Here is a 55,796-nt window from a genome sequence, read left to right as displayed (position 1 = left end):
GACGGCCCGCTCCTCATGGCCCGCGCCGAAGGGAAATTTGGCGCCCGGCTCCAGGTTCAAATCGACATAGAGCGTATCGGAGAAAACGCCGACGGGGGATGTCATGCCTTCGAACGAGCCGATGACGACACGTCCGCGCACGCCGCTCGCCTCGATCAGCGGCATGTCGGTCTTTTCCGTATGGGCGAAGGAGGGGGCGATCTCCTCCTTGTCGTCCGGCAACGCCAGCCAGGTCTGCAGCCCGGACATCAGCAGGGGATGGCCGCGCAGATTGTCGGGCGTGCGCTCGGAATGCACGATGCCGCGCCCCGCCGTCATCAGGTTGATGTCGCCGGGCCGGATGACCTTTTCGGTGCCGAGACTGTCGCGATGGCGGATCTCGCCGTCGAAGAGATAGGTGACGGTGGAAAGTCCGATATGCGGATGCGGCTTCACGTCGAGCGCTTCGTTGGGTTTCAGGATCGCCGGTCCCATGCGGTCGAAGAAAATGAACGGCCCGACGAGCCGGCGCTGTCTCGTGGGCAGCGCACGCCGCACCTGGAAGCCGCCGATATCGCTGGTGCGCGGGATGATCAGGTTCTCGATCGCGTCGCAGGCGAAGGCATCGCCGGGCAGGGGATCTTTACCGGGAAAGAAGGACATGTCGGATCTCCGATCACAAACTCTGCGATCAGAGATAGTGCCTGGCGGTCCATTACGAAAGAGCGCCGGCTCAGATCGCTGTGAAGCCGTTGTCGACGAAGAGATGAGCGCCGTTGACGAAGCTCGACTCGTCACTGGCGAGATAAAGAGCGGCCCGCGCCACATCTTCCGGTTCGCCGATCCGCCCCTGCTGCGCGGCGATCGCGGCATCGGAAACGTCGACTCCGAGCGCCTGCAGGTCGGCGACCTCGCGCAACCCATGCGGCGTGCGGATGAAGCCGGGGCAGACAGCGTTGCAGCGGATGTTGCGGTCGCGGAACTCCACCGCGATGGCGCGGGCAAACATGTGCACGGCGCCCTTCGTCGTGTCGTAAAGCACTTCCATTGGCGTGGCGGCGACCGCCGAGATCGACGAGGTGCAGACGATCGAACCGCCGCCGGCTGCAATCATTTTCGGCAGCACGGCCTTGGTCATCAGGAACATGGAACGCACATTGACGGCATGCAGCCAATCCCATTCCTGAACGGTCGTTTCCAGGAACGGTTTGATGACGATCGTGCCGGCGTGATTGAAGAGCACCGTCACTGCGCCATAACGTTCCTCGACGCCCGCGACGGCGGCATTGACGGCTGCTTCGTCCGAGACGTCGGCCGTCCAGTGATCGGCTTCGCCGCCGGCATCACGGATCGTCTTGACGGTCTCGGCCGCCGCCTGGCCGTTGCGGTCGATGATCGCGACGCGCGCCCCTTCCGCCGCAAAAAGCTTCGAGGCTGCGCCGCCCATGCCGGTGGCGCCGCCTGATATAATGGCGACCTTGCCTTTCAATCTGTCCGTCATTTGTCTGTCCCCTCATCGTTCCGGAAGGGATCATAGATCGGCCGCAAGCCGATCGCCAAGCGTCTTCGAAAGCTGTTCGGCCGCTCAGGCGCCGTCCAGCGGCTCGACGCCCTGCGGCTTGCCGGCGCGGTCGAGCCGGATCTTCTCGATACGGTTCTCGGCGGCCGAAAGCAGGGTTTCGCAATGTTTCTTCAGCGCTTCGCCGCGCTCGTAGATCTCGATCGATTCATCAAGCGCCACGTCGCCGCGTTCGAGCCGCGCGACGATGCTTTCGAGTTCGGCGACCGCCTTTTCGAAGGAAAGGCCCGATACTTCAGGCTTGGCGCTGTCAGTCATTCTCAACCCTTCATCATTCTCAGAATATGCATGCCCGCCGATTCGGCGAGCCCCTCCAGATCATAGCCGCCTTCGAGCAGGCTGACGACCCGGTTCTGCGCATGCCGGTCCGCCAGTTCCAGGATTCGCCCTGTCGCCCAGTCGAAATCCTCGCCCGTCAGATTAATCTGCGCCAGTGGATCGCGATGATGCGCGTCGAAGCCGGCGGAGATGATGATGAGATCGGGCCGGAAATCGGCCAGTGCGGGCAGTACGCGTGATTTGAACGCCTCGCGGAAATGGTCGCTGCCGACATTCGGCGAAAGCGGCGCATTGACGATGGTATTGTGCTTGCCCTTCTCTTCTTTGGCGCCGGTGCCGGGATAGAGCGGCATCTGGTGCGTCGAGCAGAACAGCACCGATGCATCGTCCCAGAAAATATCCTGCGTGCCGTTGCCGTGGTGCACGTCCCAATCGACGATGGCGACACGTTCGGCGCCATGCGCCTTCTGTGCGTGGCGGGCGGCGATCGCCGCATTGTTGAAGAAGCAGAAGCCCATCGCCGTCGTTTTCTCGGCGTGGTGCCCGGGCGGACGGGCGGCGACGAAGACATTGTCGGCCCGGCCGGTAAAGACGTCGTCGACGGCGGCCATCGCCCCGCCGATACCGGTGAGCGCCGCCTGCAGGCTCTTTTGGCTGGCGTAGGTATCGGCTTCGAGCTGGTTGATCCGATCTTCTTCCTCGGGAATTTCCCGCATCACGGCGGCAAGATGCTCCTCCGGATGCGCAAGCAGCACCGCATCCTCGTTCGCCTGCGGCGCCTGTTTGCGGTCCAGCCGCTCGAAATTCGGATGTTCCAGCGCGACATTGATGGCGCGGATCCGGTCGGAACGCTCGGGATGGCCGGAGGGCGTCACATGTTCCAGGAAGATCGGGTGTTCGTAAAGACGGGTGCTCATGGAGACACTCTATCGGTCGCTTGTGACATGTTCCACAGCAGATGGGGCATTGCCCGTCGATTTCAACAAGCGCTGCTGCTGTGCTCCTGCAGGCTGTAACACTTTGAACCCTCGCAGATTTCACTCCTCAAACCAGTTCCGATCCAATGAATTATGCAGTAATGTCTGTTTTGGGGAATGGTGTAAGGCAGTATTGTTGATGAGTCAGTCGAAACGCCCTGGTGTGGCGGAAATACGCGTGCCGTTTCGCGATGTCGATATGAACGGCCAGATGTTCCTGGCGTCCTATATTTCTTACGCTGAATCCGTCATTGCGAGCTTCTGGTCGGCACGGCCCGATGTCGATGACGAACCGCTCTATAGTGCCAGCAAGATCTCCTGCATGCTTCACCGTCCGCTGCACCATGACGAGCCGGCGATCTTCACCGCCGCCGTCGACAAGATCGGCGTGCGCTCGATCGGCTTCCTCGTTTCGATCGACACCGGGGAGGAGCGCGCCGCCGAAGTCGAGATCATCTGGCAGGCCCGCAACCGAGAGGACAAATCGCCGGCCTCGCTGCCGGAGGACACACGGGATTGGCTTTATGGGTTTTTGGATTAGTTCGTCTGGCGTCCAATCATCTGGTCGCCATGCTCGCGACCAGATCGCTGAACCTCTCTCCCTGAATGCCGACATGCGTTCGCAGCAGGCGGCGGGCTTCGTCTCCGTCTCCGGCAAAGATCGCATCGACGATGGCGCAATGTTCCGAGAAGGACGTCGACAAGCGGTTGCGCACGCGCAGTTGCAGACGGCGATAGGGTCGCAGGCGTCTGTGCAGTTGCACGCATTGCTCCTGTAGGAAATCGCTTCGGCTCGCGGCGTAGATCGCCTTATGGAATTCCTCGTTGTCGTAATAATAGGCGTCGCTGTCGCCGGCGCCGGCCGATTGTTCGCAGCGGCCGTGGGTGGCGGTGATCGCTTCCCGGGAGGCCTTATCCAGCCGGCGTGCGGCGAGCGATCCCGCGAGGCCCTCGAGTTCCGCCATGACCTCGAACATCTCGTAGATGCGGTGCGGCCCCGGATCGATCACGATGGCGCCCCGGCGCGGACGGATTTCGATCAGCCCGATGGCGTCAAGCTGCATCAGCGCTTCGCGCACCGGCGTTCGCGAGACGCCGAACCGATTGGCAAGCGCCGTTTCATCAAGCCGTTCGCCTGGGGCGAATTCGTAGGAAAGTATTGCATTTTCAATCTCATCCCGAAGCCACCGGCCGACATTCTCGGACATTTGTTTTGCTTTCCTCATACATGATTGTCATTCTTGTATACACAAACATTGACGTCGTGTACGAAACGTGACAATCTACATACTACCGGCGAAGTTCGGCGATGGGAAGCAGATGTCCAATGGCGCGCGCAATGCGGCCCGTCTTCGGAAGAGAGGAGAATGGCATGCCTGAGGCTTCTTTCTTCACCGACATGCTGCAAAGCATCACGGATCACGGACGCCAGCTTCTGTTTTCCGGCTCGCGCAACACGCAGGCGGCCGCCAAAGCCGATCTCCAGACCCTCTGTGAAATGCTGCTGTCCAGCCGCGGTGAAGCCTCCGGCATAGCTCTTGCGGCCGAGATACTCGATCGCTGGGGTGCGTCCGAGAGCGAGGGCGCACAGGCATTCTTCGACATGCTGCACGAAAAGTTCGGGCCCGATGCGAGCCGGCTCGATCAGGCGATCGAAAATTACCGCACGGACAAAAGCTCCGCTGCGGTCATTGCGCTCCACCAGGCCGCGGAGCCGCGGCGGCAGGAGCTCCTGCGCCGATTGAATCACGCGCCGAACGGCACCGCCAGGCTCGTGCGGATGCGTCAGCAGCTGCTGGCTTCCAAAGACCGATCCGAAGCCTATGACGCGCTGGACGCCGACTTCACGCATCTGTTCGGCTCCTGGTTCAATCGCGGCTTTCTGACGCTCCGGCCCATCGACTGGACGACGCCGGCATATATTCTTGAAAAGATCATCCGATACGAGGCCGTGCACGAGATTGCCGGCTGGGAGGAGCTGCGCCGTCGCCTGGCGCCGGCCGACCGCCGATGCTTTGCCTTCTTCCACCCCCGACTGGCCGATGAGCCGCTCGTCTTCGTCGAGGTAGCTCTCACCCGTTCCGTGCCGAAGGCGATTGCCGACGTGCTCGACGAGGGGAGGGAGCAGATCAATGCCGACGAGGCGACGACGGCGGTCTTCTATTCCATCTCCAACTGCCAGGACGGCTTGCGTGGAATCTCGTTCGGCAATTTCCTGATCAAGCAGGTCGTGGAAGATCTGCGCCGAGATCTGCCCGGCCTGAAGAATTTCGTCACCCTGTCGCCCGTCCCGGGTTTTGCCCGTTGGCTTGCCAAGGCGCGCGCTTCGACCACCGACCGGTTCCTGTCCGAAGCCTCCCTGAAAACGCTGATCTTGCTGGACGATCCGAACTGGCCCGACAACGACAACAGCGCGGCCGAAGTGGAGCGCGTGTTGCTGCCGCTTGCGGCGCGCTACTTCCTGACCGAACGGACGCCGGAGGGCCGCCCCGTCGATCCTGTCGCCCGCTTCCATCTCGGCAACGGGGCGCGGCTTGAACGCGTGAATTTTCTCGGCGACCGCTCACCCAAGGCTATCGAGCAGGCACACGGTCTCATGGTCAACTACCTCTATAAGCTCGACGATATCGTGGCCAACCACGAGGCTCTGGCGCAGCGCGGCGAGGTGATCGCCTCGCCCGCCGTCAAAAGCCTGCTCAACCAGAGCGACGAAGGCCGCCGCGGCGGCAGTGGCCAGCAGGGCTCTCGAGCCTTCGCACAACTTATGAACTCAACGCTTGGAGGAGGGCGAAAGTGAGCAACCATCTTTTCGACGCCATGCGGGCGGCAGCGCCCGGCGAGGCAGCGTTCATTCGGACCGGCAGCGGGCAGACATGGACCTATGGCGACGCCTTCGCCCTTTCCGGCCGCATTGCCAGCGCGATGGATGCGCTCGGCATCCGCCCCGGCGACCGGGTTGCCGTGCAGGTCGAGAAAAGCGCCGAGGCATTGATCCTCTATCTCGCCTGTCTTCGCAGCGGCGCCGTCTACCTGCCGCTCAACACCGCCTATACGCTGGCCGAGCTCGATTATTTCATCGGCGATGCGGAGCCGCGCCTGGTGGTCGTTGCGCCGGCCGCTCGGGAAGGCGTGGAGACGATCGCCAAGCGCCACGGCGCGATCGTCGAAACGCTCGATGCCGACGGCAGCGGCTCTTTACTCGATCTGGCGCGCGACGAGCCGGCCGATTTTGTCGACGCCTCGCGCTCCGCCGATGATCTGGCTGCGATCCTCTACACCTCGGGAACGACGGGACGCTCCAAGGGAGCGATGCTCACGCATGGGAACCTGCTTTCCAACGCCTTGACCTTGCGGGACTACTGGCGTGTCACATCAGGCGACCGGCTGATCCATGCCCTGCCGATCTTCCACACACATGGTTTGTTCGTCGCCACCAATGTCACGCTGCTCGCCGGCGCCTCGATGTTCCTGCTGTCGAAATTCGACGCCGACGAAGTCGTTTCACTGATGCCGCAGGCAACGATGCTGATGGGCGTGCCGACCTTCTACGTGCGCCTCCTGCAAAGCCCGCGCTTCGACAAAAAGGCGACAGCCAACATCCGCCTCTTCATATCAGGCTCGGCGCCGCTGCTTGCGGAAACACATACCGCGTTCCAGGCAAGGACCGGTCACGCGATTCTCGAGCGCTACGGCATGACGGAAACCAATATGAACACGTCGAACCCTTACGAGGGGAAGCGGATCGCCGGGACTGTCGGCTTCCCGCTGCCTGATGTGACGGTGCGCGTGACCGATCCCGCCACCGGGCAGGCGCTGCCCCCGGAACAAACCGGCATGATCGAGATCAAGGGGCCGAACGTCTTCAAGGGTTATTGGCGCATGCCGGAGAAAACCGCGGCCGAATTCACCGCCGACGGTTTCTTCATCAGCGGCGATCTCGGCAAGATCGACCGGGACGGCTATGTCCACATCGTCGGCCGCGGCAAGGATCTGGTGATTTCGGGCGGATACAACATCTATCCGAAAGAGGTCGAAAGCGAGATCGACCAGATCGAGGGTGTGGTCGAGAGCGCCGTGATCGGCGTGCCGCATCCCGATTTCGGAGAGGGCGTAACGGCCGTCGTCGTGTGCAAGCCGGGTGCCGTCCTCGATGAAAAGGGCATCGTCAGCGCCCTCCAGGACCGTCTCGCGCGCTATAAGCAGCCCAAGCGCATCATCTTCGCCGAGGACTTGCCGCGCAATACGATGGGTAAGGTTCAGAAGAACATCCTGCGGCAGCAATACGCCGATCTCTATACCAGGACGTAAGGCGACCGCCCTCTGGGAGGAGGGCGTGCCGGTATCCCGTATCAATCTACAAACAGCAACTACGGCGCCGGAGGCGTCGGAGGGAGGGGAATCATGGGTATTGAAATACTGGCCATAGGCATGCTGGTCGCCATGTTCATCATTGCGACGATCCAGCCGATCAACATGGGCGCGCTCGCCTTTGCCGGCGCCTTCGTGCTCGGCTCCATGACCATCGGGATGAAAACCAGCGATATTTTTGCCGGTTTTCCGAGCGATTTGTTCCTGACGCTGGTTGCCGTCACCTATCTCTTCGCCATAGCGCAGATCAACGGCACCATCGACTGGCTCGTCGAATGCGCCGTCCGACTGGTGCGTGGACGGATAGGCTTGATCCCGTGGGTGATGTTCCTCGTCGCCGCCGTCATTACTGGTTTCGGCGCCCTTGGGCCGGCCGCGGTCGCCATTCTCGCGCCCGTCGCGTTGAGCTTTGCCATCCAGTACCGCATTCACCCGGTCATGATGGGCCTGATGGTGATTCACGGCGCGCAGGCCGGCGGCTTCTCGCCGATCAGCATCTATGGCGGCATCACCAATCAGATCGTTGCCAAGGCCGGCTTGCCCTTCGCGCCGACGTCGTTGTTTCTCTCGAGCTTTTTCTTCAACCTGGCGATCGCGGTGCTGGTCTTCTTCGCTTTCGGCGGCGCAAAGGTCATGAAACACGTGCCCGCATCCTCCTTTGGCCCCTTGCCCGAACTGCATCCCGAAGGCGTAACGGCGTCGATCAGAGGTCACGGCGGCACGCCGGCAAAGCCGATCCGGGAACATGCCTATGGCACGGCGGCCGATACCGCTGCGACGCTGCGTCTGAACAACGAAAGAATCACCACCCTGATCGGCCTGACGGCGCTCGGCATCGGTGCCTTGGTCTTCAAGTTCAATGTCGGTCTCGTCGCCATGACCGTGGCCGTCGCGCTGGCGCTGCTGTCCCCGAAAACGCAGAAGGCGGCAATCGACAAGGTCAGCTGGTCGACCGTGCTGCTGATATCAGGCATCATCACCTATGTCGGCGTCATGGAGAAGGCCGGTACGGTCGATTACGTCGCGAACGGCATATCCAGTCTCGGCATGCCGCTGTTGGTGGCGCTCCTGCTTTGCTTCACCGGCGCCATCGTCTCGGCCTTTGCATCCTCGACCGCGCTGCTCGGCGCCATCATCCCCCTTGCCGTTCCGTTCCTCCTGCAAGGACATGTCAGCGCGGTCGGCGTGGTCGCTGCCATCGCGATCTCGACGACGATCGTCGATACCAGCCCATTCTCCACCAACGGCGCGCTCGTCGTCGCCAATGCGCCCGATGACAGGCGAGAGCAGGTGCTGCGGCAGTTGCTGATCTACAGCGCGCTGATCGCCATCATCGGCCCGATCGTCGCCTGGCTCGTGTTCGTCGTGCCTGGGCTGGTTTGACGGCGGACCGCCGAACCTATCATTGTCCGTCGCAGGTCATCGCCTGCGGCGGATAGCGTGAGTCGGCATGTCATGAAAATTTCATGTTCGGCCCATTGCCAGCGCCGAGAAAATAGTCCACATTTTTAGTAGGGAAACGAGATTTCCTGAAACAACGAAGGAGACTGATTGAATACATTTTTTCCGGATGTGGTGCTCGTTGCATTCTTCATCCTCGCTTGCGCCTTGATCGCTGCACGAAAGCGCAGGTCGGGCAGTGGAAGCTCTGGCGACGGGGGAGGAGGTTGGTTCGGCACCTCGGATCACGGTGACTGTGATGGAGGTGGCGGAGATGGAGGAGGAGACTAGATCAAACTGAAATAGAGAGACTGCCCCGACCGCCTCAAGGCGGTTTTTTGTTGCCCGGATTTTGGAGGCCGTGCCGAGACGGCAATAGACCGAAACCCCAGATGCACTCGCAAAATTGGCGAACCTATCTGACGGTCCAATAGACAAACGGATCCAACACTCAATCTATTTTTCGCTCGCCGCGGGAAGCATGCGCCCTATGTCAGTCGAGGCGGTGCTGGGCGAAGGTGTTGGAGACAATCAATATGGCAAAACCTGCGGCGGGAAGCCCGTATATTTACGGGATCGACGCATTGCGATTTGTGTGTGCGCTGATGGTGACGGTGTTTCATCTCGGATTTGCTTCCTGGGCTTCGCCCTTATATCTCAGGCCGTACAAGATGCCGCTGATCGAGAATATCGCACAGCCGGGTTGGGTTGGCGTCGAATTGTTTTTCGTCATATCGGGATTCGTCATCGTCAACTCCGCCGCTTCCGCCAGCGCCATGTCCTTTCTCAAAGGGCGGATTCTGCGGCTCTATCCGGCCGTATGGATCTGCGCGTCGCTGACGCTGATTGTCATCGCCACGCAAGACGTGAACAGGCGCATCATCAAGAATTATCTGCGGTCGATCACGCTTTATCCCGGCGGGCCGTGGATCGATGGCCAATATTGAACCCTGGCCTGTGAGATTTGTTTCTACGCCCTCGTTTTCATCATGTGTGCGGCCGGACAAAAGATGAGGATGCCCGCCCTGGCGCTCGGCCTGTCGCTGGCCAGCACGGCTTTCATTGCCCTGTTATCTGCCTTTCCGGATTCGGCCGTCCTGGCCGTATTCACGGACACCGCCTGGCGGGCCATACCCTTTTACTATGGCTGCCAATTTGCCATCGGCATTTACATATGGCGTTTGTCTCAAGGCCGGATGAGCCGAGTTTCCTGGCTGGGTTTCATCTGCGCTCTGGGAACGGGAGTGGCCCAAATATACATGGCAGGCGAGAACACCAGCGATCGCACTCTTGCCGCAGTAGGGCATCCCTTCTCGCCGTTTCCGGCAATCTCGATTTGGGTGGCGGGGCTGATATTTATCGTTGCGAGCGTAGGCTATGGCGAGCGGATCAGCCGCCTGCCGGGGTCCTTGCTCAAATCGGTCAAAACCCTCGGCGCGATGACCTACCCGCTCTATCTCCTGCATTTCGCGATCGGCGTCCAACTTCTCGATTGGCTGACCGATCTAGGGATGACGCCGCTGATGGCGCTGGCCTTGGCCGTTGCGATCGTCTGTGCGTTGTCGCTGGCCGTGTGCAAATGGGGGGAGCCTCCGATCCGCAGTGCCTTGCGATCGATCTTCGACAGGTTTGGGCAACGCGCCGCAGCTTTGCAGACGAAGGAGTCCCGGGTTTAGGTCGGCTCTTCCTGCAGCCCTGTCGCCGCACTGGTGAGTGCCTGCAGGACATTGGACACGCAATGGCCGCCCTCGGGAAGGCGGCCATTGCTGGATAAACGGGCTTACACGCTCAGGCGCGTGCTGGCAGCAGGGGATAGCCGACCATGACGGCGCGGCCAAGCAGCGCTGCGACGAAAGCCTTGATCACGTCGCCGGGAATGAAGACCATCGAGCCGATAAAGGCCTTCTGGAAGCCCATGCCGCCGGCGGTCGCGAGATAGGTGATGCCGAAGACGTAGAGCACGGCGATGCAGCCGATCACGGCGGCGAGAAAGAAGCTCACGCCCTGCACCAAACCGGATTGCTGATGGTTGACCAGCCGCTCGCTGAGATAACCGGTGACGAAGGCGGCGAAAATCCAGCCGATCAGGAAGCCAGCCGACGGCGAGGCGAAGATGGCAAGGCCGCCGCGGCCGCCGGAGAGTACCGGCTGGCCAGCCGCGACCAGTGCCAGCACGATGAGCACGGCAATCGCGCCGCGCCGGGCGCCGAGCACCACGCCGGCCATCATCACCCCGAGCGTCTGGGCGGTGATCGGCACCGGAATGAAGCCGAGCGTGATCGGCGGCAGCAGACCGAGCGCCACGATGATCGCGGCAAAGAGGGCGGTAAGAACGAGGTCGCGGGTGCTCATCATGAACTCCGTATTTGTAAATCGTTAACTCCCATGCCGCCGAATGCCGCGCGCGTCAATCGCCGACGCGACATTATCCGCATCCCTGAGCGTCAGGATGATCAGCGGCGCGAGCAATGTAATCGGCCGGATCTGCAGCCCGCGCGCCTGATGTGCCTCGCGGATTGCCTGATACCGGTTGAGAATCTCCGGCACGAAGCGCAGGACGAGCCCGATGGCCAGGCCGATATCGTCGGCCTGCACCCGGCCGGTACGCTCCAGCGGGCGGGCAAGCGCGGTCACCTCGTCGATGAACTGCGCAATGGTCGTCGTCGCCGTGACAGTGGCGGCCAGAAGCATCAGCGCCGTCAGCCGCAGCAGGGTCACCAGTGCGTCGTGCCAGTGGTTGAAGATGAGGTTGAAGAGCGCCACGATGGCGATGGTCAGGAAGACCGGCCGCAGCCGTCTCAGCCCGTCCGCCAAAGGCATGCCGACCATGCGCCAGGCGATCGCCGTCATGAGCACGGCGAGAGAAAGCAGGGCGATGTTCTCGCTGATGAACACCACGATGCTGAAGATCGCGAGCGCCACCAGTTTTACCCGCGGCGAAAGCCGGTGCATCGCACTGTTGCCTTCGACATAGAGCGACTGCATCAGGCGGCGATCTCCCTGTAGCGCGCGATCGCTTCGGCAGCCGGCGCATCCGCGGCAAGCCGTCCTTCATGAAACAGCAGCACCCGCTCGAAGCCGGCGATCAATTCCAGATCATGGGTGATGACGATGGCGCTTTCCGGGAGCCCGGCGATGATCTTCTCGACCAGTGCTCGGTTCTTCAGGTCGAGCTGGTTGGTCGGCTCGTCGAGGATGAGAATGCTCGGCCCCGTCGCCAGCACGGAGCAGAGGGCTGCCATCTGCAGCTCTCCGCCGGAAAGCTCGTGCGCCCGGCGATCGGCCAGAGCCTCGGCGCCGAAGCGGGCGAGCACGCCCTCGACCTTCGCCTCGATTTCCGCCTTGGTGAAGCCGCGCCGCTTCAGCCCGAAGGCGATGTCGTCTCTGACGATCGGCAGGATGATCTGGTTCTGCGGCGACTGGAAGATGAAGCCGACATCGCTTGCGGCGGTCTTCTCGCCGCTCATGTCGCGGCCGTTGACGATGACTCGCCCAACCGAAGGCTTCGTCAATCCGTTGATCAACCGTGCGAAAGTCGTCTTGCCCGAGCCGTTGAGCCCGATGACGCCGATACGTTTGCCGCTGATTCCGAGCGTCAGCGGCTGCAGCGCCACCCGTGTCCCGAAACTGACCCCGGCGCCTTCGAAGCGAATATCCAAATCGTTCCTCGCATTTTTCATGGGAGGGGTGCCGAAGCCCCTCATCCGGCTGCCGCCACCTTCTCCCCGTAAACGGGGCGAAGGGGAGATGCCGCTACCTCTCCGTCCCCATCCATGTCTCACATGGCACGTCCCCTCTCCCCGCGTGCGGGGAGAGGGTTAGGGTGAGGGGCAGCCGCAGACGCTGCCATTGGCGCCAACCCGACAGCACTGCTTCTACAAAGCACAAATCTCGCTGTCGATATCCGATGGCGATATCGGGTGGCTAGGAAGATTTTCCGGATTATGATGCGCTGATGACGAATCTGCTTTCCAACTCCGATGCCCGCCGTGTCTTCCTCGCCAAGCAGGGCCTCAGCGCTCCACCGAACCGCGCCTTGAGCAAGGCGGGGCTGTTGCAGCTCATCCATGATCTCGGCTTCGTCCAGGTGGACAGCATCCAGACGGTGGAGCGCGCGCATCATCAGATCCTGTTTTCCCGCAACCAGACCTATAGGCGCGAGCATCTGACGGCGCTGCTCGAAAAGGACGGCACGCTGTTCGAGCACTGGACGCACGACGCCTCCATCCTGCCGAGTTCCTTCTTCGTCTACTGGAAACACAAGTTCCGCCATCAGGAGAAGGTCCTCGTCGAACGCTGGCGCAAATGGCGCGGCGAGGGCTTCGAAGCGGCTTTCGATGAGACCTATGAGCGCGTCCAGCGCGACGGCGCGATGCTGGCGCGCGACGTCAAGGCCGATGGCCACGTCTCCGGCGGCTGGTGGAACTGGCATCCGAACAAGACGGCGCTCGAATATTTCTGGCACACCGGAAAGTTCGCCATCGCCGGCCGCTCTAATTTCCAGAAGATCTACGATCTGACGGAGCGCGTCATCCCCGCCGAATTCCGCGAGCCGGAGGTGGGTCGCGAGGAATTCGTCGACTGGGCCTGCCAAAGTGCTCTTGCCCGTCTCGGTTTCGCCACCCACGGCGAAATCGCCGCCTTTTGGGCTCTTGTCTCGCCCGATGAGGCCAAGGCCTGGGTCGCAGCCCATCGCGATGAACTGACCGAAGTGCTGATCGAACCGGCGCCCGGCGGCAAGCCGCGCCCGTCCTGGGCCTTTGCCGATTTTCTCTCGACGCTCGACATCTATCCGGACGCTCCGCCACGCATCCGCGTGCTCAGCCCCTTCGACCCGATGATCCGCGACCGCAACCGCACCGAACGCCTCTTCGGCTTCTTCTACCGCATCGAGGTTTTCGTGCCCGAGCCGAAGCGCGAATATGGCTACTATGTCTTTCCGCTGCTCGAAGGCGATAGGCTGATCGGCCGTATCGACATGAAGGCGGACCGCAAGAAATCGACGCTCGATGTCAGGCGGCTCTGGCTGGAACCGGGCATGAAACCTTCGGCCGGGCGGCTGGAGAGGCTGGAGGCGGAGCTGGATCGGGTGGCACGGTTTGCGGGCGTGGAGAAGGTCGTGCTTTTGGACGGGTGGCGAGGGTAGTCGAATTAATCTCCGCGGGTTATCGTGAACTCCCTCATCCCTGTGCTCGTCACAGGGATCCAGCACCCCCAAGTCCTTGGGGGTGAGAAACTCTTCTTCAAGCTCGCATTGAGTCATTCACCGCGCGGACGCGCGGTGGCTGGATTCCTGTGACGAGCACAGGAATGAGGGAGGAGAGGATCTCCCCTCAGCAAATCTCCGTCTTGCTGATCTTGATGCCGAAACCTTCCAGGCCGACATAGTGCCGCTCGCGGCTGGCGAGCAGCTTGATCGAGCTGACGCCGAGATCCTTGAGGATCTGCGCGCCGAGGCCGATTTCCAGCCATTCGCTCTCGCGCGTCTGCGCTTCGACATGGGCCTCGCGGCCCTGGCTGCGGGCCTTGCGGCCGTTATCGTAATGACCGACGCCGACGGAGCCTTCGCGCAGATAGACGATGACGCCGCGGCCTTCCTCGGCGATCTTCTGCATGTAGAAATCGACGGGGCTGTTCTTGCCGAAGAGATCGTCGGCGACATTCTCCGGATGCAGGCGCACCGGGATATCGACGCCGTCGCGAATGTCGCCGAAGACGACGGCGAGATGCTGCATCGGGTCCCAGGGCAGGGAATAGGTATGGGCCTTCGCCTTGCCGAACGGCGTGTCGATGTCGAAGCTCGTGCCGTGTTCGACCAGGGTTTCCTTGCGCTGGCGATAGGCAATGAGATCGGCGACGGAGAGAAGCTTCAGGCCGTGCTGCGCGGCGAAATCGACGACCTGCTGGCCGCGTGTGACGGTGCCGTCGTCGTTGACGAGCTCGGAGATGACGCCGATCGGCGGCAGGCCGGCGAGCTTGCAGAGGTCGACGGCGGCTTCGGTATGGCCCGAGCGCATCAGCACGCCGCCTTCGCGGGAAACCAGCGGGAAGATATGGCCGGGACGGACGAAATCGGCCGCACCCACATTCGGGTTGGCAAGGTTGCGCACCGTCAGCGTGCGGTCGTCGGCGGAAATGCCCGTCGTCGTGCCGTGCTTGAAGTCGACCGAGACGGTGAAGGCCGTCGTGTGGGCTGAATCGTTTTCCGCCACCATGGCGTTGAGGTTGAGGCGCTTGGCCTCCTCCTTCGGCATCGGCGCGCAGACGATGCCCGATGTATGGCGCACGATGAAGGCCATCTTCTCCGGCGTGGTATGGACGGCCGCGACGATCAGGTCGCCTTCGTTCTCACGGTCGTCGTCGTCCATGACGACGACGATTTCGCCGGCTTCGAAGGCCCGGATGGCGTCGACGACGCGCTTCTGATCGTAAGACATGGGGCGCTCCTATTTCAGGCGGCCGGTCTGGCCGCGGTCGCGAAGATAATGGTCGGCGATGGCGCAGGCGACCATCGCCTCGCCGATCGGCACGGCGCGGATGCCGACGCAGGGGTCGTGCCGGCCCTTGGTGCGGATATCGACATTCTTGCCATCGGCATCGATCGACTGGCGGTCGGTCAGGATCGAGGACGTCGGCTTGACGGCGAAACGCGCCACGATCGGCTGGCCGGTGGAAATACCGCCGAGAATACCGCCGGCATTGTTGGAAAGGAAGATCGGCGTGCCGTCATTGCCCATGCGCATCTCGTCGGCATTGTCTTCGCCGGAGGTTTCGGCGGCGGCAAAACCATTGCCGATCTCGACGCCCTTGACGGCGTTGATCGACATCAGCAGCGAGGCGATGTCCTGGTCGAGCTTGGCATAGATCGGCGCGCCAAGGCCGGCGGGCACGCCTTCGGCAACGACTTCTATGACCGCGCCGATCGAGGAACCATTCTTGCGGATGCCGTCGAGATATTCTTCCCAGACTGGGACGATTGCGGCATCTGGGGAAAAGAACGGGTTCTGGCCCACTTGGTCCCAATCCCAGTTGCCGCGGTCGATCTTGTGCTTGCCGATCTGCACCAGCGCGCCGCGCACGCTCACGCCTGGCACGACGAGGCGGGCGATGCCGCCGGCCGCAACCCTTGCTGCGGTCTCGCGCGCCGAGGAGCGGCCGCCGCCGCGATAGTCGCGAATGCCGTATTTGAGGTCATAGGTATAATCGGCATGGCCGGGGCGGTATTGCCGGGCGATCTCGCCGTAATCCTTGGAACGCTGGTCGGTGTTTTCGATCAGCATGGAGATCGGTGTGCCGGTCGTCGTCATCGTCTCGCCATCGGCATCGAGCATGACGCCGGACAGCACCTTTACCAAATCGTCCTCGCGCCGCTGGGTGACGAAGCGGGACTGTCCCGGCTTGCGTTTGTCGAGCCAGACCTGCAGGTCCTCGAGCTTGAAGCGCAGCCCCGGAGGGCAGCCGTCGACGACACAGCCGAGCGCCGGGCCATGGCTTTCGCCCCAGGTGGTTACGCGGAAGAGGTGACCGAATGTATTGTGCGACATATGTTCCCACGGTGGCGCGTCAGGGCCGGTCGCCGCCGGCCGCGCCATTGCTGAAAAAGGCGCGACACTCATAGGCCAAAAAACCGCTGCGGCAAAAGCCTTTCTTTGCGCGAAACCGGCCTGCGGGGGAAATGCTGTTTCCGTCTTTTGCGAACAACGGAAGCGAACTCGCCCGGCGGGCAGCGGTCATGACGCCAGACGCCAGCCGGTTCCGGCCGCTTCGGCGGCGAAGTCGTCGAAGGAGAGGGGCTGCGAGAAGGCATAGCCCTGCAGGATATCGCAGCCGAGATCGCGCAGCAGTTCGGCATGGGCTGCGGTTTCCACACCTTCGGCCACCGTCTCGACGCCGAGCGACCGGGCGATCTCGATGATCGAGCTGACCAGCGTGCGCTCCTGCGAGGAGCCGATGATCGGCTGCACCAACTGGCGATCGATCTTCAAGCGCTTGGGCTTCAGCTTCAACAGGCTGACGATCGAGGTATGGCCGGTGCCGAAATCGTCGATCTCGATATCGATGCCGAGCGCCTTGATGCGTTCGAGATTGTGCGAGACGACGTCCTCGCTCTCATCGAGGAAGATCGATTCAACCAATTCGAAGGAAAGCTCGCCGGGGCGGATATTGAGGTCGGCCAGCGATTCCAGCAGGCTGCCGTCATGCAGCCGCCGCGCCGAGACGTTGACGGAGACCTGGGGAACGGTAATGCCGCGCGCCGCCCAGCGCATCCTGTCGCGCAGCGCGGTCTCCAGGACGATCCGGTCGAGCGTCTGCACGACATTGATCTCGCCTGCGATGCGCAGGAACTTGTCGGGCGTCAGCAGCCCCTTGGACGGATGCTTCCAGCGCACCAGCGCCTCGACCCCCGTCAGTTCCATCGTGCGGGCGCAGAATTGCGGCTGATACCAGGCGGTGAATTCGCCATCGTCGATGCCGGCGAGAATTTCGTCGGCAGTGCGCTTGGTGTTGACGATATCGGTCTGGAGATTGTGATTGAAGAATTCGAAGCGGTTCCGGCCCATGCTCTTTGCGCGGTAGAGCGCGATATCGGCATTGATCAGCATCTTTCGCGCGTCGACATGGATGCCGTTGGCGAGCGCCACGCCGATCGACACGCCGCAGCGGCAGGAAAATCCCTGGAAATCGATCGGCTGGCGCATCTCCTCGATGATCCGCGTCGATAGCTCGGCCATCTCCTCGTCGCCGACATTCAAGGCGAGGATGACGAATTCGTCGCCGCCGATACGCGCGACGATATCTCTGCCGCGGACGTTCTTGGCGAGCACCTTCGAGGCGTGCACCAGCATCGCGTCGCCGGCGGCATGGCCGAGCGTGTCGTTGATTTCCTTGAAGCGGTCGAGGTCGATGTGGAGGATCGCGAATTTCTGCCGCTGCCGGGCGCCGTCATTTGTCAGGTTTTCCAGGGCGATGTCGAGTTTGCGGCGATTGGCGAGTGCGGTCAGCGGGTCGTGCAGCGAATTGTGCTCGATCCTGTTCTTGGCAAGCTCGAGCTCCATGTTCTTGGCGACCGCCTCGTCCTTGGCTGCCTTCAGCCGGATCGTCATCAGCACGTCTTCGGTGGCATCGAAGGCGATGCCCATGATTTTCATTTCGCCGCCTGCCGTCTGGTGGACCTTGCCGACCGAGCGCACATACCGCACCGAGCCGTCGCCTGATATCACGCGGCAGACGAGGGTGTGGGTATCGCCGGCCTGCTTGAAATGGCGCGCGCTTTCGAGCGCCAGCACCCGGTCTTCCGGGTGGATGCAATTGAGCCAGATGTCCTCGGTCATGAAGCCGTTGCGGGGTGCAAGCCCGTAGAGCTCGTGCATCCGCTCGTTCCAGATCGAGCCTCCCCGGCCGGGTCGGGCCTCCCATATGCCGCACTGATAGGAATTGAGCGCCAGGTCGAGCCGGCTCGAAAGCTCGGCGAGTTGCCCCTCGCGAGCTGAGAGCTCCTCGAGGGCCAGCTCCAGTTCCGCGTTCTTGACCTCGCTCGTATCCTTGGCCCTGCGCAGCGTGTCGGTGGTCTCCGCATCGGCTGTCACGTCCCAGACGATGCCGATCGTCTTTCCGGCGCCGCCGGCATCCGTATAGAAGGCGCCGACCGAGCGCAGGTGGCGGATGCCGCCATCGGCAAGCCTGACGCGGTATTGCCCCGTGCAGGCGGTGCCGGCGATGCTGCAGCTGAAGAAATGCACCTCGGCAATTTCATGGTCCTCGGGCAGGATCGCCGCCAGCCATTCGTCGAGCGGCCGGCTTCCTTCTTTCGCCGCCTTGCCGTGCAGGGCGGCGGCGCGAGTATCCCAGAGCAGGCTGCTCGAATGATCCTGCAATTCCCAGATGCCGATATTGGAGGATTCAAGCGCCAGATTGAGCCGCTGCGACAGTTCCAGCAGTTTTGCTTCGCGCGTTTCCAGCTCGGTGATGTTGCGGTTGCGTTCGCCGAGCAGGAGTGTGGCGAAGAAGATCGGAATGATGATGATGCAGCCGGCGGCAACGACGATCAGGCGCACCTCCGTCCGGTTCTCGGGGATCGCCTCCCAGCCGCCGGCCGGAATCGCCGAAAGCTCCCACTTGCCTCCGGCAAAAGCGATTTTCCGGCGCACCGGCTCCTGGCCGTCGATATCGGACGGGCCGAAGAACGGCGCTGCCGTCGTGCCTGCCGCGCCGATATCCCGGATGGCGACCGAGAGATGGTCGAGATGGGGATAACGTTCCTGGTTCTCGCGGTCGCGCGCCGGCATCAGGCCGGCCGCCTCGTAAAACATCTTCTGGTCGATGGTGACCTCGACCGCGCCCCAGATCCGCCGCTCGCCGTTCTCCTTGACGAAGACCGGAAAGAAGATGGCGAAGGCCTCCCGGCCGGCGGCCCTGATCGGGCCATAAAAGCGCGCCGTCTGGTCGACGGCCGCCGGCGTCATCGCCCGGCGCGAGAAGAGGGCCTCTCTCACATCGCGGCCTACCCGCTCGGCGCCGGATTGCGGCGGGTGGACCGCGTTGACGATGAAATCAGGCGCGACGGCGATATGCATGAAAGACGGGTTCTGGATCAGCAGCCAGTTGATCTGGCGTTCCATCTCCTCGCCGTTCGTAGCGCTGCTGATGGAGATCAGATTGGAAAGGTCTCGAACGATGCTGAGGTCCATGCTGATCTGCGCCATGACGCGGGCGCGGATGAGATTCGTCTCGTTTTCGGTGCGGATATGAAGTTCGCGCACATGGGATGCAGTATTGGCCCGGTCGAGGGCGAAGCCCACCATGATGACGACGAGGGCGACAAGCGACGAAACCAGAAACGAGACACGGGTATTCTTCAATATGTGCCGCAGCTGCTTGCTGTCGCCGAGTCTGGATAGCAAAGTGAGACCCCCGTGTTTGCGAGCAACTGTAGGGCGCGAGGGTTAATTTACGCTTGCCCGTGTGCAATGCCGAAAAGTTGCGGAGGAGGAGAAAGGCACGGTTAACGCGGCATCTTGATTATATTTAAAATCCTATTCATCAATTGGGCGGGAAAAGCCATTGTTACGGGCAATTTTCGCCATATTCAGGAGCTTATCTGTGGCCGGTCATGTTCTCGTGCAGCGTTTCAAAAGGATTGTCGCCATGCGTTTCGTCGTCGCCACGCTTTTGGCTACAGCAAGCTTCCTGTCGCCGATGAGCGGTTTTGCCGAGAGCGCCGATGTGGAGGCGACGATCAAGAAGGTCGATACGGCAAATCTCGTGCTGACGCTCGATGACGGCAAGACCTATCAGGCGCCCGAAGAATTCAATTTCGACGGCCTCGAAGCCGGCGTGAAGGTCATCGTCTTCTATACCGAGGTCGACGGGAAGCGCGTCATCAACGATCTCGACATCGTCAAGTAGGCAGGCCTGATGGAAGCGTGTCGCGTTGACAGGGGTCAGCGACGCGCTTTTCACTGTCTACACGTATCATCACAAAACAGCTGCAGATTTTCGGCTCTTCTTACAGCCAGACGATCGTCCGTTCGCTCGTGTCGATCCTGACGATTCGGTCCTGTGGGATACCGCCTTCGGCGGCGCTGCTTTTCGGCAGATCGGCGATCGTCTGGAACAGTGTGCGAATGACGCCGCCATGGGTCACGCAGACGGTCGGGCGATCGACGGAGCTCAACCACGAGCCAGTGCGCCAGGAGAGGATTTCGTAGCTTTCGGCATCGTCGCCGGGCGGGATGAAATCCCATTTCGAGGCGTTGCGTTCCGCCACCCGCTCGCGCTGCGTCGCCTTCAATTCCTTGAGGGTCGAGCCTTCCCAATCGCCGAAGGAAATCTCCACCAGCCTTGGATCGGTGCGGTAGGCAAGCGGCGGCAGGCCCATTGCCGTGCGGACGATTTCCATCGTCGCGCGCGTGCGTCCGAGCGGGCTTGCGACGAAATCGAATTCATCCACCGTGTCGCCGAGAATGCCGCGAAGCGCGAGGCCGTTCTGCCGGGCCTGTTCAAGCCCGACAGCATTCATCGGGACATCCTTCTGGCCCTGCAGGCGGCGCTCGGCATTCCAGTCGGTCTGGCCGTGTCTGATCACGTAGATAAGCACGGTCTCGGCTCCGCCTATGGAGAAATCAGTCCTTGACGACCGAAATGTCGGGAGCGTCGACCGCCTTCATGCCGATGACGTGATAACCGCTGTCGGCATGATGCACTTCGCCGGTGACGGAGCGCGACAGGTCCGACAGGAGATAGAGGCCGACATCGCCGACTTCCTCGATGGTGACGGTGCGGCGCAGCGGCGCGTTGTATTCGTTCCACTTCAGAATGTAGCGGAAATCGCCGATGCCCGAAGCGGCGAGCGTCTTGATCGGTCCGGCCGACACGGCGTTGACGCGGATGTTCTGCGGTCCGAGGTCGACGGCGAGATATTTGACGCTCGCTTCGAGCGCGGCCTTGGCGACACCCATGACGTTATAGTTCGGCATCACCTTTTCCGCACCGTAGTAGGTGAGGGTGAGCATCGAACCGCCTTCCGTCATCAGCTTCTCGGCGCGGCGTGCGACGGAGGTGAAGGAATAGACCGAGATCTGCATCGTCTTGGCGAAGTTATCGGGCGAGGTGTCGACGTAGCGGCCGGTCAGTTCGTCCTTGTCGGAGAAACCGATCGCATGCACGAGGAAGTCGATCTTGCCCCATAGCTTTTCGACATTCTCAAAAACTTCGTCGATGGTGGATTCGTCGGCGACGTCACAGTGGCCGACCAGCGTCGCGCCGATTTCGGCCGCGAGCGGTTCGACGCGCTTCTTCAGCGCATCGCCCTGGTAGGTGAGCGCGACTTCTCCGCCCTGTGCATGAATGGCCTTGGCAATACCCCACGCAATCGAACGATTGTTGGCGACACCCATGATGACGCCGCGTTTGCCTGCCATGAGGCCGGATGCTTGAGCCATATTTCGCTCCCTAGGAATCTGATCGATCCTGCCTATGGCATAGGCCGTTAATCGGTTCAAGCTTGGCCTGGATCATCAACTGTTAGGGATCGTAACAAAGGGTGCGATTGTCATAAAAATTTCACAGGAACAGGCCTTCGCGCATGCTTCTCATGAGATCGGTGACTTTGTCGTCGGGTTTTTCCCACAGCATGATGCGCAATTCGACGACGAGATCGCCCCTGCCACCCTCTTCGCGAGGCAATCCCTGGTCGGGAATCCGGATCGTCTTGTCCGAGCCGGACCATGCGGGAACAGTCACGGTGAGCGGCCCGCTCGGCCCATCGATGCGAGCCTCGGTGCCGAGCACGGCATTTTCGATGCTGAGCGGCAGGACGGCGCGCAGATCGAAACCGTCGACCGTGAAGCGCGGATCGGGCGCGATGCGGATGGCGATGACGGCATCGCCGCGCTGCATGCCGGGCAGCTTGAATCCCTGTCCCTTGAGCCGCACCTCATGACCATCCGTCGTGCCGGCCGGCAGGGCGAAGCCGATTTCGCGGCCTTCCGGCAGCGAGGCCGTAACCCAACTGCCCTTCAGGACGTCGTCGATCGTGACAGTGGCAGTCGTCACCTCGTCGGGCGCTTTTTCCAGCCCCGTATCCTTGGCGCCGGTGAAGCGGCGCACCAGCGACGTCAGGATGCTGAGCGGCAGTGACAGGTTGGCGGCGCCATTGGCCGCAGCCTCGCCGGTCTCGCCGTCGCCTTTGATGTCGCCCTCGGCGTCGTCGCCATCCATGCGCTTGCTGGCTTCGGCCTGTGTCTGGTTCTGTGGCTGCTGGTTGGGGGCCTGATGAGCGCGGCTCTGCGCCTGGCCGCCGGCCGCCGCCCGCGCACCGAAGATCCGCTCCACCATCTCCTCGGCCGCTTCGCCAGTGCCGGCCTGTTGCCTGGAACTGTCGGCCGCCGCCTTCTGGGCGGCTCGCGCCAGCTCTTCCATCACACGCTCGGCATTGGCCTGCGCCGCCTTGGCGCGGACGGCCGCTTCGCGTGCGGCCTGGCGCTGCTGCATGATTGTCTGTTCCTGCTTCTTGGCTTCCGCCATGCGCACGGCATTGTCGAACAGGCTGCGCTTGCGCGGATCCTTCAGCGTTTCGTAAGCGCGGCCGATCTCGGCGAACCGGGCGGCGGCGGTCGGATCGTCCCGATTGTGATCGGGATGGACGGCCTTGGCCATGTTGCGCCAGGCCGCCTTGATCTCGTCTGCCGCAGCGTCACGCTTGACGCCGAGAATCTTGTAAGGATCGCGCATGTAAACCGCCGGTGTTGCGATGCGGCGGGCGCTGTCCTTGCCCGGCATCCCGCCCAATATCAAAAGTCCAATATCAACTCGCCGGCCGCCACCCGCCGCAAAGGCAGGGAAAGCCACTCTCGACATCGATCGTGCGGCCGAGTTGCTAATCACTTCTTATTTCTGTCGGGAGATGGGAGGTGTTTTGCTGTAAATGGTTAGCTCTTTGCTAAGCATTTGGCAGAAAGTGCCTGGCCGTTAACTTCCTCGGCGCAGCACGTCGTTTCAGGCGCGTAAAGACGCCGCAGGGCTTAGAATTGCGGAGCAGAGCAGGGCTTTCCCGGGAATCCGTTGCCGGATCAGCTTTCCGGCTGGAAGCTCAGGAGCTGCCAGTTGCCGCCGCCGACGAGGCACGTCTTGCCGTAGAATTTGGCGATGCCGACATAGGAATGGCGCGTCGTGCGGAACTGGCGGCAGACCTGGCCCGATTCATTGTTCTCGACGATCGTATCGATGACACCGGCGCTGCCCGTCGATGCATTCGCCCAGGGAAGCGGCTGGCCTTCGAGCCTATGCACGTCGGCGGACGTTACGGCGTTGCGCACGGTCATTTCGTCGGAGAGCGTATCGGTGCTCGGCGGCGTCTGCGGTACGGTGCCGGTTGCCACCGACCGGTCGACCTTTGCTTCGCTCAGAAAGTCCATGCCGCTGCCGACGCAGCCCGAAAGCGACAGCATCGCAACGCCAGTGACGAAGAGTCGTCGCAGGCTCTTTGTATGGCGATATGACTTTGCTATGACTTCCACCCTGCGTCCTGTCCAGTCATTGAAAAGCTGGGCGCCTGTTGAATAATCCGGGGCATTTGAACCAATATGTCGGCAAACGAGTTAACAAGCGGTGACTTTACCGAAAGTGGCGAGCCCTTCAAGCTCTTTGCCGAATGGCTGAAGGAAGCCGAGGCCTCCGAACCCAATGACCCGAATGCCGTGGCTCTGGCGACGGTCGACGAGGATGGTCTTCCCAATGTCCGCATGGTTCTCCTGAAGGGATTCGACGAAGACGGATTCGTCTTCTACACCAATTTCGAGAGCCAGAAAGGTCGCGAAATCTTGGGGCAGAAAAAAGCCGCCATGTGTTTCCACTGGAAAAGCCTGCGGCGCCAGGTGCGGTTGCGCGGCCCGGTCGAGATCGTGCCCGATGCCGAAGCGGATGCCTATTTTAAAACACGTGCGCGCGGCAGCCGCATCGGCGCCTGGGCTTCCAAACAATCCCGCCCGCTCGAAAGCCGATTCGCGCTGGAGAAAGCGGTGGCCGAATATACCGCGCGCTATGCCATCGGCGAGATTCCGCGTCCCGCCCACTGGTCCGGCTTCCGCATCCGGCCGACGTCGATCGAATTCTGGAAGGACCAGAAATTCCGCCTGCATGACCGTATCGAATTTCGCCGGCCGTCACCGGAAGGCGAATGGGAAAAGGTGCGGATGTATCCCTGAGGGATCTACCTGCCCATGAGCTTCAGCGGGATGCCGGAGGCGAGTGCGGAGACGTAGCGTCGCTTCTGGTAGAAGCCGTTGAGCGAAATGCGCGGCAGATAGGCGGTCCGGCCGGCTGCCGGCAGGCCCGGTTGCGTGGTGACGGCGATCGCAAAGCCGAGATTGGCTGATATTTGCGCCTCGCGGGCCGTCGCGGCCTCAGGCGTGCCGTAGGGATAGGCGATCGTCCTCGGGCGAATGCCGGTCACCGCCTCGACGTAATCCGCCGAAGCCTGCATCTCGATTCGCGCTTCGGCCTCGGGCAGGCGGGCAAGCGCGCGATGGCTGATCGTATGGGCGCCGAGCGCTGCGAGCGGACGCCTGGCGAGCCACTGCAATTCGCCGGGTCCCATCACCAGGTCGCGCGTGATGTCTGTCGGCTCGATGCCGTTTTCCCGTGCCAGCAGGTCGATGGCAGCGACGGCGAAGGCCTCGTCGGAGCGGTGGATGTAAGCGGCGAAACGATCGAAAGCGTTCCATTGCTGCTGCGGACTGTCGAGCGCAAGCCGCTCCCTGCCGCGGCCGAAGTCAAAACGCAGTTCCGGCGCCTGGCGCAGCAGGACGGTGAGCGTCTCCCACCAGATGCTGTGCGAGCCCTCGGCGAAGCCTTGGGCGACGAACACCGTGAACGGCGCCTGATGCCGCTCGAAGACGGGTAGCGCATGCTCCAGATTATTGCGGTATCCGTCGTCGAGCGTGAAGGCGGCGAACGGCTGCGCGCCCTCGGGCTCGGCCAGCAATGCTGGCACGGCATCGAGCGGCACGAAGCGGTAGCCCTCCCGTTTCAATTGCCGCAACGCCGCGTCGAGAAAGCCGGGGGTGATTTCGAGATGTGCGTTCGGCTCGAAAGCCTGAGGCGCGTGCGGGCGGACATGATGCAGCGTGAAGACGACGCCGCGCCCGCGCGCCGCGCGCATCCGGCCGGCCAAGGCGAGAAGCCAGGATGCCTCGAGCCCGGCGCCGATCGCCGCGCGTTTTGCCAGTCGCTTCAATTGTCCCGTCATGCGGCGCCCGCCCATTTGAGCAATTCCCGCAAGGCCTTGCGTCCGGAATGCGTGAAACGAAAAGAGAGCATTTTTGGCTTGGAGAAATCGGGAAATGCTCTAGTTTTGCCGAAACTAGCAGGTGCAACTTAAGCCTTGCTGAATCCCGATACTGCACAGCTTTTTTCGTTCTTGTTAACCAAGACGATGAAAAGACTAGAAAAACGGTAGGCGTTGCCGCAAAGTCGCGCCAAACTTGCGGCTTCTGTCACATTACGGCACAAGTGCCGGTCTTATCGAGACCAAGCGCATTGAGGGGAAGTGCATGAGAAAGCTTTTGGCGGCTGTTTTGACCGTAACGCTTGCCGTTTCGGCGCCTCTTGCTGCCCTGGCCGGCAGCGCTTCGCTCATCCTCGATGCCCGCACCGGCAAGGTTCTCGCCTCCGAGAACGCCGATACGCTGAACCATCCCGCCTCGCTGACGAAGATGATGACGCTCTACCTTACCTTCGAGGCTCTGAAACGCGGGAAGATCAGCTGGGACACGCCGATCAAGATGTCGAAATATGCCGCAGCAAGGCCGCCGACCAAGCTCGGCGTCAAGGCGGGCGGCACGATCACCGTGCGCGAGGCGGTTTATGGCATGATCGTCAAATCCGCCAACGATGCCGCCGCCGCCATGGCCGAGAAGCTCGGCGGCTCGGAAAGCGGCTTTGCCCGGATGATGACCGCGAAGGCGCGCCAGCTCGGCATGAGCCGCACCGTCTTCGTCAACGCGTCAGGCCTGCCGAACAGCAGCCAGGTCACGACGGCGCGCGACATGTCGACGCTCGCGGTGGCGCTGATGAAGAACTATCCGAACGAGTACCGGCTGTTTTCGGCGGCAAGCTTCAATTTCCGCGGCCGGACAGTCCGCGGCCACAACAATCTCATGTATCGCTACCAGGGCATGGACGGCATCAAGACGGGTTACACCAATGCCTCCGGCTTCAACCTCGTCAGCGCCGTGAAGGACGGCAACCGCCGTGTCGTCGGTGTCGTGCTCGGCGGCCGCACCGCCCGCAGCCGCGATGCCAAGATGGCTGGTTTGCTCGACCGTTATCTCGGCCGCGCCTCGTCTTCCGGCGGTGCCAGGCTGGTTGCAAGCGTCGGCGCCAAGGAATCCGTCGAAGTCGCTTCGGCCGCAGATGCTTCCGATGTTCCGGTGCCGCTGAGCGCGCCGCGCCCGGACGGCGAAGCCGCGCCGAAGAACCTGGCTGAGAACAGCCTGGCCTATGCCGACGATGCCGTCGTACCGCTCGAACGTCCGACCGCGATGGACGAGATCCTGAATGCCGGCAAGGCGCCGAAGACCGCGACGGAAAAGACCGGCGGAAACTGGCAGATACAGATCTCGGCCGCGCCCAGCGCCGATGCCGCCCGTGCTCTTCTCGCCCAGGCGCAGTCGGAAGGCGGCGCCCCGCTCGTTTCCGCTTCACCCTATACCGAGGCCGTCGGGCAGGGGGCAAACAGGATCTACCGCGCCCGCTTCGTCGGCTTCGCCAGCAAGGACGCTGCCGTTTCTGCCTGCGATGCGCTGAAGCAGCGTTCCTATGACTGCATGCTGCTGCCGGAACACGGCTGACCGCCGCTCTGGACTTTCATCGGGAATCAGCGTCTCCTCCATAAACAAAAGGAGAACGCCCATGCTGCGCCGTCTCGCCGACCAGTTCGAAACCTCTTCCTCTGTCCATGTCGCAGCCAACGGCATCGAGCGCGATGACGACTGGTTTCTGCTGAAACTGCAGGAGGAAATGGGCGAGCTGACGCAGGCATGGAACCGGCTGACAGGCCGCGGCCGTGCAAAGGGCCGCTCATCTGAAGATATGCAGCGAGACCTTGCCGATGAGACCGCCGACGTCCTCGGCCATCTCCTGCTTTTCGCCCGTCGCAACGATATCGATCTTGCCGCGGCGATCGAGCGGAAATGGCTGTTTCAGCCCGTAGAGACGCCGAAAGCTTAAGCGCCGCGCGATCTCTACCCGAATGGCATCGACGTCAAAAGATTTTGCTCAATCCGGTTACGAACCAAAACGAGAGCGCGGAAATGATCGCCGCCGCCGGCAGGGTGACGACCCATGCGACCACGATGTTGCCCGCCAGCCCCCACCGGACGGCAGACACGCGCCTTGCCGCGCCGACGCCGATGATGGCGCCGGTGATGGTGTGCGTTGTCGAAACGGGTATGCCGAGCCATGTGGCGCCGAAGAGCGTCAAGGCGCCGCCCGTTTCGGCGCAGAAGCCTTGCATCGGGTTCAGCTTGGTGATCTTCGATCCCATCGTATGAACGATGCGCCAGCCGCCGAACAGCGTGCCGAGCGCCATCGCGGCCTGGCATGAAAGCACGACCCAGAAGGGTACGTGAAAGCTGCCGCCGAGGTAGCCCTGTGAATAGAGAAGGACGGCGATAATGCCCATGGTCTTCTGGGCGTCGTTGCCGCCATGGCCGAGCGAATAAAGTGACGCGGATACGAATTGCAGGAAGCGAAACGACCGGTCGACTGCGAACGGGGTCTGCCGGATGAAGATCCAGGACACCGCCAGGATGAGGAACAAGGCGAGAAGAAAGCCGATCATCGGTGACATGACGATTGCCGCACCCGTCTTGAAAAGACCGCTCCAGACAATCGAGCTCATTCCCGTTTTGGCCAGGCCCGCTCCGACCAGGCCGCCGACCAGCGCATGGGAGGAGCTGGAGGGGATGCCGAATATCCAGGTCACGACATTCCAGACGATGGCGCCGATGAGCGCTGCGAAAATCACCTGCGGCGTGACGATTCCCGGATCGATGATTCCGGTGCCGAGGGTCTCGGCGACATGAAGCCCAAAGAACAGGAAAGCGATGAAATTGAAGAAGGCCGCCCAGAAGACGGCATATTGCGGCCTTAGAACCCGCGTCGATACGATTGTTGCAATCGAGTTGGCGGCATCATGCAAACCGTTGAGGAAATCGAACAGCAAGGCAATGCCGATGAGGCCGACGAGAAGGGGAAAAGCGAGGGCGGCATCCATCAGACATTCTCGATTACGATGCCGCTGATCTCATTGGCGACATCCTCGAAACGGTCGACCACCTTTTCCAGCTCACCGTAGATCTGACTGCCGATCATATAGGCCATCGCATTGCCGGTACCGTGCCGGCGAAACAGATCCTTGAGCCCCTGGTCATGCAGTTCGTCGGATCGCCCTTCCACACTCGTAACCTGCTCGACGATCGCCAAAAGCCGCGGTGCATTGGCGCTGATGCGATCAAGCAACGGGATCGCTTCGGCAATAAGAACGGCCGCCTCGACGACGGTCTTGCCCATCTCCCGCATGCCGGGATCGAAGCTGCTCTGCTCGAAGAGGCGAATGGTCTTGACGGTCTTGTGCATCATATCGATCGCATCATCCATGGATTGGATGAGATCCTTGATGTCTCCGCGATCGAAAGGCGTGATGAAGCTTCGCCGGACGGCCTGCATGACTTCGCGTGTGATATTGTCGGCCTGGTCTTCCAACCGTACGATCGTCTCGCATTGACGCTCGATCTCGACCCCTGACAGCAGCCTGTCGAGAGCCTGTGAGGCTTCGACGATCGTCTTGGAGTGTTGTTCGAAGAGTTCGAAGAAACGGTCTTCACGTGGCATCAACTTTCGAAACCAGCCAAGCATGATCACCTCGATTAGGTCTGCGCTATGGACGGCGAAAACAGGCCGTCCTTATGACAGCCCGTGTCCTAAACTCTATGTTGTTGATGCGATAGGGGCGAATTGTGATTTATGACAGATTTATGACAGTGCCGCCGCGAAGTCAGTCGAGCTTATATCGGTAGAATTTGCTGTCCACCGCCATCAGCGGAAACGATCGGGGCAGGTCCGCCTTCGCAAGCTCGCTAAAGCCGTTCTTCTCGTAGAAGCGGTGCGCGGCGACGAATTTGTCGGTCGTGCCGAGGAAGATATCGGTGAGGCCGGTCTCCCTGGCATGGGCGAACAACCGGTCGAGAAGCCGCGCCGCCACGCCATGCTCACGGCCGCGAACCTCCGCTGAGACGAACATCTTGCGCAGCGCCGCCTGGTTGTTGCCGATATCCTTGAGCCCGAGCGTTCCGACGATGGCGCCGTTCCAGACGGCGACCCAGAACTGCCCTTTGCCGGACTGGTAGTAATCCGGGATGACCCTGAGATCGGGCTGCGCATCCGCGGTGATATTGATGCCGAACTCCTCGCGCTGGATCGGCAGGATCACCGAAAGCACGTCGTCGGCGTCATCGACGGTGAAAGCTCTGATTTCCACGTCCGCCATCGATGAGCCTCCCGCCTCAGGCCTGCGTGCCGCCGACAGTGACCTGATCCATGCGCAGATGCGGCTGGCCGACGCCGACGGGAACCCATTGGCCGGCCTTGCCGCAATTGCCGATGCCGGTGTCGAGCTTCATGTCGTTGCCGATCATCGACACCCGCTTCATCGCATCCGGCCCGTTGCCGATCAGCATGGCGCCCTTGATCGGCGCGCCGATCTTGCCGTTCTCGATCAGATAGGCTTCGGTGCAGCCGAAGACGAACTTGCCGGAGGTGATGTCCACTTGGCCGCCGCCGAATGAGACGGCGTAGACGCCCTTCTTCACCGAGGCGATGATCTCCTCGGGTGTCTTGTCGCCGCCGAGCATGTAGGTGTTGGTCATGCGCGGCATCGGCACATGGGCATAACCCTGGCGGCGGCCGTTGCCGGTGGGCTGCATGCCCATCAACCGGGCGTTCTGCCGGTCCTGCATGTAGCCGACGAGCTTGCCGTTCTCGATCAGCACATTATAGGCGGACGGCGTGCCTTCGTCGTCGATGGTGATCGAGCCGCGGCGGCTGTCGATCGTGCCGTCGTCGACGACGGTGACTCCGGGGGCCGCGACCATCTGGCCGAGAAGCCCGGCAAAGGCCGACGTCTTCTTGCGGTTGAAATCACCTTCCAGCCCGTGGCCGACGGCCTCGTGCAGCATGACACCAGGCCATCCCGAACCGAGAACGACGTCCATCGTTCCCGCCGGCGCATCGATCGCTTCGAGGTTCACGAGCGCCTGGCGCAATGCCTCGTCGGCACCGTATTGCCAGCTTCCGGTCGCGATGAAATCACCGAAGCCGATGCGGCCGCCCTGGCCGTAGGAGCCGCTTTCCTGACGTTCGCCTTCACCGACCACGACCGAGATATTGATGCGCGTCATCGGTCTTATGTCGTGGACGCGGTGCCCATCGGCGCGCAGGATGTCGACCACCTGCCAGCTTGCCGCCACCGAAGCCGTGACTTGCCTCACCTTGTCGTTCTTGTTCCTGAGATAGGCGTCGATATCGGTCAGCACCTTCACCTTCTCCTCGAAGGTCGGCGAGCCGATCGGATTTTCGTCGGTATAGAGCTTGCGGTTCGTGCCCTGGGGCGCTGCCGCGTAAGAGCCGGAATAACCGCGCGTCACGGCGCCGACCGCATCTGCCGCCCGCTTCAGCGCCGAGACGGAAAGATCGCCGGCATGGGCGTAACCCACTGCTTCGCCGGCAACCGCGCGCAGGCCGAACCCTTGCTCGGTATTGAAGCTGCCACCCTTCAGCCGGCCATTGTCGAAGGTCAGCGCTTCCGCCTGCGCGTGTTCGATGAAGAGCTCGCCGTCATCGGCGCCGGACAAGGCTTCGGCGACGAGACCGCGCATCGCGGCTTCATCGGCATCGAAAAGCGTCAGGAGATCGGTGGTCATGTCTTATGCTCCGCTGAAGAGCAGGAGTGCTCATAGCCGATGTAGGTCTGATGGATTGTCCGAGCAAGCCCTGCGTCTCAGGGAAGGGCGTCGAAGCCTTCGGCGAAGCCCTTGAGATCGACGGGGATGCCGATGCCTTCTTCCGGTGTCTGGAAGACGATGAAGGTTGCCTGGGCGCCGCTGCGGAAGGTCTTGAGCAACTCGTCTTCGAGCACGACCTCGGCATAGCAGCCGTCGGCGAAGCAGCGCACGAAATAGGCGCGGCCGATATCCTTGCCGTCGACATTGAGCCCGAGCCCGTTCGGCAGGAGAACGCCGAGAGGTGCCAGCACCCGCAGAATCTTCGACTTGCGGTCGGCCGTCTTCAAGACGACGACGGAAAGCCCGACCTCCGGCCGGTCCTCGGCGATGACGTTCTGCATCAGCGCGCATTGTTCGGTCGCAGCACCCGCCGGCTTGTCGCAGACGACCGACCATGCGCCATGATTGGATTTCACCGTGCCGGGCGCCTGCGGTTGGGTCTGGCCGGGCGTCACCTGGATATTCGGATTGGCGGCTGAGGGCTGCTGCGCCGGAGCAGGGGCCGGCGCCGAAGCGGGCGGCTTTGCCTGCGACGGAGCGGCGGGCTGCTGCGCGAAAACGGGCGTCGTCGCCGCGGCCGCGATGCTGGCGGTCAGGAGAAGCGACCGCGCGAGGGAACGGAAACCCATGAAAACCTCTGGATATCGAATCATTGCCGCTATTGTTGAAGCTGCCCACTGAAAATGAAAAGCCCTACCCCGTGAAAACCGGGGGACTGCGGCAGAAATTGGACCTTTCGGCAAGAATGTTCGGGCATCGGATTGGCCGGAAAGGCGATTTTTCGTATGCTGATGAAAAACTTGGAATGTTTTGCCGTTCCGGCCTGCCTGCGCTTTAAGCAAAAATGCCGCATAGACAATTGCTCTGGCCTGTTGCGGCAAATGCCAAACTGTGGTTTGAAGCGCTGAAGATGGCAAGGATTCTGCGTTCGATTTTGCAGGTCAAGCGCTCGAGGGAGATAATAAGGTGATGAAGAAGGCTTATGCAGCTCTGACCGCGCTGGTCTGTCTGCTTTTTGCTTCCGGCACATATGCCGACCAGCCGATGCCGTGGCAGGCGACGCTGCAGCCGGCGGCGACGCCGATCATGCGGGAAATTCATTGGTTCGAACAATATACCCTGTGGTTTATCGTTCCGATCACGCTCTTCGTTCTGATCCTGCTCATTGTCGTCTGCTTCAAGTTCCGCGCCAGCGCGAACCCGGTGCCGTCGAAGACGAGCCACAACACGCTGATCGAAGTGGTCTGGACCGTGGGGCCGGTCCTGGTGCTGCTCTTTCTCGCCATTCCTTCGTTCAATCTTCTGACGGCGCAGCTGACGCTGCCCGAAAACCCGGACGTCACGATCAAGGCGACCGCCACCCAATGGCAGTGGAATTATGAATATGAAGGTGCCGGCGAAAGCCCGCTCGCCTTCGATTCCTATCTCCTGAAGGATCAGGACCGCGCGGCCGCCGGCAAGGAAGACAAGTCGGTCTATCCAAGGCTTCTCGCCGTGGACAATGAGCTGGTCCTGCCGGTCAACAAGACTGTTCGCGTTCTCGTGACAGCGGCGCCCACCGACGTCATTCACGCCTTCGCCATGCCGTCCTTCGGCGTCAAGATCGATGCCGTGCCGGGCCGCCTGAACGAAACCTGGTTCAGGGCCGAGCGCGAAGGCCTGTTCTACGGCCAGTGTTCCGAGCTCTGCGGCAAGGACCATGCGTTCATGCCGATCGCCATCCGCGTCGTCTCCGAGGACAAGTACAAGCAGTGGCTGACCACGGCCGCCAGCGACCTGCCCGGCGCCTACAAGACACTCATGGCTGCAACCGATGGTCCCGCAAAGACCGTCGACGTTGCCGAAGCACAGTAATTAAAGGGGATCGGGACAATGGCTGGACCTTCCGCTCACGATCATTCTCATGATCACGCCCATCACGACCATGCGCATGACGATCATCACGATCACTCGCATAAGCCGAGCTTCGCCAATCGCTGGCTGTTCTCGACGAACCACAAGGACATCGGCACGCTCTATCTGATCTTCGCGATCATTGCCGGCATCATCGGCGGCGCGCTTTCCGTCGCCATGCGCATGGAGCTGCAGGAGCCGGGCATCCAGATCTTCCATGGCCTCGCCTCGATGGTCTACGGCTATGAGGGCGATGCCGCGATCGACGGCGCCAAGCAGATGTTCAACATGTTCACGACGGCGCACGCGCTGATCATGATCTTCTTCATGGTCATGCCGGCGATGATCGGCGGCTTCGCCAACTGGATGGTGCCGATCATGATCGGTGCTCCCGACATGGCCTTCCCGCGCCTGAACAACATCTCCTTCTGGCTGATCGTTCCCGCCTTTGCTCTCCTGCTGCTGTCGATGTTCGTCGAAGGCCCTGCAGGCGCCTACGGCACGGGCGGCGGCTGGACGATGTATCCGCCGCTGGCGACGAGCGGCACGCCCGGACCGGCGGTCGACCTTGCGATCTTCGCGCTCCACATTGCCGGCGCCTCGTCCATCCTCGGTGCGATCAACTTCATCACCACGATCCTGAACATGCGCGCCCCCGGCATGACGCTGCACAAGATGCCGCTGTTTGCCTGGTCCGTGCTGATCACCGCCTTCCTGCTGCTGCTGTCGCTGCCGGTCCTGGCAGGCGGCATCACCATGCTGCTGACCGACCGTAACTTCGGCACCTCCTTCTTCTCTCCGGAAGGCGGCGGCGACCCGATCCTCTACCAGCACCTGTTCTGGTTCTTCGGTCATCCCGAGGTCTACATCCTCATCCTGCCGGGCTTCGGCATGATCAGCCACATCATCTCGACCTTCTCGAAGAAGCCGGTCTTCGGTTATCTCGGCATGGCCTACGCCATGGTCGCGATCGGCGCTGTCGGCTTCGTCGTCTGGGCTCACCACATGTACACGGTCGGCCTGTCGCTCGACGCGCAGCGCTACTTCGTCTTCGCCACGATGGTCATCGCCGTGCCGACGGGCGTGAAGATCTTCTCCTGGATTGCGACGATGTGGGGCGGTTCCATCTCGTTCCGCACGCCGATGATCTGGGCGATCGGCTTCATCTTCCTGTTCACGGTCGGCGGCGTCACGGGCGTCCAGCTCGCCAATGCCGGTCTCGACCGCTCGCTGCATGACACCTATTACGTCGTGGCTCACTTCCACTACGTTCTGTCGCTCGGCGCCGTCTTCGCGATCTTCGCGGGCTGGTACTACTGGTTCCCGAAGATGACCGGCTACCTGTACAGCGAGTTCCTCGGCAAGCTGCATTTCTGGATCATGTTCATCGGCGTCAACCTGGTGTTCTTCCCGCAGCACTTCCTCGGGCTCGCCGGCATGCCGCGCCGCTACATCGATTATCCGGATGCCTTCGCAGGCTGGAACTACGTATCGTCCATCGGCTCTTATATCTCGGCCTTCGGCGTATTGGTCTTCCTCTTCTGCGTCTTCGAAGCCTTCGCAAAGAAGCGCGTCGCCGGCGACAATCCGTGGGGCGAGGGTGCGACGACGCTCGAATGGCAGCTGCCTTCGCCGCCGCCCTATCACCAGTGGGAACAGCTTCCGCGCATCAAGTAATCTGCGCGGATATCAGGACGCCGTATCCGATATGGCGTCCTGATTTTGAGAAATTCAGGACTGAATGATGACGGTTATCGACAATCACGAGGCGCTTGCAGAGGACGGCGAAATGTCGGAAGCAAGTGCGCGCGATTATTTCGAACTCCTGAAGCCGCGGGTCATGTCGCTCGTGGTCTTCACCGCCTTTGCCGGCTTGGTGCTGGCGCCGGGCCACATCAATCCCGTCCTCGGCCTGATCGCCATCCTCTGCATCGCGGTCGGCGCCGGTGCCTCCGGTGCGCTCAACATGTGGTACGATGCCGATATCGACGCCGTCATGAGCCGCACGGCCAACCGTCCGATCCCGGCCGGCCGCGTCGCGCCGTCCGAGGCGCTCGCCTTCGGCCTGGTGCTGTCAGGCTTTTCGGTTGTGATCCTCGGCCTGGCCGTCAACTGGCTCTCGGCCGGCATCCTCGCCTTCACCATCTTCTTCTACGCCGTCGTCTATACCATGTGGCTGAAGCGCTCGACGCCGCAGAACATCGTTATCGGCGGCGCCGCCGGCGCCTTCCCGCCGATGATCGGCTGGGCCTGCGTGACGAATTCGGTGACGATCGAGAGCACCGTTCTCTTCCTCATCATCTTCCTGTGGACGCCGGCGCATTTCTGGGCGCTCGCGCTCTTCAAGATGCGCGACTACGAAGCCGTCGGCGTGCCGATGCTGCCGAACGTCGCCGGCGAGCGCACGACCAAGCATCAGATCGTCGCCTATGCGGTGCTGACCGCCGTCTGTGCGGTCCTGCCGTCCTTCCTTGGTTTCGCGAGCTTCGGCTATGGTCTCGTCGCCGCCATCCTCGGCGCCATCTTTGTATACTGTTCCATCGCCGTCTGGCGCATGCCCGACGGCGATCTGAAGATGATCCCGGCGAAGAAGCTCTTCGCCTTCTCGATCTTCTATCTCTTCGCGGTGTTCTCCGCCTTGATGTTCGACCGGCTGGCTTCGTTCTTCGTCTCGCATGCCGGAGGATGGTTCTGATGGATCTCGTCAAGCTCACCGAAAAACAGATGAAATCGCGCCGCAACCGCAACATCGCTCTCGGACTGGTGCTTGCCGGTCTTGTCGTCCTTTTCTACGCGATCACGATCGTGAAGATGGGCGGGGGAATGGCCGGATGAGCGGAAACACGGGCGCGCCGAAGAAGCAGGGCCGGAACAACGGCGCCGTCGTCATGATGTGCCTGAGCTTCGTCTTCGGCATGGGCGCGATGAGCTACGCCGCCGTGCCGCTCTACCGCATCTTCTGCCAGGTGACCGGCTACAACGGCACGACGCAGCGCGTCGACCAGATGTCGAGCGTCGTCCTCGACCGCAAGATGCGCGTCACCTTCGATGCCAATGTCGCGCCCGGCCTGCAGTGGAATTTCAAGCCGGTCGAGCGCGAGGTCAATCCGAAGATCGGCGAGACCATCCAGGTCAATTTCGTCGCGGAGAACCGTTCGAACGAGACCCAGCGCGGCCAGGCGGTGTTCAATGTCACGCCGGGCGAAGCGGGTGCCTATTTCAACAAGGTGCAATGTTTCTGCTTTACGGAAACGGACCTGAAACCGGGCGAGAAGCTCGAAATGCCGGTGGTGTTCTACATCGATCCGGAAATCGTCAAGGCCGTGGAATCGAAGGATATCCATACGGTCACGCTGTCATATACGTTCTACCCGAAAGAGGGACCGAAGCCGCTGGCTTCGAATGAGGGCGGAACGCAGAAGATTGAAAAGAAACTTTGATCAAGGCTTGTTTCCGGCTATGCCGGGAGCGGAGTGAAGGAAGACATCCGGGGATAGCTACATGGCCGATGCTCACCAGAAACATCACGACTACCACATCATCGATCCGAGCCCGTGGCCGATTCTCGCCTCGCTCGGCGCCTTCATCATGGCGCTCGGCGGCGTCTGCTACATGCGCTATCTGAGCGCAGGCTCTTTCAAATTTGCCGGAGTGGAGCTCGCCAATCCCTGGCTCTTCTACATCGGCCTCGTGCTGGTTCTCTACGTCATGTACGGCTGGTGGGCCGATACGGTGAAGGAAGCCCACGAAGGGTCCCACACTCGCGTCGTGTCGCTGCACCTGCGTTACGGCATGATCATGTTCATCGCTTCGGAAGTGATGTTCTTCGTCGCCTGGTTCTGGGCCTATTTCGACGCCAGCCTCTATCCGAACGAGGCCATCCAGGCTTCGCGGCTTGCCTATACCGGCGGCGTCTGGCCGCCGAAGGGCATCGAAGTGCTCGACCCCTGGCACCTGCCGATCTACAACACCGTCATCCTGCTGCTCTCGGGCACGACGGTCACCTGGGCGCACCATGCCCTGCTGCACAACGATCGCAAGGGCCTGGTCCAGGGCCTGACGCTGACGGTGCTGCTTGGTATCTTCTTCTCCTGCGTCCAGGCCTACGAATATGCCCACGCGCCCTTCGCCTTCAAGAGCTCGATCTACGGCGCGACCTTCTTCATGGCGACCGGCTTCCATGGCTTCCACGTCCTGGTCGGCACGATCTTCCTGCTGGTCTGCCTGCTTCGCGCGCTGCGCGGCGACTTCACCCCGAAGCAGCATTTCGGCTTCGAGGCGGCCGCCTGGTACTGGCACTTCGTCGACGTCGTCTGGCTGTTCCTGTTCTTCTGCATCTACGTCTGGGGCGGCTGGGGCGCTCCGGTAGCCGCGGGCTGATTGGGTTGATATGCAAGCAAAAAGGCGGGCCTTGTGCCCGCCTTTTTGTGTGTGGCTCTCCACGCTCTGTTCTCGTCATTGGGGAATGGAGCGGTTGCCGCAAATCTCTTCTCCCCCGCGGGGGCGAAGGCCGATATGCTGCGGCCTGTCTTCGTCCATTTGCAAGGAACTGAGGCAAGCTCGTGCCCCTTCTCACCGCCCCTGGGCGATCCGTTCGAACGCCGATGGCTGGGGAATGCCGAGATCGAGCCGCTGCCGGATCGCCTCGGCACATTCGAGCGCGGTCAGCACTGACGTATCGACCTCCAGGTCATAGATGCCGGGCCGATGCACTTCATCCTGCCAGCGCTGCACCGGTTCGGGGATCGGTGCATCCCCCGTGGCTCTGAGGTAGAGGGTCTCGCGGCCTTCCTGTGCGACCTCACGCCGCTGCATGATCGTCTCGATCGGACAGCGAACGCCTGTGAATAGCACGGAGAAGCCTTCCAAACGCCGGGCGCAGTCGCCGAGAATGCCGAGTGGCTGCGAATAACTGTCGTGATGGCCGAGATCGGCCACCACATTGAGCCCCAATCCCGCGTGAATGGCGATCGATTCATAAAGGGCTGCGTAGAGGAACGGCACCAGCTCCTCCAGATCAGGCCGCTCACCGCCCGGCCTCAGGCCGATGCCGGGCAGGTAACGCTTCGGCGTCATGGCATTGCAGATGTCGACGCCGAGGTTGATCCACGGCCCCTCGAATTCTTCCTGGATTGCGCGTGCAATGCTGGATTTGCCGCTTCGCGGCGCCCCGTTCAGGATAATGATCTGTCCGGCATGGCTGTCATTGGTCATCAGTTTTCTTCTTCTGTTTGGCGCGAATCGGTGAAGCGAAACAGCGCAGGCATTTCCATTCGGGATGCGAATACTTTATGGGAGAGTTAAGGCAGCATCGAAATGCAGCGGCCGTCGGACGCCGCTCAAAGGAACAGCATGAGCGAGGACAACGCGCATTTTCCCCCCGTCGATCCGGTGAAAACAGGCATCAAGGGCTGCTGCCCGCGCTGCGGCCATGGCAAGCTCTTCGATGGCCTGCTCGGCCTGAAGCCGCGCTGCGCTGCATGCGGCCTCGATTATTCCTTCGCCGATTCCGGTGATGGGCCTGCCGTCTTCGTCATTCTCATCGTCGGCTTCATCATCATCGGCATGGTGCTGTGGCTGCAGGTAAATTACGGCCCGCCGATTTGGGTGCACATCCTGCTCTTCGGCCCGCTGACGATCATCCTGTCACTACTGACGCTGCGCTGGTTCAAGGGCATCCTGATCGCCATGCAGTACCGCCATAACGCCCGCGAAGGACGCCTGAGTGATTGACATCGAACATGCCGCGCTGCGCCGGCGGTTGCCTGTCGTCACGGGCATCCTGGTGCTGATCGCGCTCGCCATCCTGATTTCGCTCGGCACCTGGCAAGTGCAGCGCCTCTACTGGAAGGAAGGCCTGCTCGCCGATATCGCGACGCGCCAGGCCGCAGCCCCGGTGCCGCTCGCCGATATCGAGGCAATGGCGGCTTCGGGCGGTGATATCGAATACCGCAAGGTCACGGCCAGCGGCCGCTATATCAACAACAAGGAGCGGCACTTCTTCGCCACATGGCGCGGCCAGACGGGTTTCTACATCTATACCCCGCTGGAACTTGCCGACGGGCGCTATCTCTTAGTCAACCGTGGCTTCGTTCCCTATGAGAACAAGGAGCCGGAAATGCGCATGCAGGGCCAGTTGACGGACCAGCAGACCGTCACCGGCCTGGCGCGCGCGCGGCTCCCCGGCAAGCCTTCCTCACTGGTGCCCGACAACGATGTCGCCAAGAACATCTTCTACTGGAAGGACCTCGACGTCATGGCCGCAAGCGTCGGGCTGGACAAGGCGCAGGTCATTCCGTTTTTCGTCGATGCCGATTCGACGCCCAATCCGGCGGGTTTGCCGATCGGCGGCGTGACGCAGGTGGACCTGCCGAACGACCATCTGCAATATGCTTTCACCTGGTACGGGCTTGCCGCCGTTCTGGTCGTCGTGGTGGCGATCTCCTGGTTCCGCAAACCTGGAAAGGCGCCTCCGCAATAGTATCGCTTCAATTCTCGCCTATATTGGGCTAGAGGTCCCTTATTCCCAACGCGGGACGTTGCTGTTGAAGCTGGACGTTGCCAAGTTCTCCCTCATTCCTGTGCTCGTCACAGGAATCCAGTGCGCCCAAGTCCTTGGGTGCGGAAGATGGATTTGGATGTTGACGGTTATTCACGGCGCAGACGCGCCGTGGCTGGATTCCTGTGACGTCCTCGGGTTAAACCCGAGGGCAGGAATGAGGAAATGTTGGAAAAGACATGAATATTGCGGCGAAACCTCCCTTGACGATCAGGCTCTGCGGCCCGCGCGGCTTCTGCGCCGGCGTCGACCGCGCCATCCAGATCGTCGTGCTGGCGCTGAAATCCTACGGCGCGCCGGTCTATGTGCGCCATGAGATCGTCCACAATCGTTATGTCGTCGAGGGGCTGGAGGCCAAGGGCGCCGTCTTCGTCGAGGAACTGGATGAGATCCCGGCCGAGCATCGCGCCCAGCCGGTCGTCTTCTCCGCCCACGGCGTACCGAAATCCGTGCCGGAGGATGCGGCGAGCCGCAACCTCTTCTATCTCGATGCGACCTGCCCACTGGTCTCCAAGGTCCACAAACAGGCGATGCGCCACAATCGCCTCGGCCGCCATGTCGTTCTCATCGGTCATGCCGGTCATCCCGAAGTCATCGGCACGATGGGGCAACTGCCGGAGGGTTCCGTTTCGCTGATCGAGACGATCGAGGATGCCGAGGCCTATCAGCCCGTCGATCCCGACAATCTCGGCTATGTCACGCAGACGACGCTTTCGGTCGACGATACCGCCGGCGTCATCACCCGCCTGCATGAGCGCTTCCCGAATTTGACCGCGCCGGCGGCGGACTCGATCTGTTATGCGACGACCAATCGCCAGGAAGTGGTGAAGCAGGCGGCCCCGGGCTGCGATCTCTTCGTCATCGTCGGTGCTCCGAATTCGTCCAATTCCAAGCGCCTCGTCGAGGTGGCGCTGAGGGCAGGGGCGAAGAAATCCATCCTCGTGCAGCGCGCCGCCGAACTCGACTGGGACGATATCGGCGCGATTTCGACGCTGGGCCTTTCCGCCGGCGCCTCGGCGCCTGAGGTCATCGTCAATGAGATCATCGAGGCCTTCCGTGCCCGCTTCGACGCCCGCGTCGAACTGGCCGAAACGGTGCAGGAAACCGAGAACTTCCTGGTCAACCGCGAATTGCGCAACATCGAGCTGACAGCGGCCGACATGGCTTTCGTCAACGGGTAGGTCGAGCCTTATCGCGGCCCGGCCGTTCGGTTCGGGCGCCCCAGTATCAACAATGCAGAGACGAGACCTCCCTTGGCAGTCTATACCGATATCGCCGAAGACGACCTGAAATGGTTCCTGACCGAATATGACGCGGGAAGCCTGCTCTCCTACAAGGGGATCGCCGAGGGCGTCGAAAATTCCAATTTCCTGCTTCATACCTCGAAGGCGCCGCTGATCCTGACGCTTTATGAGAAGCGTGTGGAGAAAAGCGACCTGCCGTTCTTCCTCGGCCTGATGCAGCATCTTTCCGCCCGCGGCCTGTCCTGCCCGCTGCCGCTGCCGCGCCGCGACGGCGCGCTGCTCGGCTCGCTCTCCGGCCGTCCGGCCGCCTTGATTTCCTTTCTCGAAGGCATGTGGCTCAGAAAGCCGGAGGCCAAGCATTGCCGTGAAGTCGGCCGGGCGCTCGCCGCGATGCACGTGGCCGGCGAAGGCTTCGCGCTGAAGCGCCCGAATGCGCTTTCGATCGACGGCTGGCGGGCACTCTGGGAAAAGTCCGAGGAGCGCGCCGGCGAGGTCGAAGCCGGTTTGCAGAGCGAGATCCAGAACGAACTGGATTTCCTCTCCGCCGCCTGGCCGGGCGAGTTGCCCGCCGGCGTCATCCACGCCGATCTCTTCCCCGACAACGTCTTCTTCCTCGGCGACGAACTCTCCGGCCTGATCGATTTTTATTTCGCCTGCAACGACCTGCTCGCCTATGACGTCTCGATCTGCCTGAATGCCTGGTGCTTCGAGAAGGACGGCGCCTACAATATCACCAAGGGCATGGCGATGCTCGAGGGTTACCAGAGTGTCAGGCCGTTGAGCGAGGCCGAAATAGCAGCCCTGCCGGTGCTGTCGCGCGGCTCGGCGCTGCGCTTCTTCCTCACGCGGCTCTATGATTGGCTGACGACGCCGGAAGGCGCGATGGTCACCAAGAAGGACCCGCTCGAATATCTCCGCAAGCTGCGGTTCCACCGCCAGATCAGCTCACCGGCCGAATACGGGTTGAGCCTATGAAGCACGTCGATATCTTTACCGACGGCGCATGCTCCGGCAATCCCGGCCCCGGCGGCTGGGGCGCGGTGCTGCGTTATGGCGATGTCGAAAAGGAGCTTTGCGGCGGCGAGGCGGACACGACCAACAACCGCATGGAGCTCATGGCGGCGATCTCCGCGCTATCGGCCTTGAAGAGCCCTTGCGAGGTCGATCTCTATACCGACAGCGCCTATGTCAAGGATGGCATCTCCAAGTGGATCTTCGGCTGGAAGAAAAACGGCTGGAAGACATCGGATAAGAAGCCGGTGAAGAATGCCGAGCTCTGGCAGGCGCTTGAGGAAGCCCGCAACCGCCACAAGGTAACGCTGCACTGGGTCAAGGGCCACGCCGGCCACCCGGAAAACGAACGCGCCGATGAGCTCGCCCGAAGGGGCATGGAGCCTTTCAAGAAGGGCAAGGCGGTTTCGTTTTAAGGCCTGCTCAGGCCATCTATTGCCGCTCCCTGTATCAGCCGGTGCAGATATTCGAGTTTTGCCACGACGGGCGAGGAGAGCACGAAAGGATAGGAATCCGGCTGGCCCATGCTGCGCTGGATGGCGTTGATCGCCAGGCTGAGCGGCACCCAGGCGCTGACCAGCTGTTCGGCGCTCTGCGCCCTGTAGGGAAGGAAATCCACCTCGCCCGATATCTCCTCATGGCCGCGCGGGTCGATGGCGATGCCGAAGGCGCGAGCCGTCTCAAGCGTATCGACGATGTGGAGGTAATGGGCGAAGCATTCGGCGAAATCCTCCCAGGGATGCGATGCCGCATAGGCGCTGATGAAACTGTCCTGCCATCCCACGGGCGCGCCGCCGGCATAATGTTTTTCCAGCGCCGCCGCGTAATCCTGCCGTTCGTCGCCGAACACGGCACGGAAATCCGCCAGGGCATTGCGATCGCGCACCAGCTTGTTCCAGATGAAATGCCCCGTCTCGTGACGGAAATGGCCGAGCAATGTGCGATAGGGTTCGTTCATCGATGCGCGCGCCTGTTCACGTGTCGCATCGTCAGCTTCTGCGGCGCGGATGGTAATCAGGCCTTCTTCGTGGCCGGTCATGGCCGGCACGACATAGCCGTTGCCCTCGATCGAATCCTCAAGGAAATCGAAGACGAGGCCGCCCTGCGGGTCTTCGGTCCGGTCGGGATGCGGCAGTCTCCAGCGCAGCAGCGAATAGAATAGATGACGCTGCGCTTGGCTGATCCGCCTCCAGCGGTCGACGCCGTTCTGGGTGCCGGTGTTCGGAACCAGCCGGTTATGGCGGCAGGCAAGGCAGAATTCGCTGTCGCTGTCGCCGTCCACCAGCCAGTTGCAGATGTCGAGGCCGGCATTGGCGCAGAAGCGCACCTTGCGGTCCGGATTGGAAACGAGTTGCCAGACAGTCTCCTCGCAAGGCTCCAGCGCATGCATGGCGAGGTCGCCCGGCAGGAAACCGAGGCGATGGTTGCAGCGCACGCAATGCCGGTTGTCGAAGTGGACGACCTGATCGCAATTGTCGCAGGCGAAAAGCTTCATCGTCTTATCTCTGCAGAAAGCATGGGTGGCGGATTAAAAATGCCTGCCGCGCGGGGCGCGCGCAGCAGGCATCGTGAAGAATGAGCATTTGGCTCACAGCCGGTCGATGGCGCCCTTGAGCTTGTCCTTGATCTTGTCGGTTGCGACTTGTCCCTTGCCCTTGGCTTCCTGAACGGCGCCCCTGGCCTGCATGTCTCGATCATCGGCGGCCTTGCCGACGGCCTGCTTGGTCTTGCCGGCAATTTCGTTTGCCTTGCCCGATATCTTGTCGCTGGTGCTACCCATGGCTGATGTCTCCTTGGTCGGCGGACGGACTCTTGTCCCCGTTCGCCGGATGAAAACGTCAGTCCCCGCTATTCGTTCCAGCTGCTTCAGGCATGGCCGGCTTCGGCCGAAAGCATGGCAGCCGTCACGCCCATGCCGGCGAGCGCCCGTTCGTATTTGTCCTCGAGGCTGCGGTCGAAGATCATTTCCTCGTTGGCGGGGCAGGTGAGCCAGCCATTGTTGGCGACCTCGTTTTCGAGCTGGCCGGCCGCCCAGGAGGAATAGCCGAGCAGCATCGTCGCCCGCTTCGGGCCGTCGCCCTTGGAGATGGCGCGCACGATGTCGAGCGTCGCCGTCAGGCAGATGTCGTCGCTGACCGGGATCGAGGAATCGCTGGCATAATCGTCCGAATGCAGCACGAAACCGCGGCCGCTTTCCACCGGGCCGCCGGTCTGGATCGGGAAATCGCGCGCCCGCTTCGGCAGCACGATCGAATCTTCCTGCTTGATCATGTCGAGATGCAAGAGCACGTCGGTGAAGGTCAGGCTCTGCGGCCGGTTGATGACGAAGCCCATGGCGCCGGCATCCGAATGAGCGCAGATGTAGATCACCGTGCGCGCGAAGTTGCGGTCTTCCATGCCTGGCATGGCGATGAGGAACTGGCCATCGAAGAAGCCACGTTCCCGTCTGTTCTTCAGCGTCGATAAGGACATCGTTCCTCCTGCTGCCAGACCGCACAAGGCCTCGACAGAAGAAACATGGGCCAATGTCACAAATCAATCAACCGAAAATGAAGATTTAAATCGCCGCGACTTCTGGCGGCCAAACGCCAGTTTCGGTAAACCATTGTTCCATGATGATTATTTTCGTGAACCCGCGAAGCCTTTTCATTGCGGTCGTTTCGGCGGCCTCAGCACTTCTTCCCTTTTGCTCCGCTCGGGCGGAAATGAGCTCCTGGGCGGAGAACGAGGGCGGCCGTATGCGCCTCGTGGCGCTGCCGGCCGATGCCGGCGGCAAGATCCGTGCCGCTCTGCAGATCGAGCCGAACCCAGGCTGGATCACCTATTGGCGCGAACCTGGCAATAGCGGCATTCCGCCTCAGGTGACGCTCGCGCCGGGCAGCGGCGTGACGCTCGATGCGATGGCCTATCCCGTTCCGAAGCATTTTTTCAACGGCGCAATCGAGGACATCGCCTATGACGCGCCGGTGACGCTGCCGCTTTCGCTGGCGGCGGCAGGCAAGGGTCCGGTCGAGATCGACGCCACCGCCTTCATCGGCATCTGCAAGGATATCTGCATTCCCTTCCAGGCGAATTTCTCGCTGAAGCTTGGCGCCGCCATCCAGTCGCATCCGCAGGAGGAGGCGATCCTTCAGGCGGCGGATGCGGCCCTGCCGAAGCCGCCGTCGGCGGAATTCGGCGTGACGGCGCATTCAATGTCGCCTGACATGAAGACGCTGTCGCTGACCCTCGCTCTGCCGGGCGAAGGGACGAGTGCGCCCGATATCATCGTCACCGGCCCGAGCGGTCATGTCTTCACCAAGCAGATCGCCGGCAAACGAGACGGCGCCGTCTTCAAGGTCGACATCGCTATCGGCAAGCTGCCGAAAAATTACGACATGTCAGGCAAGCGCTGGGGCGTGCTGGTCGTCGACGGCAAGGCGGCGATGGAGACGCCCCTTGCTTTCGAATGACCGGCCTTGCCTTTGATCGACCGGGTCTTATAGTCACCCCAATCCCCTGCGGCGTCCGCCGCCACCAGGTCAGGCGCCTGCACGGCGTCCGCTGCAAGTACCAGCCAAGGAGAACATCATGACCATCGCGATCGGCGACAAGCTTCCTGCCGCCACCTTCAAGGAAAAGACGGCGGACGGCCCCGTCGAAATCACCACCGATCAGATCTTTGCCGGAAAGCGCGTCGTGCTCTTTGCCGTGCCGGGCGCATTCACGCCCACTTGCACGCTGAACCACCTACCGGGCTATCTCGAAAACCGCGACACCATCCTCGGCAAGGGCGTCGACGACATCGCCGTTCTCGCCGTCAACGACTGGCACGTCATGGGCGCCTGGGCGCAATCCTCCGGCGGCCTCGGCAAGATCCATTTTCTCGCCGATTGGGACGCCGGTTTCACCAAGGCCATCGGCCTTGACGCCGACCTCTCCGCCGGCGGCCTGGGCCTGCGCTCCAAGCGCTATTCGATGCTGGTGGAAGACGGCGTCGTGAAATCCCTCAACGTCGAGGAAAGCCCCGGACAGGCAACGGTCTCGGGCGCAGCGGCGATGCTGGAACAGCTCTGATCTTTTCGAAATAGACAATGAAGGGCGGCCATTTGGTCGCCCTTTCTCATTGTGCGCCCTTTCTCATTTGCGAACAACTCGATCCCCCGCCTCAATCTCGCCGCAATCGTTATAACATAACCGTAATGTTATTACATTGTAGGATGAGCCATGCCCCCAAGCCCCGACCGCCCCTTCATCAGCCTTCTGGGGCAGTCGGCTTTATCAAGGGCGATCGGCATCGCACTCATCCTTGCCGTTCTCTGGCTTGCAATTCATTGGGCGGTTCTTCTCCCATGACGCCGCTGATCCGTCTCGACAACCTGACCGTCGCCTATGACCGCCACCCGGCCGTCCATCACGTTTCCGGCTCGTTTGCATCCGGCAGCCTGACGGCGATTGCCGGGCCGAACGGCGCCGGCAAGTCGACGCTGCTGAAGGCGATCATGGGCGAGCTTCGTCCCGCTGAAGGCAGGGTCGAGCACCGGCTGGGGCAGGCGGAATTCGGTTATCTCCCACAGGCCGCCGAGATCGACCGCCGCTTTCCGATCTCGGTCATCGATACCGTCATGCTCGGCGCCTGGAAGACATCCGGCGCCTTCGGCCGTATCGCCCCGGCGGATGTGAGAAGGGCAGGCGAGGCACTTTCGGCCGTCGGGCTCGAAGGTTTCGGCGGGCGCCATATCGGTTCGCTCTCGGCCGGCCAGTTTCAGCGTGTGCTCTTTGCCCGCCTGCTGTTGCAGGATGCCGGCATCATCCTGCTCGATGAGCCTTTTACGGCAATCGATGCCCGCACGACGAAAGACCTGCTCGATATCGTCGTCCGCTGGCATGGCGAAGGGCGCACGGTCATCGCCGTGCTGCACGATTTCGAACTCGTTCGCGCACATTTTCCGCAAACCCTGCTGCTCGCCCGCGAACTCGTCGGTTGGGGTCCGACAGCCGAGGTCATGTCGCCGGCCAATTTGCTGAAGGCCCGCGCGATGGCCGAGCGCTGGGAGGAGGATGCCGAGACTTGCGGGCCTGAAGAGGCGCCGGCGGCATGACGGTCTACGATATCTTCTTCGCGCCCTTCGCCGATTTCGGGTTCATGCGCCGCGCGTTTATCGCCTGCCTTTGCCTCGGGCTCGGTTCAGGTCCGATCGGCGTCTTCCTGATGCTGCGGCGCATGAGCCTGATGGGCGACGCCATGAGCCACGCCGTTCTGCCCGGTGCGGCGATCGGCTACCTCGTCGCCGGCTCCTTGTCGCTGACGGCCATGGGCCTCGGCGGCCTTGTCGCCGGCCTGTCGGTGGCGCTGCTTTCGGGCGCCGTCAGCCGGATGACCGTGCTGCAGGAGGATGCGAGCTTTGCGAGCTTCTATCTCGCTTCGCTGGCGCTCGGCGTGCTGATCGTCTCGCTGCGCGGCTCGAATATCGACCTGCTGCATGTGCTCTTCGGCACCATTCTGGCAATCGACGCCTCAGCGCTCTACCAGATCGGTGCGATCACCTCGCTGACGCTCGTCATCCTCGCCTTCATCTATCGGCCGCTGGTCGTGGAATGCTTCGATCCTGGCTTCTTGCGCGCCGTCGGCGGCCGCGGGCCGGTCTATCACGTGCTCTTCCTGCTGCTCGTGGTGCTGAACCTCGTCGCCAGCTTCCAGGCGCTCGGTACGCTGATGGCGGTCGGCCTGATGATGCTGCCGGCGGCGATCGCCCAGCTCTGGTCACGCAGCCTGCCGGCGATGATTGCCATCGCGACCGTGAGTGCGGCCGCCTCCGGTTATCTCGGCCTGATCGCCTCCTATCATCTCGAACTCGCTTCCGGCCCGACGATCATCATGACGGCGGCGCTGCTTTATGCCTTTTCGATATTTTTTGCGCCTTCCGGCCTGGCCCGGCGCTTCTTTCCCCGCCCGCATCTGAAGGGCTGACCCAAGGAGACTTCGATGATACCGCGCAGACTGCTTCTCTCCGCCGCCGCACTTCCCACGCTGATGGCGCTCTCCGCCGCGCCCGCCTCCGCCGAAACGCTGAAAGTGGTCGCGTCCTTCACCGTGCTTGCCGATGTCGTCAGAGAGGTCGGCGGCGACCATGTCAAGGTGACGAGCCTCGTCGGCCCCAACGGCGATCCCCATGAATTCGAGCCGTCGCCGGCCGATGCGAAGAACTTGAACGCGGCGCAGCTTACCTTCGTCAGCGGCGAAGGGTTGGAGGGCTGGATGGACCGGCTGATCACCGCCTCGGGCTACAAGGGAAAACCGGTCACGGTCTCCGAAGGTATCAACACCCGCACCATGGAGGAAGACGGCGAGACGATCACCGATCCGCATGTCTGGAACAGCCCTGTCAACGTCAAGGTCTGGGTCGCCAATATCGAAAAGGCGCTTTCAGCGGCCGACCCGGCAGATGCCGCCGCCTTCAAGGCCAACGCCGAGAAGTACACGAAGACGCTCGATGGATTGAATGCCTACGCCCATTCGAAATTCGACAAGATCGCCGAAGACCGCCGCAAGGTGCTGACGAGCCACGATGCCTTCGGCTATTTCGGCCGCGAATATAATGTCAGCTTCCTCGCGCCGCTCGGTCTCTCCACCGAAAGCGAGGCCTCGGCCGCCGACGTCGCCAAGCTGATCGAGCAGATCAAGGGCGAGCACGTAAAGGCCTATTTCTTCGAGAATTCCAACGATCCGCGCTTGGTCAAGCAGGTCGCCAAGGCAACCGGCGCCGAGCCCGGCGGCGAGCTCTACGTCGAATCCCTTTCCGACGCCAAGGGACCGGCGCCGACCTATGAGAAGATGTTCAAATACAATGTCGATCAGCTCGCCGCCGCCATGGCAAAATCGAGCTGACGGTCGAGGACTGTGGGTCGTGCGCTGACGATACGTCTCTAGATGCGCTCGACCCCCTTTGCCGCCAGAGTGTCATCGACGGCAGCCGATGTCAGATACGCCGACAGCTGTGTGGCAGCTTCTGTGTTCCGCGCATGGGCGCTGATGCCGATGGCGAAGTCGATATAGCTTTGGAATTCTGCCGGAAACCGGCCGACGAGTATGACCTCAGGCGCGGCGGCGAGAATCGAAGTTACGGGAACGACTCCCAACTCGGCGTCCCCGCGGGCGACGGCCAGCGGTGTTTGTCCTCCCGGTGCGGCCACGAGTTTGGGCTTCACCTCATCGGCTATTCCCATGCGATCCAGCAGACCGGAAAAGTAGCCGCCGCTGGTTCCGTCACTGGCATAGGCGATCGATCCCGCGCTCTTCAATACATGTGCGAATGCTGCGACGGAGCCGATGTCGAGCGGCTTGCTGCCCGCTTTGGCCGCAACCCCCATGCCTATTCGCCCAAAGGCGGCGTGGCTTCCTGTCTTCACCTTTCCCGAGGCGACCAGGTCCTCAACCATATGCGGATTGATGATGACGAGGTCAAAGGGTTCACCGGCTTCGATCTCGGTCTTGACAGTAGGATTGACCGCCCACTTGGCCGCAACTGAAAATCCCGTGAGCGTTTCGAACTGGGGGATGAGCGCAAGAATGGCGGGCCGGACCGCGATAGCGCCAAATAGTCGGATGTCCTCGGTCATGGCCCAACCCGAAATCGGTCGAAACGATCTTCCTTACGATACGCATCCGGCCCGTATTCTACAACGGCCGACTATTTTCAAAGATTGAGGTCGAAGACCAGGATGCCGGCGAGGCCGCCGTCCGTCGAGGAGACGAGGCGTTCGCCCACGGCGACATGCTCGGGGTGGATGAGATAGTTGTCCCGCGCTTCCGCACTTTCGAAGGTCACGGCAAAACCATCGACGAAGCCTGCGTGCAGCCCTTCGGGCGAAACGTTCGGGCCGTATTTGATATCGAGAATGCCAGGGATGACCTGTTTCAGCGCGACGATCGCGTCGAACAGCGATTGCTTGTCCTCACTCGTCACCGCTGTCTTCAGCCGCAGGAATACGCAGTGCAGGATCATCCGTGGTCCTCCCGATTTTTGCCAGCAGAATAGCGGCGAAAGCTGGGAGGGCAATGAGATTATTTTTCGCGGGAAACCGGAGAGTTACATCTGGTCGGTCGTGGCTGCCGCGCGCTTGTAGATCTTGCGGACGAGGTCGCCGGAAAGCGCGCGGGCTTGGTCTTTCTGGACAGGCGTCATCGGCCGGCAGGTGTTGCGCAGGTTGGAAGCGTCGAGCACGGTAGCGGCGCCGGAATTGGCGATGACGAGATGCCAGCTGCAGGACGCAACTCTGTCGATGGTCACGGCACCATGGCAGCCGGAAGAAAAGCATAAGGCCACGATCACCTGCGCCCCGTGGTCGCCCTTTTGCGCGCGCTCCAGGGCCGTCCTGAAATCCTTGGTCCACCTCTCGCAGTGGGCCTGCATCGGCCCCGGCTGGCAGCTTTTCGCGACAGGATCAATGTCCTCCGCCTGGAGTGGCGAGACGCAAAGAACGCTCATGGAAAGGGCGAGCAGAAGCTTGAGCATGGAATCTTCCTGTTGGGACGAATGAAAAGCGCAGATCACCGTCTGGCGGTCAATGGCCATTAATGGGGAGGAGGGCGCGCCGGGCCGCGCCGAAACCAAGTGAAGCCGCCGCTCCGGTCAGGCCCGCTTCGTCAGCGGAAATCGCTCCCGGAGCAGCCGCAGGACCGCTTCCGAATTCGCCGGCTGCCCCAAATGATAGCTCTGCCCGTAATTGCAGCCCATCTTGGCGAGTTCGATCGCGTCCTCGTCGGATTCGATCCCCTCCGCCACCACCTTCATCTCAAGCTCGCGCGCCATTGATATGACCGATCTGAGCACGGTCGCCTTCTTATCGTTGCTGCCGCGCACGAGCGCCTTGTCGAGCTTGATCGTGTCGAAGGGAAAGCGCGTGAGATAGGCGAGTGACGAATAGCCGGTGCCGAAATCGTCGAGCGCCAGGCCGATGCCGGCTTCCTTCAGCTTCTGCAGCACGAGCCGCGCCTGCTCCGGATTTTCCATCACCATGGATTCCGTCAGTTCGAGCTTGAGACGCGAGGGTTCGCAATGTGTCTTGGCGAGAACCGAGCGCACGTCGTCATAGAGCTCGTTGTTCAGCAACTGTACGCTCGACAGATTGATCGAGACGAAGATCGGCAGCTCGCCGGTCTGCTGTTGCCAGCTCATCAGATCGTTGGTCGCCTGCTCCAGCGCGAATATGCCGAGCGCCCCGATGATGTCGGAAGCCTCGGCGATCGGAATGAATTCGGACGGCAGGATATTACCGCGCTTGGGATGTTCCCAGCGCATCAGCGCTTCGAAACCGGCGAGCTCGGCATCCTCCAGCCGCGCGATCGGCTGGTAGACCATCGACAATTCCTTGCGCTCGATGGCGCGGCGCAGGTCCGTTTCGAGCTGCAGGCGGTCGGTGCCGAAATCGCGGAAGGCAGGCTGGAACGGCTCGACGCGGTTGCCGCCGGCCCGTTTTGCCCGGTACATGGCAAGCTCGGCATCGCTGAGCAGGCCGCTGGCGCTCTCCTGCCGGTCCACCCAGGAGGCCAACCCGATCGAGGCCGTCAGGATGATCTCACGATTGGAGAAATTGATCGGCACCATGATCGCCTTGCTGATCGCGTCGGCGAAATCGGCGACCTTGGTCGGATTGTGCTCGGAAACGAGAATGAGGCCGAACTGGTCGCCGGCAAGCCGCGCCAGCGTGTCCTGCGGCTTCAAGAGCCGGCGCAGGCGCCGCGTCAGCGCGATGAGGATATTGTCGCCGGCGGCGACGCCGAGCGAATCGTTGACCAGCTTGTAGCGGTCGATATCGATCACCATCACCGTCGGCCGCAGCGTTTCCCCGCCCGGCGCGAGCGCCAGCACCGATTGCAGGCGATCGAGGAAAACCTGCCGGTTCGGCAGGCCGGTGAGATTGTCGTGCAGCGCATCGTGCAGCAGCCGCTCGACGGAGTTCTTCTGCTCGGTCACATCGACGATCGTGCCGACGCAGCGGATGATTTCGCCGTTCGAGCCGAGCACCGGCCGGGCGCGGATCAGCAGCCAGTGGAAATGGCCATCCTCGGCACGGATGCGGAACTCGTGGTTCAGCCGCCCGCGCCGGTGTTCGAGCAGTACGTCGAGTGTCGCGCGGAAGCGGTCGCGGTCGTCGGGGTGCAGCCGCGGCAGCCAGTTGCGCGCCGCCCCATGCATGGTGCCGGGGGAAAGACCGAGCTTGATCGAGACGTCGGGAATGGTGACGACGCGGTCGCGCGCCACATCCCAATCCCACACCATGTCGCCGGAGCCGGTGAGTGCCAGCGACTGCCGTTCGAGATCGGAAAACAGCCCCTGCTGGAAGGCGCCGCCGGCAAAAGCGTGCTGCATGACGGTGAAGCCGATCAAAAGCACGATGAGGACGAGGCCGCCGCCGAGCGCCGGCTGGATGATGTCGTTGTCAAGCCGGCCGGTCACCGTCAGCCACGCGCCGAACAGCCAGACGAGCGTCAGCGCCCATGCGGGCACGAGCAGAATGGCGCGGTCATAGCGGTTGAAGCCGAGATAGATGATCAGCAGCAGGCCGGTCGCCGCCGTCAGCGCGAAGGAAAGCCTGGCGATACCGGCTGCGATCGACGGATCGTAGATCGCCACGCCGAAGAGCAGGGCAAGACCGAGCACCCAGGCAAGTGTGGCGTAACCCAGATGCGCATGCCAGCGGTTGAGGTTCAGATAGGTGAACAGGAAGATGACGAAACTCGAAGCCAGCGCCACCTCCGCGCAGGCGCGCCATATTCGCTGGTCGGCCGAAGCGACGCTGATCAGCTTGCCGAGAAAGCCGAAGTCGACGCAGATATAGCCGAGCACCGCCCAGGCAAGTGCTGCCGTTGCCGGCAGCATCGAGGTGCCCTTGACGACGAAGAGGATGGTCAGGAACACGGCGAGCAGGCCGGCAATGCCGAGCACGATGCCGCGATAGAGCGTAAAGGCGTTGATCGTATCCTTGTAGGCGTTCGGCTCCCAGAGATAGATCTGCGGCAGTTCCGGCGTCGACAGCTCGGCGACGAAGGTGATGACGGCGCCGGGGTTGAGCGTGATGCGGAAGACGTCGGCCTCGTCGCTCGGCTGCCGGTCGAGCGCGAAACCTTCGCTCGGCGTGATCGCCATGATGCGCTGCGAACCGAGATCCGGCCAGAAGAGCTTGGAATTGACGAGACGGAAGTGCGGCGCGACGATCACGCGCTCGAGCTGTTCCTCCGAGACATTGGCAAGCGCGAAGACCGCCCAGTCGCCCTGATGGTTCTCCGAGCTTGCCCGGACCTCGATGCGCCGGCGGATGCCGTCGGCGCCGGCAGCCGTCGAAACCTGAAAGGCCTCGCCCTGATTGGCATAGATCTCGGTCGTCGCAGTCAGGTCGAGTGCGGTATCGTCACGGGAAATCTTTACCGGTTCGGCCGCCTGGGCAACGCCCGCCGCAAAGGCGAAGGCCGCCACGAAAAGGGCTGCGATCACCGCGATCACTCGTCCGGACGGTGACTTGGGCAGCATGCGGTCTCTGGTCATCAGCTGTCGGTTTTCCTGCCTTTATCCGTATCGGTGGCGAGACGTGAAAACATCACATGGTCGTGCCACTGACCGTTGATCTTCAAATATCCGCGCAGATAGCCTTCCTGCTGAAACCCGGCTTTTTCAAGCAGGCGGATACTGCGCGCGTTATCTGGAATACAGGCTGCTTCGATACGGTGCAACTCAAGCCCGGTGAAGATGTAAGGAATAACCATTTGAAGGGCTGCGAACATGTGCCCCTGGCCGGCATGTCGCTCGCCCATCCAGTAGCCGATCATGCAGCTTTGGGCCGCACCACGCCTGATGTAGCCGATGGTGATGCCGCCGACGAGCGTCATATTGTCCTTGAGGAAGATGAACAGCGGGATCGCCTGGCCGGAGGCATATTCCTGCTTTCCGCGGATGACGCGGGCGCGGTAGGCGCCTTCCGTCAACTCGTCGCGTCGCCATGTCGGCTCCCAGGGTTCCAGGAACTTGCGGCTCTCGGCGCGCAGCCGGTGCCACTGATTGAAATCCTGGTAGCGCGGCAGGCGCAGCAGATACCGGTCGTTCTCCAGCTCCACCGCTTCCGGCTGCCGCGACAGGAACCGAAAAACCGATTTTGGCATCGATCACTCCCGGCAGAACGGACGGCGGCTCAGAGGCTTGCCTGCATCGTCTTCGGCGCCGGGACCGAAAGCGATGCTTTGATGTCTTCCATCGGCGCGAGCTGTTCCAGCGGCCCGATCGCCGAGAGCGTCGGCACCGTGTCGTAGAACAGGCGGCCGGCGAGATCGGTCAGCCGCTCGATGGTGATGCCTTCCAGCCGTTCCATCATCTCCGGATTGGAGATCGGCCGGCCGTAGAGCATCATCTGCCGGGCGATCTGGCCGGCGCGGGCGGCCGGGCTTTCCTGGCCCATCAGCAGCTGGGCGCGAATCTGGGCGCGGGCGCGCTCGATTTCCTTCTGATGGATCTGATCGGCTGACTTGTGCAGCTCATCGATGATGACGGGCACCAGCTCCGGCAGGTTTTCGCCGCCGGTCGCGGCATGGATGCCGAAGATGCCGGTGTCGGAAAAGCCCCAGTGGAACGCATAGACGGAATAACAGAGGCCGCGGAACTCACGCACCTCCTGGAAGAGCCTGGAAGACATGCCGCCGCCGAGGATGTTGGCGAGGATCTGAGAGCAGTAGAAATCGCGGGCGTGATAAGGCTTGCCCTCGAAGCCGAGCAGGATCTGCGCGTCCATCAGGTCGCGCGGCTCGCGCACGCTGCCGCCGATATAACGCGCCGCTTCCATGACGGGCGGAGCTAACGGCTCGGTCGGCAGGCTGGCGAACCGGTCTTCGACGAGGCGGAGGAATTCCTCATGCTCGACGGCGCCGGTCGCGACCACGAACATGCGGTCGGTCGTATAGTTGCGGCCGAGATAGGTGCGGATCTGCTGCGGCGTGAAGGAGACGACGGTCTCCGGCGTGCCGAGAATCGGCCGGCCGAGCGTCTGGTCGCGGTAGGCGACCTCGGAGAAGCGATCGAACACCACGTCGTCGGGCGTGTCGTTGGCGGCGTTGATCTCCTGCAGGATCACCTGCTTCTCGCGCTCCAGTTCTTCCTCCTCGAAAGCCGATTCCGTCAGGATGTCGGCGAGGATGTCGACGGCGAGCGGCACGTGGTCCTTGAGGACGCGCGCGTAATAGGAAGTCGTTTCGGTCGATGTCGCGGCATTGACTTCGCCACCCACGTCCTCGATTTCCTCGGCGATCTGGCGGGCCGTGCGCCGCGCCGTACCTTTGAAGGCCATATGTTCGAGCAGGTGGGCGATGCCGTGCTCGTCATGCGTCTCGTTACGCGATCCTGATTTGATCCAGACTCCGAGCGCGACGCTTTCAAGGTGCGGCATGGTCTCGGTGACTACTGTCAGCCCGGATTTCAGCCGGGTGCACTCAACTGTCATTGGCTATCTTTCTGCGCCTGCCTTCGTCTCGCCGCGGGCGTGCTGGCCGATAAAGGTTTCTACGGCTTTCAGCTCCGGCTTGATGATCTGGAAACGCTCCTCCCTATGCATCAGACCAGCAAGCCACGTCGGAAGCGCCGGGTCAATACCGGAGGCGGATTTTACGGCGACGGGGAATTTCGCCGGATGCGCGGTCGAAAGCGTCACCATCGGCGTATTCGGCTTTTCTTTCTTGGCCGCGACGAAAACGCCGATGGCCGAATGCGGATCGAGGAGATAGCCGGTCTCGGCATGGGTCTTGCGGATCGTTTCGGCCACCTGCTTTTCGCTGGCGCGCCCGGCGCGGAAGTCGCGGCGGATGGCTTTCAGCGCCTCGGGGGCGATCTCGAAGCCGCCCGATTGCTTGAGGCTCTCCATCGCCGCGCGCACCTTCGAGGCGTC

The 55,796-nt window shown here is 62.0% G+C and carries 57 protein-coding genes and 1 pseudogene (2 of these 58 running past the window's edge); 26 read left to right on the top strand and 32 right to left on the bottom strand.

Annotated features, from left to right (window positions below):
- The 4 genes from QD408_RS09040 to QD408_RS09025 all read right to left on the bottom strand — a co-directional run.
- Positions 1–642, bottom strand: the 5' portion of a protein-coding gene (locus QD408_RS09040) for a pirin family protein (RefSeq protein WP_414139068.1). The gene continues 282 nt to the left of window position 1, outside the view; only the first 642 of its 924 coding nucleotides appear in the window; it begins with the start codon at positions 640–642; its stop codon lies beyond the left edge, outside the window.
- Positions 643–712: 70 nt separating this feature from the next.
- Positions 713–1,480 carry an SDR family NAD(P)-dependent oxidoreductase gene (locus QD408_RS09035; RefSeq protein ID WP_414139067.1) on the bottom strand — a complete coding sequence of 256 codons (768 nt, stop codon included), beginning with the start codon at positions 1,478–1,480 and terminating at the stop codon, positions 713–715.
- Between the two features lie 84 nt (positions 1,481–1,564).
- Positions 1,565–1,816, bottom strand: coding sequence for an exodeoxyribonuclease VII small subunit (locus tag QD408_RS09030; protein ID WP_003545921.1), 252 nt, complete (start codon positions 1,814–1,816; stop codon positions 1,565–1,567).
- Between the two features lie 2 nt (positions 1,817–1,818).
- Positions 1,819–2,754: a histone deacetylase family protein gene (locus QD408_RS09025; RefSeq protein ID WP_414139066.1), complete on the bottom strand. Its 936-nt coding sequence runs from the start codon at positions 2,752–2,754 to the stop codon at positions 1,819–1,821.
- 199 nt (positions 2,755–2,953) lie between these two features.
- Between QD408_RS09025 and QD408_RS09020 the strand changes: the two genes are divergently transcribed.
- On the top strand, positions 2,954–3,355 hold the full coding sequence (locus QD408_RS09020) for an acyl-CoA thioesterase (RefSeq protein WP_088680669.1): 402 nt from the start codon (positions 2,954–2,956) through the stop codon (positions 3,353–3,355).
- A gap of 16 nt (positions 3,356–3,371) precedes the next feature.
- On the opposite strand, the gene QD408_RS09015 is transcribed toward QD408_RS09020, so the two are convergent.
- Positions 3,372–4,022 carry a GntR family transcriptional regulator gene (locus QD408_RS09015; RefSeq protein WP_414139065.1) on the bottom strand — a complete coding sequence of 217 codons (651 nt, stop codon included), beginning with the start codon at positions 4,020–4,022 and terminating at the stop codon, positions 3,372–3,374.
- Positions 4,023–4,186: 164 nt separating this feature from the next.
- Between QD408_RS09015 and QD408_RS09010 the strand changes: the two genes are divergently transcribed.
- The 4 genes and pseudogenes from QD408_RS09010 to QD408_RS08995 all read left to right on the top strand — a co-directional run bounded on the left by QD408_RS09010 (position 4,187) and on the right by QD408_RS08995 (position 10,298).
- Positions 4,187–5,611 (top strand): malonyl-CoA decarboxylase, encoded by a 1,425-nt coding sequence (locus QD408_RS09010; protein WP_414139064.1) that lies wholly within the window; start codon positions 4,187–4,189, stop codon positions 5,609–5,611.
- Positions 5,608–7,122 carry a malonate--CoA ligase gene (locus QD408_RS09005; RefSeq protein ID WP_414139063.1) on the top strand — a complete coding sequence of 505 codons (1,515 nt, stop codon included), beginning with the start codon at positions 5,608–5,610 and terminating at the stop codon, positions 7,120–7,122. Before QD408_RS09010 ends, QD408_RS09005 begins: the two co-directional genes overlap by 4 nt.
- A gap of 93 nt (positions 7,123–7,215) precedes the next feature.
- Complete coding sequence (locus tag QD408_RS09000) at positions 7,216–8,565, top strand: SLC13 family permease (protein WP_414139062.1); 1,350 nt, start codon at positions 7,216–7,218, stop codon at positions 8,563–8,565.
- A gap of 593 nt (positions 8,566–9,158) precedes the next feature.
- Positions 9,159–10,298: pseudogene (locus QD408_RS08995) on the top strand (acyltransferase family protein).
- 112 nt (positions 10,299–10,410) lie between these two features.
- Here QD408_RS08995 and QD408_RS08990 read toward each other — a convergent pair.
- Genes QD408_RS08990 through QD408_RS08980 form a run of 3 tightly spaced genes read right to left on the bottom strand, consistent with a single transcriptional unit; the run spans position 10,411 to position 12,281 of the window.
- Entirely contained in the window at positions 10,411–10,974 is a 564-nt protein-coding gene (locus QD408_RS08990; protein WP_088680676.1) for a biotin transporter BioY, read from the bottom strand.
- Between the two features lie 24 nt (positions 10,975–10,998).
- Entirely contained in the window at positions 10,999–11,607 is a 609-nt protein-coding gene (locus QD408_RS08985; protein ID WP_414139061.1) for an energy-coupling factor transporter transmembrane component T family protein, read from the bottom strand.
- Positions 11,607–12,281, bottom strand: coding sequence for an energy-coupling factor ABC transporter ATP-binding protein (locus QD408_RS08980; RefSeq protein ID WP_088680838.1), 675 nt, complete (start codon positions 12,279–12,281; stop codon positions 11,607–11,609). Before QD408_RS08980 ends, QD408_RS08985 begins: the two co-directional genes overlap by 1 nt.
- A 296-nt stretch (positions 12,282–12,577) precedes the next feature.
- Between QD408_RS08980 and QD408_RS08975 the strand changes: the two genes are divergently transcribed.
- The gene (locus QD408_RS08975; RefSeq protein WP_414139060.1) at positions 12,578–13,768 is read left to right on the top strand and encodes a winged helix-turn-helix domain-containing protein; all 1,191 of its coding nucleotides are present in this window, start codon (positions 12,578–12,580) and stop codon (positions 13,766–13,768) included.
- A gap of 187 nt (positions 13,769–13,955) precedes the next feature.
- Here QD408_RS08975 and ribB read toward each other — a convergent pair whose 3' ends face one another.
- The 3 genes from ribB to QD408_RS08960 all read right to left on the bottom strand — a co-directional run bounded on the left by ribB (position 13,956) and on the right by QD408_RS08960 (position 19,523).
- Entirely contained in the window at positions 13,956–15,059 is a 1,104-nt protein-coding gene (ribB, locus tag QD408_RS08970) for a 3,4-dihydroxy-2-butanone-4-phosphate synthase (RefSeq protein ID WP_088680679.1), read from the bottom strand.
- A 9-nt stretch (positions 15,060–15,068) separates the two neighbouring features.
- The gene (gene aroC / locus QD408_RS08965; protein WP_414139059.1) at positions 15,069–16,166 is read right to left on the bottom strand and encodes a chorismate synthase; all 1,098 of its coding nucleotides are present in this window, start codon (positions 16,164–16,166) and stop codon (positions 15,069–15,071) included.
- 186 nt (positions 16,167–16,352) lie between these two features.
- Complete coding sequence (locus QD408_RS08960) at positions 16,353–19,523, bottom strand: EAL domain-containing protein (protein WP_414139058.1); 3,171 nt, start codon at positions 19,521–19,523, stop codon at positions 16,353–16,355.
- A gap of 244 nt (positions 19,524–19,767) precedes the next feature.
- Here QD408_RS08960 and QD408_RS08955 point away from each other — a divergent pair, with 244 nt between their 5' ends.
- Positions 19,768–20,028: a DUF1344 domain-containing protein gene (locus QD408_RS08955; protein WP_003569889.1), complete on the top strand. Its 261-nt coding sequence runs from the start codon at positions 19,768–19,770 to the stop codon at positions 20,026–20,028.
- A gap of 100 nt (positions 20,029–20,128) precedes the next feature.
- Here the strand turns inward: QD408_RS08955 and QD408_RS08950 are convergent, their stop codons facing one another.
- The 4 genes from QD408_RS08950 to QD408_RS08935 form a co-directional block, all read right to left on the bottom strand.
- Positions 20,129–20,719, bottom strand: coding sequence for a histidine phosphatase family protein (locus QD408_RS08950; protein WP_414139057.1), 591 nt, complete (start codon positions 20,717–20,719; stop codon positions 20,129–20,131).
- 25 nt (positions 20,720–20,744) lie between these two features.
- Complete coding sequence (gene fabI, locus QD408_RS08945; protein ID WP_088680683.1) at positions 20,745–21,563, bottom strand: enoyl-ACP reductase FabI; 819 nt, start codon at positions 21,561–21,563, stop codon at positions 20,745–20,747.
- A gap of 121 nt (positions 21,564–21,684) precedes the next feature.
- Complete coding sequence (locus QD408_RS08940; RefSeq protein WP_414139056.1) at positions 21,685–22,854, bottom strand: DnaJ C-terminal domain-containing protein; 1,170 nt, start codon at positions 22,852–22,854, stop codon at positions 21,685–21,687.
- A 338-nt stretch (positions 22,855–23,192) separates the two neighbouring features.
- Positions 23,193–23,639: an RT0821/Lpp0805 family surface protein gene (locus QD408_RS08935; protein WP_088680684.1), complete on the bottom strand. Its 447-nt coding sequence runs from the start codon at positions 23,637–23,639 to the stop codon at positions 23,193–23,195.
- Positions 23,640–23,705: 66 nt separating this feature from the next.
- Between QD408_RS08935 and pdxH the strand changes: the two genes are divergently transcribed.
- Positions 23,706–24,326, top strand: a complete 621-nt coding sequence (gene pdxH, locus QD408_RS08930) for a pyridoxamine 5'-phosphate oxidase (protein ID WP_088680685.1) — start codon at positions 23,706–23,708, stop codon at positions 24,324–24,326.
- A 5-nt stretch (positions 24,327–24,331) separates the two neighbouring features.
- Here the strand turns inward: pdxH and QD408_RS08925 are convergent, their stop codons facing one another.
- Positions 24,332–25,369, bottom strand: a complete 1,038-nt coding sequence (locus tag QD408_RS08925) for a polysaccharide deacetylase family protein (RefSeq protein WP_414139054.1) — start codon at positions 25,367–25,369, stop codon at positions 24,332–24,334.
- A gap of 304 nt (positions 25,370–25,673) precedes the next feature.
- Between QD408_RS08925 and QD408_RS08920 the strand changes: the two genes are divergently transcribed.
- Together QD408_RS08920 and QD408_RS08915 are read left to right on the top strand one after the other, a co-directional pair.
- Positions 25,674–26,972 (top strand): D-alanyl-D-alanine carboxypeptidase family protein, encoded by a 1,299-nt coding sequence (locus QD408_RS08920; RefSeq protein WP_088680686.1) that lies wholly within the window; start codon positions 25,674–25,676, stop codon positions 26,970–26,972.
- A gap of 61 nt (positions 26,973–27,033) precedes the next feature.
- Complete coding sequence (locus QD408_RS08915) at positions 27,034–27,351, top strand: pyrophosphatase (RefSeq protein WP_414139053.1); 318 nt, start codon at positions 27,034–27,036, stop codon at positions 27,349–27,351.
- Between the two features lie 34 nt (positions 27,352–27,385).
- Here QD408_RS08915 and QD408_RS08910 read toward each other — a convergent pair whose 3' ends face one another.
- From QD408_RS08910 to QD408_RS08890, 5 genes are all read right to left on the bottom strand, one after another.
- On the bottom strand, positions 27,386–28,399 hold the full coding sequence (locus QD408_RS08910) for an anion permease (RefSeq protein WP_414139052.1): 1,014 nt from the start codon (positions 28,397–28,399) through the stop codon (positions 27,386–27,388).
- Positions 28,399–29,040, bottom strand: coding sequence for a DUF47 domain-containing protein (locus QD408_RS08905; RefSeq protein ID WP_414139051.1), 642 nt, complete (start codon positions 29,038–29,040; stop codon positions 28,399–28,401). The genes QD408_RS08910 and QD408_RS08905 overlap by 1 nt, the downstream gene beginning before the upstream one ends.
- A gap of 139 nt (positions 29,041–29,179) precedes the next feature.
- The gene (locus tag QD408_RS08900; RefSeq protein ID WP_414139050.1) at positions 29,180–29,671 is read right to left on the bottom strand and encodes a GNAT family N-acetyltransferase; all 492 of its coding nucleotides are present in this window, start codon (positions 29,669–29,671) and stop codon (positions 29,180–29,182) included.
- Between the two features lie 16 nt (positions 29,672–29,687).
- Positions 29,688–31,103 carry a metalloprotease TldD gene (gene tldD, locus QD408_RS08895; RefSeq protein WP_088680691.1) on the bottom strand — a complete coding sequence of 472 codons (1,416 nt, stop codon included), beginning with the start codon at positions 31,101–31,103 and terminating at the stop codon, positions 29,688–29,690.
- A 77-nt stretch (positions 31,104–31,180) separates the two neighbouring features.
- Positions 31,181–31,837 carry an invasion associated locus B family protein gene (locus tag QD408_RS08890; protein WP_414139049.1) on the bottom strand — a complete coding sequence of 219 codons (657 nt, stop codon included), beginning with the start codon at positions 31,835–31,837 and terminating at the stop codon, positions 31,181–31,183.
- Positions 31,838–32,153: 316 nt separating this feature from the next.
- Here QD408_RS08890 and coxB point away from each other — a divergent pair, with 316 nt between their 5' ends.
- From coxB to QD408_RS08860, 6 genes are all read left to right on the top strand, one after another.
- Entirely contained in the window at positions 32,154–33,038 is an 885-nt protein-coding gene (gene coxB / locus QD408_RS08885) for a cytochrome c oxidase subunit II (protein WP_414139119.1), read from the top strand.
- Positions 33,039–33,056: 18 nt separating this feature from the next.
- Positions 33,057–34,754: a cytochrome c oxidase subunit I gene (gene ctaD / locus QD408_RS08880; protein WP_088680694.1), complete on the top strand. Its 1,698-nt coding sequence runs from the start codon at positions 33,057–33,059 to the stop codon at positions 34,752–34,754.
- A 67-nt stretch (positions 34,755–34,821) separates the two neighbouring features.
- Positions 34,822–35,772 carry a heme o synthase gene (locus QD408_RS08875; protein ID WP_088680841.1) on the top strand — a complete coding sequence of 317 codons (951 nt, stop codon included), beginning with the start codon at positions 34,822–34,824 and terminating at the stop codon, positions 35,770–35,772.
- A complete protein-coding gene (locus QD408_RS08870) occupies positions 35,772–35,912 on the top strand; it encodes a hypothetical protein (protein ID WP_088680695.1) in 141 nt (46 codons plus the stop codon). The genes QD408_RS08875 and QD408_RS08870 overlap by 1 nt, the downstream gene beginning before the upstream one ends.
- Positions 35,909–36,517, top strand: a complete 609-nt coding sequence (locus QD408_RS08865) for a cytochrome c oxidase assembly protein (protein ID WP_088680696.1) — start codon at positions 35,909–35,911, stop codon at positions 36,515–36,517. Before QD408_RS08870 ends, QD408_RS08865 begins: the two co-directional genes overlap by 4 nt.
- A gap of 61 nt (positions 36,518–36,578) precedes the next feature.
- Positions 36,579–37,457 (top strand): cytochrome c oxidase subunit 3, encoded by an 879-nt coding sequence (locus QD408_RS08860; protein ID WP_088680697.1) that lies wholly within the window; start codon positions 36,579–36,581, stop codon positions 37,455–37,457.
- A gap of 192 nt (positions 37,458–37,649) precedes the next feature.
- Here the strand turns inward: QD408_RS08860 and QD408_RS08855 are convergent, their stop codons facing one another.
- Entirely contained in the window at positions 37,650–38,291 is a 642-nt protein-coding gene (locus QD408_RS08855; RefSeq protein WP_414139048.1) for a chloramphenicol phosphotransferase CPT family protein, read from the bottom strand.
- 138 nt (positions 38,292–38,429) lie between these two features.
- Here QD408_RS08855 and QD408_RS08850 point away from each other — a divergent pair, with 138 nt between their 5' ends.
- From QD408_RS08850 to rnhA, 5 genes are all read left to right on the top strand, one after another.
- Positions 38,430–38,810, top strand: a complete 381-nt coding sequence (locus QD408_RS08850) for a DUF983 domain-containing protein (protein ID WP_088680699.1) — start codon at positions 38,430–38,432, stop codon at positions 38,808–38,810.
- Complete coding sequence (locus tag QD408_RS08845; protein ID WP_414139047.1) at positions 38,803–39,558, top strand: SURF1 family protein; 756 nt, start codon at positions 38,803–38,805, stop codon at positions 39,556–39,558. Before QD408_RS08850 ends, QD408_RS08845 begins: the two co-directional genes overlap by 8 nt.
- 257 nt (positions 39,559–39,815) lie before the next feature.
- Complete coding sequence (gene ispH, locus QD408_RS08840) at positions 39,816–40,817, top strand: 4-hydroxy-3-methylbut-2-enyl diphosphate reductase (protein ID WP_088680701.1); 1,002 nt, start codon at positions 39,816–39,818, stop codon at positions 40,815–40,817.
- A 72-nt stretch (positions 40,818–40,889) separates the two neighbouring features.
- The gene (locus QD408_RS08835) at positions 40,890–41,855 is read left to right on the top strand and encodes a homoserine kinase (protein ID WP_088680702.1); all 966 of its coding nucleotides are present in this window, start codon (positions 40,890–40,892) and stop codon (positions 41,853–41,855) included.
- On the top strand, positions 41,852–42,307 hold the full coding sequence (rnhA, locus tag QD408_RS08830) for a ribonuclease HI (protein ID WP_088680703.1): 456 nt from the start codon (positions 41,852–41,854) through the stop codon (positions 42,305–42,307). The genes QD408_RS08835 and rnhA overlap by 4 nt, the downstream gene beginning before the upstream one ends.
- Here rnhA and QD408_RS08825 read toward each other — a convergent pair.
- From QD408_RS08825 to QD408_RS08815, 3 genes are all read right to left on the bottom strand, one after another.
- The gene (locus tag QD408_RS08825) at positions 42,304–43,386 is read right to left on the bottom strand and encodes a putative zinc-binding metallopeptidase (protein ID WP_414139046.1); all 1,083 of its coding nucleotides are present in this window, start codon (positions 43,384–43,386) and stop codon (positions 42,304–42,306) included. The genes rnhA and QD408_RS08825 overlap by 4 nt on opposite strands.
- 93 nt (positions 43,387–43,479) lie before the next feature.
- Positions 43,480–43,671 (bottom strand): CsbD family protein, encoded by a 192-nt coding sequence (locus QD408_RS08820; protein WP_414139045.1) that lies wholly within the window; start codon positions 43,669–43,671, stop codon positions 43,480–43,482.
- 86 nt (positions 43,672–43,757) lie between these two features.
- Positions 43,758–44,363 carry a YqgE/AlgH family protein gene (locus tag QD408_RS08815; protein WP_088680706.1) on the bottom strand — a complete coding sequence of 202 codons (606 nt, stop codon included), beginning with the start codon at positions 44,361–44,363 and terminating at the stop codon, positions 43,758–43,760.
- A 140-nt stretch (positions 44,364–44,503) separates the two neighbouring features.
- On the opposite strand from QD408_RS08815, the gene QD408_RS08810 reads away from it, so the two are divergent.
- The 5 genes from QD408_RS08810 to QD408_RS08790 all read left to right on the top strand — a co-directional run bounded on the left by QD408_RS08810 (position 44,504) and on the right by QD408_RS08790 (position 48,759).
- Complete coding sequence (locus QD408_RS08810) at positions 44,504–45,343, top strand: protein-disulfide reductase DsbD domain-containing protein (protein ID WP_414139044.1); 840 nt, start codon at positions 44,504–44,506, stop codon at positions 45,341–45,343.
- 118 nt (positions 45,344–45,461) lie between these two features.
- Positions 45,462–45,947, top strand: a complete 486-nt coding sequence (locus QD408_RS08805) for a peroxiredoxin (protein WP_414139043.1) — start codon at positions 45,462–45,464, stop codon at positions 45,945–45,947.
- A gap of 275 nt (positions 45,948–46,222) precedes the next feature.
- Complete coding sequence (locus tag QD408_RS08800) at positions 46,223–46,972, top strand: metal ABC transporter ATP-binding protein (protein ID WP_414139042.1); 750 nt, start codon at positions 46,223–46,225, stop codon at positions 46,970–46,972.
- Positions 46,969–47,841 carry a metal ABC transporter permease gene (locus QD408_RS08795; RefSeq protein ID WP_088680710.1) on the top strand — a complete coding sequence of 291 codons (873 nt, stop codon included), beginning with the start codon at positions 46,969–46,971 and terminating at the stop codon, positions 47,839–47,841. The genes QD408_RS08800 and QD408_RS08795 overlap by 4 nt, the downstream gene beginning before the upstream one ends.
- A gap of 15 nt (positions 47,842–47,856) precedes the next feature.
- On the top strand, positions 47,857–48,759 hold the full coding sequence (locus QD408_RS08790; RefSeq protein ID WP_088680711.1) for a metal ABC transporter solute-binding protein, Zn/Mn family: 903 nt from the start codon (positions 47,857–47,859) through the stop codon (positions 48,757–48,759).
- A 38-nt stretch (positions 48,760–48,797) separates the two neighbouring features.
- Here the strand turns inward: QD408_RS08790 and QD408_RS08785 are convergent, their stop codons facing one another.
- The 7 genes from QD408_RS08785 to thrC form a co-directional block, all read right to left on the bottom strand.
- Entirely contained in the window at positions 48,798–49,490 is a 693-nt protein-coding gene (locus tag QD408_RS08785) for a molybdate ABC transporter substrate-binding protein (RefSeq protein ID WP_088680712.1), read from the bottom strand.
- A gap of 77 nt (positions 49,491–49,567) precedes the next feature.
- Positions 49,568–49,876, bottom strand: a complete 309-nt coding sequence (locus QD408_RS08780; protein ID WP_088680713.1) for a Dabb family protein — start codon at positions 49,874–49,876, stop codon at positions 49,568–49,570.
- Between the two features lie 84 nt (positions 49,877–49,960).
- A complete protein-coding gene (locus tag QD408_RS08775; RefSeq protein WP_088680714.1) occupies positions 49,961–50,386 on the bottom strand; it encodes a hypothetical protein in 426 nt (141 codons plus the stop codon).
- Positions 50,387–50,503: 117 nt separating this feature from the next.
- A complete protein-coding gene (locus QD408_RS08770) occupies positions 50,504–53,416 on the bottom strand; it encodes a sensor domain-containing phosphodiesterase (protein WP_088680715.1) in 2,913 nt (970 codons plus the stop codon).
- Complete coding sequence (locus tag QD408_RS08765; protein ID WP_088680716.1) at positions 53,416–54,027, bottom strand: GNAT family N-acetyltransferase; 612 nt, start codon at positions 54,025–54,027, stop codon at positions 53,416–53,418. The genes QD408_RS08770 and QD408_RS08765 overlap by 1 nt, the downstream gene beginning before the upstream one ends.
- A 29-nt stretch (positions 54,028–54,056) precedes the next feature.
- Complete coding sequence (locus QD408_RS08760) at positions 54,057–55,355, bottom strand: M16 family metallopeptidase (protein WP_088680717.1); 1,299 nt, start codon at positions 55,353–55,355, stop codon at positions 54,057–54,059.
- A 3-nt stretch (positions 55,356–55,358) separates the two neighbouring features.
- Positions 55,359–55,796: the end of a threonine synthase gene (gene thrC, locus QD408_RS08755; protein WP_190237371.1), read on the bottom strand. 987 nt of this gene lie beyond the right edge of the window; the window shows 438 of its 1,425 coding nt (coding positions 988–1,425); its start codon lies off the right edge, out of view; its stop codon occupies positions 55,359–55,361.

Origin of the sequence: Rhizobium sp. BR 249 (assembly GCF_047445895.1) — a bacterium.
Lineage (GTDB): Bacteria > Pseudomonadota > Alphaproteobacteria > Rhizobiales > Rhizobiaceae > Rhizobium.
The sequence above is the reverse complement of the archived record's forward strand: the minus strand, read 5'-3'. Positions and strand labels throughout refer to the sequence as shown.

Bases quoted from the DNA above. Each gene is read 5' to 3' on its own strand.
- QD408_RS09035 (WP_414139067.1), bottom strand. From the start codon at position 1,480: ATGACGGACAGATTGAAAGGCAAGGTCGCCATTATATCAGGCGGCGCC.
- QD408_RS09030 (WP_003545921.1), bottom strand. From the start codon at position 1,816: ATGACTGACAGCGCCAAGCCTGAAGTATCGGGCCTTTCCTTCGAAAAG.
- QD408_RS09025 (WP_414139066.1), bottom strand. From the start codon at position 2,754: ATGAGCACCCGTCTTTACGAACACCCGATCTTCCTGGAACATGTGACG.
- QD408_RS09020 (WP_088680669.1), top strand. From the start codon at position 2,954: ATGAGTCAGTCGAAACGCCCTGGTGTGGCGGAAATACGCGTGCCGTTT.
- QD408_RS09015 (WP_414139065.1), bottom strand. From the start codon at position 4,022: ATGTCCGAGAATGTCGGCCGGTGGCTTCGGGATGAGATTGAAAATGCA.
- QD408_RS09010 (WP_414139064.1), top strand. From the start codon at position 4,187: ATGCCTGAGGCTTCTTTCTTCACCGACATGCTGCAAAGCATCACGGAT.
- QD408_RS09000 (WP_414139062.1), top strand. From the start codon at position 7,216: ATGGGTATTGAAATACTGGCCATAGGCATGCTGGTCGCCATGTTCATC.
- QD408_RS08990 (WP_088680676.1), bottom strand. From the start codon at position 10,974: ATGAGCACCCGCGACCTCGTTCTTACCGCCCTCTTTGCCGCGATCATC.
- QD408_RS08985 (WP_414139061.1), bottom strand. From the start codon at position 11,607: ATGCAGTCGCTCTATGTCGAAGGCAACAGTGCGATGCACCGGCTTTCG.
- QD408_RS08975 (WP_414139060.1), top strand. From the start codon at position 12,578: ATGACGAATCTGCTTTCCAACTCCGATGCCCGCCGTGTCTTCCTCGCC.
- ribB (WP_088680679.1), bottom strand. From the start codon at position 15,059: ATGTCTTACGATCAGAAGCGCGTCGTCGACGCCATCCGGGCCTTCGAA.
- aroC (WP_414139059.1), bottom strand. From the start codon at position 16,166: ATGTCGCACAATACATTCGGTCACCTCTTCCGCGTAACCACCTGGGGC.
- QD408_RS08955 (WP_003569889.1), top strand. From the start codon at position 19,768: ATGCGTTTCGTCGTCGCCACGCTTTTGGCTACAGCAAGCTTCCTGTCG.
- fabI (WP_088680683.1), bottom strand. From the start codon at position 21,563: ATGGCTCAAGCATCCGGCCTCATGGCAGGCAAACGCGGCGTCATCATG.
- QD408_RS08940 (WP_414139056.1), bottom strand. From the start codon at position 22,854: ATGCGCGATCCTTACAAGATTCTCGGCGTCAAGCGTGACGCTGCGGCA.
- pdxH (WP_088680685.1), top strand. From the start codon at position 23,706: ATGTCGGCAAACGAGTTAACAAGCGGTGACTTTACCGAAAGTGGCGAG.
- QD408_RS08925 (WP_414139054.1), bottom strand. From the start codon at position 25,369: ATGACGGGACAATTGAAGCGACTGGCAAAACGCGCGGCGATCGGCGCC.
- QD408_RS08920 (WP_088680686.1), top strand. From the start codon at position 25,674: ATGAGAAAGCTTTTGGCGGCTGTTTTGACCGTAACGCTTGCCGTTTCG.
- QD408_RS08915 (WP_414139053.1), top strand. From the start codon at position 27,034: ATGCTGCGCCGTCTCGCCGACCAGTTCGAAACCTCTTCCTCTGTCCAT.
- QD408_RS08910 (WP_414139052.1), bottom strand. From the start codon at position 28,399: ATGGATGCCGCCCTCGCTTTTCCCCTTCTCGTCGGCCTCATCGGCATT.
- QD408_RS08905 (WP_414139051.1), bottom strand. From the start codon at position 29,040: ATGCTTGGCTGGTTTCGAAAGTTGATGCCACGTGAAGACCGTTTCTTC.
- QD408_RS08900 (WP_414139050.1), bottom strand. From the start codon at position 29,671: ATGGCGGACGTGGAAATCAGAGCTTTCACCGTCGATGACGCCGACGAC.
- tldD (WP_088680691.1), bottom strand. From the start codon at position 31,103: ATGACCACCGATCTCCTGACGCTTTTCGATGCCGATGAAGCCGCGATG.
- QD408_RS08890 (WP_414139049.1), bottom strand. From the start codon at position 31,837: ATGATTCGATATCCAGAGGTTTTCATGGGTTTCCGTTCCCTCGCGCGG.
- coxB (WP_414139119.1), top strand. From the start codon at position 32,154: ATGAAGAAGGCTTATGCAGCTCTGACCGCGCTGGTCTGTCTGCTTTTT.
- ctaD (WP_088680694.1), top strand. From the start codon at position 33,057: ATGGCTGGACCTTCCGCTCACGATCATTCTCATGATCACGCCCATCAC.
- QD408_RS08875 (WP_088680841.1), top strand. From the start codon at position 34,822: ATGACGGTTATCGACAATCACGAGGCGCTTGCAGAGGACGGCGAAATG.
- QD408_RS08870 (WP_088680695.1), top strand. From the start codon at position 35,772: ATGGATCTCGTCAAGCTCACCGAAAAACAGATGAAATCGCGCCGCAAC.
- QD408_RS08865 (WP_088680696.1), top strand. From the start codon at position 35,909: ATGAGCGGAAACACGGGCGCGCCGAAGAAGCAGGGCCGGAACAACGGC.
- QD408_RS08860 (WP_088680697.1), top strand. From the start codon at position 36,579: ATGGCCGATGCTCACCAGAAACATCACGACTACCACATCATCGATCCG.
- QD408_RS08855 (WP_414139048.1), bottom strand. From the start codon at position 38,291: ATGACCAATGACAGCCATGCCGGACAGATCATTATCCTGAACGGGGCG.
- QD408_RS08850 (WP_088680699.1), top strand. From the start codon at position 38,430: ATGAGCGAGGACAACGCGCATTTTCCCCCCGTCGATCCGGTGAAAACA.
- ispH (WP_088680701.1), top strand. From the start codon at position 39,816: ATGAATATTGCGGCGAAACCTCCCTTGACGATCAGGCTCTGCGGCCCG.
- rnhA (WP_088680703.1), top strand. From the start codon at position 41,852: ATGAAGCACGTCGATATCTTTACCGACGGCGCATGCTCCGGCAATCCC.
- QD408_RS08825 (WP_414139046.1), bottom strand. From the start codon at position 43,386: ATGAAGCTTTTCGCCTGCGACAATTGCGATCAGGTCGTCCACTTCGAC.
- QD408_RS08820 (WP_414139045.1), bottom strand. From the start codon at position 43,671: ATGGGTAGCACCAGCGACAAGATATCGGGCAAGGCAAACGAAATTGCC.
- QD408_RS08815 (WP_088680706.1), bottom strand. From the start codon at position 44,363: ATGTCCTTATCGACGCTGAAGAACAGACGGGAACGTGGCTTCTTCGAT.
- QD408_RS08810 (WP_414139044.1), top strand. From the start codon at position 44,504: ATGATGATTATTTTCGTGAACCCGCGAAGCCTTTTCATTGCGGTCGTT.
- QD408_RS08805 (WP_414139043.1), top strand. From the start codon at position 45,462: ATGACCATCGCGATCGGCGACAAGCTTCCTGCCGCCACCTTCAAGGAA.
- QD408_RS08800 (WP_414139042.1), top strand. From the start codon at position 46,223: ATGACGCCGCTGATCCGTCTCGACAACCTGACCGTCGCCTATGACCGC.
- QD408_RS08795 (WP_088680710.1), top strand. From the start codon at position 46,969: ATGACGGTCTACGATATCTTCTTCGCGCCCTTCGCCGATTTCGGGTTC.
- QD408_RS08790 (WP_088680711.1), top strand. From the start codon at position 47,857: ATGATACCGCGCAGACTGCTTCTCTCCGCCGCCGCACTTCCCACGCTG.
- QD408_RS08785 (WP_088680712.1), bottom strand. From the start codon at position 49,490: ATGACCGAGGACATCCGACTATTTGGCGCTATCGCGGTCCGGCCCGCC.
- QD408_RS08780 (WP_088680713.1), bottom strand. From the start codon at position 49,876: ATGATCCTGCACTGCGTATTCCTGCGGCTGAAGACAGCGGTGACGAGT.
- QD408_RS08775 (WP_088680714.1), bottom strand. From the start codon at position 50,386: ATGCTCAAGCTTCTGCTCGCCCTTTCCATGAGCGTTCTTTGCGTCTCG.
- QD408_RS08770 (WP_088680715.1), bottom strand. From the start codon at position 53,416: ATGACCAGAGACCGCATGCTGCCCAAGTCACCGTCCGGACGAGTGATC.
- QD408_RS08765 (WP_088680716.1), bottom strand. From the start codon at position 54,027: ATGCCAAAATCGGTTTTTCGGTTCCTGTCGCGGCAGCCGGAAGCGGTG.
- QD408_RS08760 (WP_088680717.1), bottom strand. From the start codon at position 55,355: ATGACAGTTGAGTGCACCCGGCTGAAATCCGGGCTGACAGTAGTCACC.